General features: G+C 46.6%; 45 protein-coding genes, 1 tRNA gene and 2 rRNA genes (1 of these 48 running past the window's edge). 27 read left to right on the forward strand and 21 right to left on the reverse strand.

The genetic code is table 11. The features are described 5' to 3' along the window. From JUB15_RS23270 to JUB15_RS23285, 4 genes are all read left to right on the forward strand, one after another. Nucleotides 1-85: ribosomal RNA gene (locus JUB15_RS23270) — 23S ribosomal RNA — on the forward strand; the annotation flags it as partial. A gap of 168 nt (nucleotides 86-253) precedes the next feature. Continuing rightward, nucleotides 254-365 (forward strand): 5S ribosomal RNA (gene rrf, locus JUB15_RS23275). Between the two features lie 257 nt (nucleotides 366-622). Then, nucleotides 623-1,708: a glycoside hydrolase family 76 protein gene (locus JUB15_RS23280; protein ID WP_207515064.1), complete on the forward strand. Its 1,086-nt coding sequence runs from the start codon at nucleotides 623-625 to the stop codon at nucleotides 1,706-1,708. A gap of 162 nt (nucleotides 1,709-1,870) precedes the next feature. After that, complete coding sequence (locus JUB15_RS23285; RefSeq protein ID WP_207515065.1) at nucleotides 1,871-3,292, forward strand: glycoside hydrolase family 125 protein; 1,422 nt, start codon at nucleotides 1,871-1,873, stop codon at nucleotides 3,290-3,292. A 316-nt stretch (nucleotides 3,293-3,608) separates the two neighbouring features. Here JUB15_RS23285 and JUB15_RS23290 read toward each other — a convergent pair whose 3' ends face one another. The 4 genes from JUB15_RS23290 to JUB15_RS23305 all read right to left on the reverse strand — a co-directional run bounded on the left by JUB15_RS23290 (nucleotide 3,609) and on the right by JUB15_RS23305 (nucleotide 11,571). Then, complete coding sequence (locus tag JUB15_RS23290; RefSeq protein WP_207515066.1) at nucleotides 3,609-4,640, reverse strand: DUF6528 family protein; 1,032 nt, start codon at nucleotides 4,638-4,640, stop codon at nucleotides 3,609-3,611. A 217-nt stretch (nucleotides 4,641-4,857) separates the two neighbouring features. Then, nucleotides 4,858-7,500 (reverse strand): glycoside hydrolase family 78 protein, encoded by a 2,643-nt coding sequence (locus JUB15_RS23295; RefSeq protein WP_242696488.1) that lies wholly within the window; start codon nucleotides 7,498-7,500, stop codon nucleotides 4,858-4,860. Between the two features lie 167 nt (nucleotides 7,501-7,667). Beyond that, on the reverse strand, nucleotides 7,668-8,435 hold the full coding sequence (locus tag JUB15_RS23300) for a response regulator transcription factor (RefSeq protein ID WP_207515068.1): 768 nt from the start codon (nucleotides 8,433-8,435) through the stop codon (nucleotides 7,668-7,670). A 10-nt stretch (nucleotides 8,436-8,445) separates the two neighbouring features. Next, on the reverse strand, nucleotides 8,446-11,571 hold the full coding sequence (locus JUB15_RS23305) for a ligand-binding sensor domain-containing protein (protein WP_207515069.1): 3,126 nt from the start codon (nucleotides 11,569-11,571) through the stop codon (nucleotides 8,446-8,448). Nucleotides 11,572-11,739: 168 nt separating this feature from the next. Here JUB15_RS23305 and JUB15_RS23310 point away from each other — a divergent pair, with 168 nt between their 5' ends. The 5 genes from JUB15_RS23310 (at nucleotide 11,740) to JUB15_RS23330 (ending at nucleotide 21,652) form a co-directional block, all read left to right on the forward strand. Further along, nucleotides 11,740-14,934 carry a SusC/RagA family TonB-linked outer membrane protein gene (locus JUB15_RS23310; RefSeq protein ID WP_207515070.1) on the forward strand — a complete coding sequence of 1,065 codons (3,195 nt, stop codon included), beginning with the start codon at nucleotides 11,740-11,742 and terminating at the stop codon, nucleotides 14,932-14,934. A 21-nt stretch (nucleotides 14,935-14,955) separates the two neighbouring features. Further along, the gene (locus JUB15_RS23315) at nucleotides 14,956-16,851 is read left to right on the forward strand and encodes a RagB/SusD family nutrient uptake outer membrane protein (RefSeq protein WP_207515071.1); all 1,896 of its coding nucleotides are present in this window, start codon (nucleotides 14,956-14,958) and stop codon (nucleotides 16,849-16,851) included. A 92-nt stretch (nucleotides 16,852-16,943) separates the two neighbouring features. Then, nucleotides 16,944-17,645, forward strand: coding sequence for a DUF3823 domain-containing protein (locus JUB15_RS23320; protein ID WP_207515072.1), 702 nt, complete (start codon nucleotides 16,944-16,946; stop codon nucleotides 17,643-17,645). 51 nt (nucleotides 17,646-17,696) lie between these two features. Further along, nucleotides 17,697-19,544: a glycoside hydrolase family 2 protein gene (locus tag JUB15_RS23325; protein WP_207515073.1), complete on the forward strand. Its 1,848-nt coding sequence runs from the start codon at nucleotides 17,697-17,699 to the stop codon at nucleotides 19,542-19,544. 92 nt (nucleotides 19,545-19,636) lie between these two features. After that, a complete protein-coding gene (locus JUB15_RS23330) occupies nucleotides 19,637-21,652 on the forward strand; it encodes a beta-L-arabinofuranosidase domain-containing protein (RefSeq protein WP_207515074.1) in 2,016 nt (671 codons plus the stop codon). 82 nt (nucleotides 21,653-21,734) lie between these two features. Here the strand turns inward: JUB15_RS23330 and JUB15_RS23335 are convergent, their stop codons facing one another. Together JUB15_RS23335 and JUB15_RS23340 are read right to left on the reverse strand one after the other, a co-directional pair. Beyond that, nucleotides 21,735-23,579 carry an alpha-L-fucosidase gene (locus JUB15_RS23335; protein ID WP_207515075.1) on the reverse strand — a complete coding sequence of 615 codons (1,845 nt, stop codon included), beginning with the start codon at nucleotides 23,577-23,579 and terminating at the stop codon, nucleotides 21,735-21,737. A 100-nt stretch (nucleotides 23,580-23,679) separates the two neighbouring features. Then, nucleotides 23,680-23,988 (reverse strand): hypothetical protein, encoded by a 309-nt coding sequence (locus JUB15_RS23340; RefSeq protein ID WP_207515076.1) that lies wholly within the window; start codon nucleotides 23,986-23,988, stop codon nucleotides 23,680-23,682. A 471-nt stretch (nucleotides 23,989-24,459) separates the two neighbouring features. On the opposite strand from JUB15_RS23340, the gene JUB15_RS23345 reads away from it, so the two are divergent. Beyond that, nucleotides 24,460-25,881: a polysaccharide lyase 6 family protein gene (locus JUB15_RS23345; RefSeq protein WP_207515077.1), complete on the forward strand. Its 1,422-nt coding sequence runs from the start codon at nucleotides 24,460-24,462 to the stop codon at nucleotides 25,879-25,881. Nucleotides 25,882-25,951: 70 nt separating this feature from the next. Then, on the forward strand, nucleotides 25,952-26,236 hold the full coding sequence (locus tag JUB15_RS23350; protein WP_207515078.1) for a GldM family protein: 285 nt from the start codon (nucleotides 25,952-25,954) through the stop codon (nucleotides 26,234-26,236). A gap of 135 nt (nucleotides 26,237-26,371) precedes the next feature. Here JUB15_RS23350 and JUB15_RS23355 read toward each other — a convergent pair whose 3' ends face one another. Both JUB15_RS23355 and JUB15_RS23360 read right to left on the reverse strand, forming a co-directional pair. Next, nucleotides 26,372-26,998: a DUF6266 family protein gene (locus JUB15_RS23355; protein ID WP_207515079.1), complete on the reverse strand. Its 627-nt coding sequence runs from the start codon at nucleotides 26,996-26,998 to the stop codon at nucleotides 26,372-26,374. A gap of 215 nt (nucleotides 26,999-27,213) precedes the next feature. Next, complete coding sequence (locus JUB15_RS23360) at nucleotides 27,214-27,849, reverse strand: DUF6266 family protein (protein WP_207515080.1); 636 nt, start codon at nucleotides 27,847-27,849, stop codon at nucleotides 27,214-27,216. 320 nt (nucleotides 27,850-28,169) lie between these two features. On the opposite strand from JUB15_RS23360, the gene JUB15_RS23365 reads away from it, so the two are divergent. Then, nucleotides 28,170-28,379 (forward strand): hypothetical protein, encoded by a 210-nt coding sequence (locus JUB15_RS23365; protein ID WP_207515081.1) that lies wholly within the window; start codon nucleotides 28,170-28,172, stop codon nucleotides 28,377-28,379. 67 nt (nucleotides 28,380-28,446) lie between these two features. Here the strand turns inward: JUB15_RS23365 and JUB15_RS23370 are convergent, their stop codons facing one another. The 4 genes from JUB15_RS23370 to JUB15_RS23385 all read right to left on the reverse strand — a co-directional run bounded on the left by JUB15_RS23370 (nucleotide 28,447) and on the right by JUB15_RS23385 (nucleotide 30,653). After that, nucleotides 28,447-28,992 carry a hypothetical protein gene (locus JUB15_RS23370; RefSeq protein WP_207515082.1) on the reverse strand — a complete coding sequence of 182 codons (546 nt, stop codon included), beginning with the start codon at nucleotides 28,990-28,992 and terminating at the stop codon, nucleotides 28,447-28,449. 39 nt (nucleotides 28,993-29,031) lie between these two features. Further along, a complete protein-coding gene (locus JUB15_RS23375; RefSeq protein ID WP_207515083.1) occupies nucleotides 29,032-29,172 on the reverse strand; it encodes a hypothetical protein in 141 nt (46 codons plus the stop codon). Between the two features lie 36 nt (nucleotides 29,173-29,208). Then, the gene (locus tag JUB15_RS23380) at nucleotides 29,209-29,598 is read right to left on the reverse strand and encodes a hypothetical protein (RefSeq protein ID WP_207515084.1); all 390 of its coding nucleotides are present in this window, start codon (nucleotides 29,596-29,598) and stop codon (nucleotides 29,209-29,211) included. 266 nt (nucleotides 29,599-29,864) lie between these two features. After that, entirely contained in the window at nucleotides 29,865-30,653 is a 789-nt protein-coding gene (locus tag JUB15_RS23385; RefSeq protein ID WP_207515085.1) for a glutaminyl-peptide cyclotransferase, read from the reverse strand. Nucleotides 30,654-30,782: 129 nt separating this feature from the next. Between JUB15_RS23385 and JUB15_RS23390 the strand changes: the two genes are divergently transcribed. Beyond that, nucleotides 30,783-30,941 carry a hypothetical protein gene (locus JUB15_RS23390; RefSeq protein WP_207515086.1) on the forward strand — a complete coding sequence of 53 codons (159 nt, stop codon included), beginning with the start codon at nucleotides 30,783-30,785 and terminating at the stop codon, nucleotides 30,939-30,941. A gap of 166 nt (nucleotides 30,942-31,107) precedes the next feature. Here the strand turns inward: JUB15_RS23390 and JUB15_RS23395 are convergent, their stop codons facing one another. Further along, nucleotides 31,108-31,512: a helix-turn-helix transcriptional regulator gene (locus JUB15_RS23395; protein WP_207515087.1), complete on the reverse strand. Its 405-nt coding sequence runs from the start codon at nucleotides 31,510-31,512 to the stop codon at nucleotides 31,108-31,110. Between the two features lie 445 nt (nucleotides 31,513-31,957). Further along, nucleotides 31,958-32,881 carry an extracellular catalytic domain type 1 short-chain-length polyhydroxyalkanoate depolymerase gene (locus JUB15_RS23400; protein ID WP_207515088.1) on the reverse strand — a complete coding sequence of 308 codons (924 nt, stop codon included), beginning with the start codon at nucleotides 32,879-32,881 and terminating at the stop codon, nucleotides 31,958-31,960. A gap of 205 nt (nucleotides 32,882-33,086) precedes the next feature. On the opposite strand from JUB15_RS23400, the gene JUB15_RS23405 reads away from it, so the two are divergent. From JUB15_RS23405 to JUB15_RS23420, 4 genes are all read left to right on the forward strand, one after another. Next, nucleotides 33,087-33,935, forward strand: a complete 849-nt coding sequence (locus JUB15_RS23405; RefSeq protein WP_207515089.1) for an NmrA family NAD(P)-binding protein — start codon at nucleotides 33,087-33,089, stop codon at nucleotides 33,933-33,935. Between the two features lie 134 nt (nucleotides 33,936-34,069). Next, entirely contained in the window at nucleotides 34,070-35,110 is a 1,041-nt protein-coding gene (locus JUB15_RS23410) for a bifunctional transcriptional activator/DNA repair enzyme AdaA (RefSeq protein ID WP_207515090.1), read from the forward strand. A 77-nt stretch (nucleotides 35,111-35,187) separates the two neighbouring features. After that, a complete protein-coding gene (locus JUB15_RS23415; protein WP_242696489.1) occupies nucleotides 35,188-35,472 on the forward strand; it encodes a SemiSWEET transporter in 285 nt (94 codons plus the stop codon). Nucleotides 35,473-35,478: 6 nt separating this feature from the next. Next, nucleotides 35,479-36,405 (forward strand): glycoside hydrolase family 43 protein, encoded by a 927-nt coding sequence (locus JUB15_RS23420; RefSeq protein ID WP_207515091.1) that lies wholly within the window; start codon nucleotides 35,479-35,481, stop codon nucleotides 36,403-36,405. A gap of 12 nt (nucleotides 36,406-36,417) precedes the next feature. Here JUB15_RS23420 and JUB15_RS23425 read toward each other — a convergent pair whose 3' ends face one another. From JUB15_RS23425 to JUB15_RS23435, 3 genes are all read right to left on the reverse strand, one after another. Then, complete coding sequence (locus JUB15_RS23425; protein WP_207515092.1) at nucleotides 36,418-37,383, reverse strand: alpha/beta fold hydrolase; 966 nt, start codon at nucleotides 37,381-37,383, stop codon at nucleotides 36,418-36,420. A 292-nt stretch (nucleotides 37,384-37,675) separates the two neighbouring features. Further along, nucleotides 37,676-37,858, reverse strand: a complete 183-nt coding sequence (locus tag JUB15_RS23430) for a hypothetical protein (RefSeq protein ID WP_207515093.1) — start codon at nucleotides 37,856-37,858, stop codon at nucleotides 37,676-37,678. A gap of 387 nt (nucleotides 37,859-38,245) precedes the next feature. Beyond that, nucleotides 38,246-38,316, reverse strand: a tRNA-Gln gene (locus JUB15_RS23435). Nucleotides 38,317-38,463: 147 nt separating this feature from the next. On the opposite strand from JUB15_RS23435, the gene JUB15_RS23440 reads away from it, so the two are divergent. Further along, entirely contained in the window at nucleotides 38,464-39,786 is a 1,323-nt protein-coding gene (locus JUB15_RS23440) for an aminotransferase class V-fold PLP-dependent enzyme (RefSeq protein WP_207515094.1), read from the forward strand. 150 nt (nucleotides 39,787-39,936) lie between these two features. Here the strand turns inward: JUB15_RS23440 and tyrS are convergent, their stop codons facing one another. Further along, nucleotides 39,937-41,214, reverse strand: a complete 1,278-nt coding sequence (gene tyrS, locus JUB15_RS23445) for a tyrosine--tRNA ligase (protein WP_207515095.1) — start codon at nucleotides 41,212-41,214, stop codon at nucleotides 39,937-39,939. A 325-nt stretch (nucleotides 41,215-41,539) separates the two neighbouring features. On the opposite strand from tyrS, the gene JUB15_RS23450 reads away from it, so the two are divergent. The 5 genes from JUB15_RS23450 (at nucleotide 41,540) to JUB15_RS28835 (ending at nucleotide 50,370) form a co-directional block, all read left to right on the forward strand. Next, a complete protein-coding gene (locus JUB15_RS23450; RefSeq protein WP_207515096.1) occupies nucleotides 41,540-42,649 on the forward strand; it encodes a putative type IX sorting system protein PorV2 in 1,110 nt (369 codons plus the stop codon). A 36-nt stretch (nucleotides 42,650-42,685) separates the two neighbouring features. Beyond that, nucleotides 42,686-47,773, forward strand: coding sequence for a putative type IX secretion system sortase PorU2 (porU2, locus tag JUB15_RS23455; RefSeq protein WP_207515097.1), 5,088 nt, complete (start codon nucleotides 42,686-42,688; stop codon nucleotides 47,771-47,773). Between the two features lie 190 nt (nucleotides 47,774-47,963). Next, nucleotides 47,964-49,829, forward strand: a complete 1,866-nt coding sequence (locus JUB15_RS23460) for a carbamoyltransferase family protein (RefSeq protein ID WP_207515098.1) — start codon at nucleotides 47,964-47,966, stop codon at nucleotides 49,827-49,829. A 33-nt stretch (nucleotides 49,830-49,862) separates the two neighbouring features. After that, on the forward strand, nucleotides 49,863-50,009 hold the full coding sequence (locus tag JUB15_RS23465) for a DUF5989 family protein (protein ID WP_207515099.1): 147 nt from the start codon (nucleotides 49,863-49,865) through the stop codon (nucleotides 50,007-50,009). Nucleotides 50,010-50,130: 121 nt separating this feature from the next. Further along, a complete protein-coding gene (locus tag JUB15_RS28835; RefSeq protein WP_369411591.1) occupies nucleotides 50,131-50,370 on the forward strand; it encodes an SxtJ family membrane protein in 240 nt (79 codons plus the stop codon). Nucleotides 50,371-50,372: 2 nt separating this feature from the next. Here JUB15_RS28835 and JUB15_RS23470 read toward each other — a convergent pair whose 3' ends face one another. Together JUB15_RS23470 and JUB15_RS23475 are read right to left on the reverse strand one after the other, a co-directional pair. After that, on the reverse strand, nucleotides 50,373-52,064 hold the full coding sequence (locus JUB15_RS23470; protein ID WP_207515100.1) for an LIC_10190 family membrane protein: 1,692 nt from the start codon (nucleotides 52,062-52,064) through the stop codon (nucleotides 50,373-50,375). A 12-nt stretch (nucleotides 52,065-52,076) separates the two neighbouring features. Continuing rightward, entirely contained in the window at nucleotides 52,077-53,816 is a 1,740-nt protein-coding gene (locus JUB15_RS23475) for an LIC_10190 family membrane protein (RefSeq protein WP_439651019.1), read from the reverse strand. A gap of 411 nt (nucleotides 53,817-54,227) precedes the next feature. Here JUB15_RS23475 and JUB15_RS23480 point away from each other — a divergent pair, with 411 nt between their 5' ends. After that, entirely contained in the window at nucleotides 54,228-55,241 is a 1,014-nt protein-coding gene (locus JUB15_RS23480; RefSeq protein WP_207515102.1) for an SGNH/GDSL hydrolase family protein, read from the forward strand. Here the strand turns inward: JUB15_RS23480 and JUB15_RS23485 are convergent. Next, nucleotides 55,238-55,834 (reverse strand): riboflavin synthase, encoded by a 597-nt coding sequence (locus JUB15_RS23485; RefSeq protein ID WP_207515103.1) that lies wholly within the window; start codon nucleotides 55,832-55,834, stop codon nucleotides 55,238-55,240. The genes JUB15_RS23480 and JUB15_RS23485 overlap by 4 nt on opposite strands. 96 nt (nucleotides 55,835-55,930) lie before the next feature. Here JUB15_RS23485 and rpsU point away from each other — a divergent pair, with 96 nt between their 5' ends. The 3 genes from rpsU to JUB15_RS23500 form a co-directional block, all read left to right on the forward strand. Then, the gene (gene rpsU, locus JUB15_RS23490) at nucleotides 55,931-56,128 is read left to right on the forward strand and encodes a 30S ribosomal protein S21 (RefSeq protein WP_207515104.1); all 198 of its coding nucleotides are present in this window, start codon (nucleotides 55,931-55,933) and stop codon (nucleotides 56,126-56,128) included. A 113-nt stretch (nucleotides 56,129-56,241) separates the two neighbouring features. Next, nucleotides 56,242-57,156 carry a phage lytic cycle repressor MrpR family protein gene (locus JUB15_RS23495; RefSeq protein ID WP_207515105.1) on the forward strand — a complete coding sequence of 305 codons (915 nt, stop codon included), beginning with the start codon at nucleotides 56,242-56,244 and terminating at the stop codon, nucleotides 57,154-57,156. Nucleotides 57,157-57,586: 430 nt separating this feature from the next. Beyond that, nucleotides 57,587-57,671, forward strand: the start of a protein-coding gene (locus tag JUB15_RS23500) for an HPF/RaiA family ribosome-associated protein (protein WP_207515106.1). 215 nt of this gene lie beyond the right edge of the window; the window shows 85 of its 300 coding nt (coding positions 1-85); the start codon lies at nucleotides 57,587-57,589; its stop codon lies beyond the right edge, outside the window.

The following is a 57,671-nucleotide window of genomic DNA, read 5'->3' on the forward strand; positions in this document are numbered from 1 at the left end:
AAAGACGATGACGTTGATAGGCTACAGATGTAAAGCTGGTAACAGCAAAGTCGAGTAGTACTAATTACCCGTACGCTTTAATTTTTTTTTAACAATTTTGAAAATATCAAATGTTAGTTCTGTTACTTTCATTTACAACTTTCCCAATATGACCTTATTGAGTAGTAAGTAATAAGTTATAAGTAATAAGTCTTTTGCTAAGCAATCGAAGCAAAAGCTCTTACAACTTACAACTTACAACTTATAACCTTCTTATGGTGATTATACCGAGGGTGTTCACCTCTTCCCATTCCGAACAGAGAAGTTAAGCCCCTCATGGCCGATGGTACTGCACCACAATGCGGGAGAGTAGGTAGTTGCCATATTTATTGCTAAAAAGCCTTTCAGATCTTTTCTGAGAGGCTTTTTGCTTTATAGGCTGAATGCTAAAGGCCAAAAGGCTTAACGCTTGCTTACACTTAACCAACTGGATCTGTTATAACAAACGAAAGCAAAGACCCGTAGACAGCAGCCGGCAACCAGCAACTGTAAACTGTGAACTGTGAACTGTAAACTGTTTTTGCTATCAGCTTTAAGCACTAGGTTCATAACTTAAAAACTTAGCACTAAAACTAAGAATGATATGAACCTGATCCATTCAACATGGCTTACACTGGCTATCTTCAGTTATGCAGCCTCCTTTTCTCAACCCGACTGGGCCGAAGCCGCCGACAGCGCCCAGCAGTCACTCACCGCCCAATTCTGGTCATCAACCGGAAACTACTACAAACACAACAACGACAACAACCCCGGTTTCGATTACTGGTGGAATGCCCATGCCCTCGATGTGCTCGTTGATGGCTATAAACGCACCAAAGATCAGGCGTATGTTACCCGTATGCATGACCTGCTCACCGGCATGTATACAATGAACGGCAACAAATGGGAGAACAATTTCTATGATGATATGGAATGGCTGGCCATCGCATGCCTACGCGCCTATGATGCTACGAAGGACACTAAGTTCAAAGACCTGGCCCAGTCATTATGGAACATGATCAGGACCGGCTGGACCAACACCCATGGCGGCGGTATCATGTGGGCAAAGGATCATCCCGCGTCAAAGAACGCCTGTTCCAATGGACCCGCCCTCATAATCGCCGCACGACTGTATAAGCTCAATCATAATAAAGAGGATCTCAAATGGGCATGGAAGATCTATCAATGGCAACGGTCCAATCTGGTAGATCCCACCCGTGGTGTGGTGTGGGATGGAGTAGGCAATCACAACGAAAACGCCATTTATACCTATAACCAGGGCACCTGGTTAGGCGGTGCATTGGAACTATATTCCATCACTAAACATACGCAGTGTTTACAGGATGCCATCCGCACCGCGAGTTACGTCGTAAATGACCGGCAGAGATTCTCTCCCAATGGCATATTGAAAGGGGAAGGATCAGGCGATGGTGGTTTGTTCAAAGGCATCTTCATCCGCTACCTGGTGCAATTGATCCGGGAAGGAAACGTTGACAGCTATACAAAAACGTTATACGGCGATTATCTCAAAGCCAATGGTGAAAGCCTGCTCACCAAAGCGGCTTACCGGCCGGAATATGTCTTCGGCTCCAGCTGGACTGACTTGCCTGCTTCTTCCAAAATGGATTGTTCCATTCATCTTAGCGCTTGCATGTTGCTCGAAGCTTTGGCTGGTTTATTAAGTTCATAAGTTATTGAGTTCATAAGTTATTGAGTTCATAAGTTATTAAGTTCATAAGTTTTTGAGTTGAAGAATAGTCGCGAGCTTGAAAAACGGAATAACTGTGAACTTAAAACTTTGAACTTTAAACTGTAATGTGCTAAACCCGTAGCTTTACCCAAACATTGTTATATGAAAAGGCGGACCTTTATACAGCAATCAACATTAGCAGGCGCTGGTTTATTACTACACAATATGCGCGGACTGGCGGCTACTACCCAGGACTTTCCCGTGGTGAGAACGCCGGCAGATAAGCGGAATTTCACCAGCCAGGCGATTGAAAAAGCCATTCAGGAGTTTAAATCGAAAGTAAAGAATCCCGAACTGGGCTGGCTGTTTGAAAATTGCTTTCCCAATACCCTCGATACAACAGTACATCATACTACTCAGAACGGCCGGCCCGATACGTATGTGATCACTGGCGATATAGATGCCATGTGGCTACGCGACAGCAGCGCCCAGGTTTGGCCTTATCTTGCTTTTATGGCGCAGGATAAACCGCTTCAGCAGTTGATCACCGGCGTCATCAATAAGCAAACCGCCTTTATTTTGAAAGATCCATACGCCAATGCATTCTATAACGATCCGGAGAAAAAAAGCGAATGGGAAAAAGACCATACCGAGATGAAACCCGGCGTGCACGAGCGCAAATGGGAGATCGATTCACTTTGTTATCCCATCCGGCTGGCTTACCGCTACTGGAAACTCAGCGGCGATACGTCGCCATTCGATAGCCAGTGGCAACAGGCCATCAAATCCATTCACACTGTATTCCGCGATCAGCAACGGAAAAATGGCAATGGGCCCTATAAATTCCAACGTACGACTCCACATGCAACGGATACCTTGCCCATGAGCGGTTACGGCTACCCGGTAAAACCTGTCGGACTAATCTGCTCTGCCTTCCGCCCCAGTGATGATGCCACTTTGTATTCCTTCCTTATTCCCTCCAATTTCTTTGCAGTAGTGAGCCTGCGGCAGGCGGCTGAAATGCTTACAGCTATTGCCAAAGACACCACTACGGCTGCCCAGTTAACCGCACTGGCCAATGAAGTAGAGAAAGCTTTACAACAATATGCAGTAATAGACACCAAAGCCTTTGGCAAGATCTACGCCTACGAAGTGAACGGCTTTGGCAGTTACAATCTTATGGATGATGCCAATGTGCCCAGCCTGCTCTCGATGCCTTACCTGGGTTCAGTCAGTGCATCAGACCCTGTTTATCGCAATACACGTAAGTTCGTATTGTCGCGCGACAACCCGTTCTTCTTTGCCGGTTCGGCCGGTGAAGGTATTGGCGGACCGCATGTTGGTCAGGATATGATCTGGCCGATGGCCATCACCATGCGCGGACTCACCAGCTCCAGTGATGCGGAGATCAAAAGCTGTATTCAGCTGCTGCAAAAAACACATGGGGGAACCGGTTTCATGCATGAAGCTTTTCATAAAGATGATCCGAAGAAATTCACCCGTTCCTGGTTCGCCTGGGCCAATACCCTGTTTGGAGAGTTTCTTTGGAAGACATACAAGGAGAAACCGCAATTACTGGTTTAATCTTGCTTAGCTAATAAATGAAAGGTTACAAGTAACAAAACAGAATTTCGGGATTGCGAGATTTTGAGATTTCGAGATTTATGGCAAGGTCGTTTTCGAAACAAATCAGAAATCCCGCAATCTCGAAATCAGAAATCATAAATTGTATTTGAGAATTTAGAGATTTTGAGATTTTGAGATTTCGAGATTGAAACAAATCAGAAATCTCGAAATCAGAAATTGTATTTATGGATTTCGAGATTTATAGCGAGGTTGAAATTGAAACAAATCCCAAAATCCCGCAATCTCGAAATCTCGAAATCAGAAATTGTATTTACTAGTGCGTGCATTCATGAAATGAATCACCTGCAGGATAACTAAATGAATTGATCAGCTTCCACCGTGCTTTGTACATCCCATAGCTGGTATTCCTGAAAACAGTAACACCATTCAGATCAGTGATCACATCAGTACGCCAGGTTTCACCACCCTGGCCATTGGCCGCATCAATGATGGTGGCATAACCGCTGGGACCGCTACTGATGGATTTTACTTTGGCAATATTAGCGCCGGCGGAATTTTTGATTAGCGTAAAGGCCCCGGTAGACACATTGAACCTGTATACATGATTGCTGTTCGATAACCACAGCTCATTCGTGCTGCCATACACCGGGAACAGATCATGGGCATTGCCCTGCGGCATGGTGTAGGTCTTTTTCAAGGTGAGGGCCGGACTGCTACAACTGTTGTTATAACTGAACGCTTTGATCTTGTCTTTGCCGGCTGCCCATAGCAGTTTGGTTGCGTTGTCCCATACCACATTATGTACATCTTCAAAGATCACCTTGCCGCCTTGTTTGCTTTCATCATTGATATATGAATCAACGGTAAAGATCAACAGGTAACCACCGGTGCTGCTGGCCGTTACTACATTGCCATTCGGTAACAGTTCGGCAGAATGGGTATTGCCACCGGCATAGTCATACCAGATGGCTTTTTTCGTGGAGATGTTGATGATGGCTACGCCGCCGCCGGAGGCAGTGGCCAGGATGTATTTTCCACTGTACACCAGCTTGGCTTCGCTCAAATTGCTGAACCAGCCCTGGGCGCCGGAACGGATCATGGCATAAGAAGCGGTTGGTTTCCATTCCCAGGTAACGTTATTACCATTGGCAACATCCACTATTACAATGCGGGCGTTCTTCTGATCGCAAATGATCATTTCTTTCGCAGTGGCTTCAGTGGTAACAGTTGCTGTAGTGAGCTGTTCGCTGGCATCCTCCGTGCCAGTGGGCTGCGACACTTCGCGGGTGCATCCCAGGCTCAAGAACAGGCAAATGAATAGTGAGAGGGAAATTGTTTTTCTCATGGATGGTTTATTTAGTAATTAATAAGGTTATGGATCGCATACTATTTAAAATAGTGCAAGGGGAAGCGAAAATGCATGCCAAAGATGTCCACATAACGAATGTCGTTATGGCTGGCTGCATTATGCAGTATGGAATATTGTAATAACAGCGGTTTTAACCGTGCCACGGTTTAAAAACCATAGCACGGCTTACCCGCAAAAAGCTGTAAGGTGGGGATTATTTCATCTCAAATAGATACTTCCCTGCAACCAATGTGGCTGTATAGGTATTGCCGCTATGAGGCTGAAGCACGCCACTCATATACAGTTTCTTTTTAACAGGTATGGTCAACTGCATGGTTGCCGTGCTGTTAGGAGGAACAACAACCTGGTATTCGATTCTCTTGCCTGTTCTTTTCCAGGAAGATTCAATGGTGCCATACGGCGACCGATGCGACGATTTACATTCATTCAATCCATTTACAAAATGCGGCTGCAGTAATATGTTCTTAAATCCGGGTTGCTCTGCGTCGGGTTTTATGCCACCGAGTGCCTTGTATAACCAGGCGCCCACTTCACCAAACATGATGTGGTTCATCGAAATATCATTGGCTGCCTTGATATTCCAGTTCTCGTACAGCGTGGTGGCGCCATTGACGATCCACCAGCCCCAGGAAGGATAAGTTTCACGGGCCGCCAGTTGCCAGGCAATATCAGCATACCCGTTTTCACTCAATGCATTCAGTATGCTCTTGGTTCCCAGCAGGCCCACATCCAGGTGATTGCTGTCGGCCTGAACGCGTTTGGCCAGGTTGGCTGCTACCTTTGATATTAGCGAATCAGGCACTATACGCCAGTATAATGGAAAGCTTAATTCAGTCTGGTAACCGCTGCCATAGATGCCGGTGGAAGGATTGAGGTATTTGTCGTTAATGGCGTTTTTTATCCTGGTTGCCAGGGCGCCGTACCGCCTGGCATCGTCTTTGCGGCCGAACAGCGTAGCTGCTTTGGCCAGGATGGCAGCATCTGCATAATAATAAATGGAAGAAGTGAGCTCCACAGGTGATTTGGATTTTACCGGCACCCAGTCGCCCAGGCCCCAGGTGGTTAATCCGGTTGGGTATAACTCGTCGATATGATCAACGTAGCGTTGAATATTATCGTAGCAGCGCGACAATAGCGTCGTATCACCATAGAACAGATAGATATTCCAGGGAATGATGGCAATGGTGCTTGTCCAGTCGGGGCCATTGGCCCATTCATAACCCCAGCCGCTGGTGGGAATGATCGCAGGCAATACGCCGTTGCTTTGTTGTTCATCTTTGTGATCGTTCATCCACTTTTCATATACGGTAATGCCGTCAAAATTGTACAGGCCGGTTTCGATGGCGATATGTGCGTCGCCTGTCCAGCCGTTCTTTTCACGCTGCGGGCAATCGGTCGGGTAACCAAACAGGTTCGACAGATACGAATTGTTGGTTGCCCACCACAATTTATTGATGGTGGGGTTGGAAGTGGTAAGTTGTCCGGCCGCCGGCACATCGCTGTGCATAAAATAGCCGGTGAGATCTTCTTTGGTCAGTGTTATGGGTGCACTGCTGCTCACTTCTATGAATTGAAACCCTTTGTAATTGAAGCGCGGCATAAAGCTTTCTGCTTCTTTGCCGCTGGTGATAAAAATATCAGTGCCAAAAGGATCATCGCTTCCTACCGGCCGGTAATGTACATCCAGGTTCGAAAGATCCACATGGCCATTGGCCAGCAGGCGCTCCCCATGTTTCAACCGCAAAACAGTTCCTGCGGGTGCTTTTACGGTGATGCGGCTTACGCCTGAAATATTCCTTCCCAAGTCAAATACATAGCTGGTATCATTGAACACGCGTATCGATCTGGCGGGAATGGTATCAACTGCGCGCACAGGCTGCATAATCTGAGCTGTGATATTTGTCGAAGGCGCCGCACGGTAGATCACTTCTTTCCATTGGGAATCATTAAAAAATGGTAAGTGCCAGCCAGCTTGTTCCTGCCGGGCGTCGTAATGCTCACCGGTATAAATGCTGTTAAAAATGACCGGGCTCAGGGCCGTCTTCCAGTCCTTGCCAGTGCTAATGGTCTCCATACTACCATCCTCATACGTAATGCGTACATCCATGCAAAACGCAGGGCGGTTGCGCCAGGGCGCTTCATGGAAGAACCAAACGGCCGTTGACTGATGGTTATACCAGCCATTGCCCAGCAGTACGCCAATGGCGTTTTTGCCGTTTTGCAGCTGGCTGGTTATATCATGGGTAAGATAGAGCGTGCGCCGGTCGAACCGGGTGTACATAGGGTCAAGGCGGTGATCACCGATCCTGTTACCATTAATGTATAGCTCATATAATCCGGCCACCGCAATATAAGCGCGGGCCGACCGGATCTTCCTGTTTACCGTAAATGCTTTTCTGAAATAAGGTGCAGGTTTTATGTTAACGTCGCGGCTGTCACTGATCCAGGCGCCTTTCCAGTTCTTTGAGTGCATCATGCCTGTTTCAAAATGACAGACTGCGGCCAGTGGTGATGGTTGTTTGTCTTTATCCCACACCTGCACTGTGTAATAATATTTAGTAAACGGCTGCAATGGCTGGCCCTGGTAAGTGACCAATTGTGCTGCGGAGGATACCTGTCCGCTTTGCCAACTGTTCCCTAGCCCCTGGCTAACGGCGAGCGAGTCGGTTCCCACGATCAGCTGGTAGCCGGTTTGAACGGCGCCGTTGCGGCTGTCCTTTAATTGCCAGCTTATCCTTGGCTGTTCGGCATCGATGCCTAAAGGGTTATTGATGTATTCGCATTGGAGGTTTGTTGGAATACAGGGTTGTGCATGGCAAAGACCAGCGATGAGCATTATGAGAAGGAAAAATATTGAACGGCAACCTGGAAATATCATGACGAAGGCAATTTCAAATCAATATAGCCATGAAAATTGAATAGTCAATTGCTAATTCTCTTTTGCAAATTGTCCATTCACTATTGACCACATCACACGTTTAAAGCTATTAGGCTTGTATAACCCTACACATTTCTTTGTTTAGACAACGCATAGTCACTCGGCGTCACGCCAAACTGCTTATGGAAATTACGGGCGAAATTGCTTTGGGAGCTGAAGCCTGTCATGGCGGCGATCTCATACATCTTGTAATCACCGGAGGCCAGCAGTTCGGCCGCTTTTTTCAATCGCGTTATGTTGATCAGCTCGATCGGCGTGAGGTCTGAAATGGCTTTGATCTTCCGGTACAGCGTCACCCGGCTCATATTCATATACCGCGCCAGCTGTTCCACATCCAGCTCCACTTCTTCAATATGTTCAATAATGATATCATGCAGGCAGGCCAGGAAATGTTCATCTGCCCTGGTATGCGCCATACTATTAATATGCACCAGCGGCGAATTGGCAAAATATTCCCGCAGGTTATTGCGGTTGTTCAACAGGCTTGCCATCTGCGCCAGCAAATGCTCTTTCGAAAAGGGCTTTTCTATATAAGCATCGGCGCCCAGCTCGAGACCCTGTACTTTCGCCTGAATGGTATTCTTGGCTGTCAGCAGAATGATGGGGATATGTGAATACTCTACGTTCGACTTTATCCGGGCACACAACTCAAATCCATCCATACCGGGCATCATAACATCACTGATGATCAGCTGCACCGCATTCAGCTCCAGTGCCTGCAGCGCTTCGCGGCCATGCAGCGTTTTCAGCACCGTGTATTTGGGTTGCAGGATCCTTTCCAGGAAATCGAGGATCTCTTCTTCGTCATCTACGAGTAATACGAGTGGTAACATAGACATAAGGTTATTTCTTTTTCAGGATTGGTTGTAATGGTAAGCAAAGCACAAAAGTATTCATCAAACTCTCTTTTACATACAACCTGCCCTGGTGTAATTGGGTGAGCGAACGGGCAAGTGTTAAGCCAATGCCGGTACCTTTTTGTTTGGGATTCTCACGGATGCGATAGAACGGTTCAAAGATCCGCTCGCGCATAGTGACGGGGATCAGCGTTCCATCATTCGAGATTTCAAGTTTGAATTGTTCATCGTCCTTCTGCACGGGGAATAATTGTACAGTTATCAGCGTATCGGCATATTTCACCGCATTGCTGAACAGGTTGCTGATGATCTTGTTGAGTGCATCTTCATCTGCCATCGCAATTACTGGTACATCGGGCAACTGCAGGCTGTATTGCAGGTTGCGCTTTTGGGCCAATGGCTGAAAGCTGGTGTATACGTCCTGCACCAGAGCAGAGATGTTGACCTTGGTAAAGTCGAGGCTGAAGCCTTTGGCTTCTGTTTGACGGAAGTCGAGTATCTGCGTGATCAGGGTCATCAACCGGTTGGTATTGCGCTCCAACATGGTCACATCCTCTTTAATCGCAGGCAGCTCATCTACTTTTTCAATCAGGTTCTCCACCGGACCTTTTATCAGGGTGAGCGGTGTTCTGATCTCATGCGCCACATTGGTGAAGAACTCAAACTTCGCTTCATAAATCTCTTTTGCCTTTTTTTCCTGCGATCGCTTATGATAGTTTTGAATAATAGTATACACTAATGCGATCACTATGGCGGTATATACCAGCCGCGCCCACCAGGTATTCCAGAAGGGTGGACTAATGGTGATCTGCAATTGTTGTTCCTGGCTCCAGCGGCCGTTAATGGCAGCGGTTATCCGGAAGCGGTATTCACCCGGCGCCAGGTTGGTGAAATAAACTTTGCGGTTGGTGGGCAGGCAGGTCCAGTTTTTATCGAGGCCTTCCATCATGTATTTGTATTCGGTGATCTCGGGACTGGTATAACTCAGCGCCGCAAAGTCGATGCTGAAGGAAGACTGGTCATAAGGCAGGGTGATCTTTTTTGTGTATAAAATGGATTGCTGCAGGGGCGACTGCTTCCTGTTTATCAGCAGCTCTTTATTGTGCACCTGGAAACCGGTTATATATACCGGTGGAACAAACTGGCTGGCGACAAAATCTTCAGGCCGGAAAGAGATCATGCCTTTGATGGAACCGAAATACAATTTGCCAGTGGCGTCCTTGTAGCCACTGTTGTAATTGAACTGATCGTACAATAACCCGTTGGCCTTGGTGTACACGGTCATATTTTGCGTAACAGGGTCAAGCCGCACGAGGCCTTTGGAGGTGGTGACCCACAAGTCAAGGTTATTGTCTTCGACTATCTTAAATACAAAGTTGCTGGGCAAACCATGCTGCGTGGTATAACGTGTAATGCGTTTACGGCCGGCATCCAGTTTACAAAGGCCGCCGCCTTCCGTAGCGATCCACATGTTATGGCGACTGTCTTCCTCCACGGCATTGATATCATTTATGGTTAAGCTGTTCGTATCGGCCGGATTGTTCTGCAACCTTCCCCAATGCCGCGTGAGCGGGTCATAGTACAATAGCCCTTGTGTATGCGTGCCGATCCAGATGATGCCGGTATGGTCTTCTTTTAAACAACTGATAAATTCACCGCCCGGTGTTTCATGCAGCCATTCAAAATCGGCTGTGGCCGGGCGATGGCGATAAAGGCCACCGCCACTTCCCAGGTAGATTTCCCCGCGCCGCGTTTGCAGCATGGTCACAATAAAATTATTCCGGAAAGTGTAGTCGTTTACCTTGCTCCCATAGTGTTTAAGCACCTTACCGGTACGCCGGTCCAGGATGTCGAGTCCATGGTCAAGGGTGCCGATCCAAACTTCATTACCGCGGATCAGCAGACCATGGATATTATGATAGGCAATACCGCTGGGTGTGCCGGTGGGTTTAAAATGGGTAAAGGCGCCGGTGCGCAGGTTCAGCTTGTTGAGGCCGGCATCCTCCGTGCCGATCCAAAGATTGCCATCGGGATCTTCACATATTTCGCGCACAGCGCTGCCACTGATGGTTTGAGTGCTACGGTCAGGGTAGTATTTGGTGATGGGCGTGTGTTGTTTGGGAAAGTAATTTACGCCGCCGAAAAAAGTACCGGCCCAAACGCCGCCTTCCTGGTCCTTGCACAACGTATATACCGCATTATCCGACAAAGAGTACGGATCAGAGAACTGTTTCTTCAGATTGGTGAAGGCACGTGTTTGCGTATTATAAATAAAAATGCCCGACTCGGTAGCGAACCAGTATTCATTGTCTGAGTACCGGGTAATATCCCGCACATACACGGTCGTTTTATCGGCGCTGTAGATGAGCAGGTCTTCGTACGTATTTGTCGTAATATTATACAGCTTGATGCCCTGGCAGGTGGTGCCAATAAAGATGGCGTCTTTTCCCGCAGGATAGATCTTTTTAATAAAGCAGGTAGGCATCTTCGGGGAATGAGCAAATACGTCAGGTCCGCTGAAACTTTGGGTGAGCGTATCGAATCTTTTCAGATGCCCGTCTGTGGAACCAAACCACATGTCGCCGGTGCCGCTCATACAAAGCGCGGTGGCATGAATGGTTTTATCGGGCGGAAACTTTGTCAACGTGCGGGTAGTAAAATTATACCGGCAAACGGTAGTATAGGAGCGGAACCAGAGCCGGCCCTGGCGGTCCATCTGCACATCATTGATCTCGGGCAGCGAGTCCAAAAAACGTACTAAACATTCTTTAGCATAATCGAACCTGAACAGTCCGTTCTGCGTGCCTACCCAAAGGTTATCATTATCATCAGCAAACAGGCAATAGATAAAATCTTTCTTCAGCAGGTTATAGTTCTCATTGTCTGACTTGAAGAGTTTGAACCGGTAGCCGTCGAACCGGTTCAACCCTTCCTTGGTTCCAAACCACAAAAAGCCTTTTTTATCCTGGATGCTGCAATACACGGTGTTATTCGACAAGCCGTTCTCCACCTGGTAATGTTTGAAATAATAGGGCTGGCCGCAGGCTGTATGCACAGTCAACAGCAGGGTATACAATGGCAGCCATCGCAATTGTCGTAACAGGCAGTTCATCTGGTTCTATATTATCGTTACCGGGTAATTTAAGCAAGAAAGATCACGAAAAAACAAAATGTAACAAATTGAACAAATTCTGAAACGCAGGGAATAAGCCGAATGCGCGATAAAGTTTTATTTCATTGTGTCATTCCTCAAAGCTATTAACCAACAATTGATTGCTACATGAAAAAATTTACCAAACGCTTGCTGGGTGGCAGGGTACTTTCTGTACTGGAACCATATCGCCATACCAGATTCCTTGTATTTCTTCTCTTCAATTGTATGATTGCTATGCCAGGATGGGCACAGCCTAAGGCTGGTGTAGCAGTGTCAGGGCTGGTAAAAGACAGTACCGGCAGCCCGGTGGCCAATGCAACGGTCCTTGAGAAAGGCACCAAAAATGCGGTTACCACAAACATCGATGGGGCCTTCCAGATGAAAGTAGCCGGTGAGTCGGCGGTGCTCATTATTTCTTCTGTAGGGTTTGCGAACCAGGAGGTACCCGTTAACCAGCAGACCTCTCTTACTATAATCTTGCAAAAGCTGCGGCACGACTTAGGTGAGGTGATCGTTGTGGGTTATGGCACCACCAAAAGGGCGTCGGTCATCGGTTCCATTGCAGCGGTCACTGATAAAGACATCGGCATGGTGCACGGAGGTTCCACCGTTAGCACCAGTCTGGCGGGTAAGATCACCGGCGTTTCTTTCCGGATGCCTGATGGCAGGCCGGGCGCCAGCGCTAATATCCAGGTGCGTAATATGGGTGATGCGCTGTTTGTCATTGACGGTATTCAACAGGATGCCGGTCAGTTCAATAACCTGGCCCCGAATGACATTGAAAGCATCACGGTGTTGAAGGATGCCTCGGCTGCGGTATATGGCGTACGGGCCGCCAACGGCGTAATTGTCGTTACTACCAAACGCGGCAAACTGGGCTCAAAAAATACGGTGAATGTAGATGCTTATACCGGTCACCAGAACTGGACCCGCTTTACCGACGTGCTCACCAACTCCTATGATTATATGCGCTATCGCGCAGAAGCGGAGATCAATCGCAATGGCAGCACTACCATTACACCGGAAGAACTGGAAAAATACAAAGCCGGTACTGAACCCGGTTACCAGAGTTTTGACTGGAAAAGCTTTATTCTGAAAAAGAATGCGCCCCAGCATTCGGTGAATGTGAATGTTACCGGTGGATCAGATAAGATCAATTACTATTTATCGGGCACCCACCTGTACCAGAACTCGGTACTGGGGCGCGAATTCAAATTCAATCGAACCAATATTCAATCGAATATCAGCGCAAAGATCGCCAACCGCCTGAAAGTAGGTGTGAATATCAACGGCCGTATTGAAACGCGTGACAATCCCGGCGTGCCATACGGAGATGATTACTGGCTGGCCCGCTTTGCCATTTTACGTAATACACCGCTCGAAAGGCCTTATGCCAATGATAATCCCGCTTACCTCAACGATATTAAACACAACGAAACCAACTGGGCCTACCTGAATACAAAACATGCCGGCAAATATCACAACGACTGGCGCGTACTGCAAACCAATTTCAATGCCGAGTACCAGGTGCCGTTTGTGGAAGGGTTGACCATTGGCGGCGTTTACTCGTATTACCTGGCTGATTACGTGCTCAATAACCATGAATACACCTACACTACCTATACGTACAATCCTGCCGATCAAACCTACAAACCCACCGGCGGCAGTACCAACCCCTGGCGCGAACGGGAACAAAGCAAGGTCATCAACATTACGCAGCAGCTAAAGCTGAACTACAACCGCACCTTCGGATTGCATACCGTCGGGGCTACCTTCGTGAATGAACGCATTAAGAACCAGCGCCTGCGTAACTGGATCCATTCCGTGCCCAGCACCAATGCGCTTTCACTCATTTACTTTAATACGGCCGACAGGTACGACGACAGTGTTGCCAACGAAGCCCGCATCGGGTATATCGGCCGCCTGACTTATAGTTATGATAACAAATATTTCCTGGAAGTATCGGCACGGCGCGATGCTTCCTATCTGTTTGCTCCCGATAAACGGGTAGGCTATTTCCCTTCGGTATTTGCGGGCTGGCGAATAACGGAAGAAGCCTTTGTGCAAAAGCTGCTGGGCGCAAACAATCCCTTATCAGATTTTAAAATTCGCGGTTCGTATGGTGTATTGGGTGATGATGGCACACAGCTCGGGTTGCCGGCTTTTGCCTATGTGGAAGGGTACAACTACAACCAGGGTATAGCCATCTTAGGTGGAGTGCCCATTGTAGGATCGAGAGACCGGGGTGTGCCCATCACCAATATTTCCTGGCTGAAAAGCAGGATCACCGATGTAGGGTTCGACTTCAGCCTGTGGAATGGAAAACTCACCGGTACCTTCGATTATTTCTATCGCAAACGTACAGGATTGCGCGGTCGTAAAACAGACGTGCTGGTGCCTTCCGAGATTGGCTATACGCTGCCCGATGAGAACATCAACAGCGATGCCCAGTATGGCGAAGAAGGATCGCTTACCTACAACGGCCGTTTCCGCAAATGGCGCTTTACCGTAAGCGGTAACCTGTCCTATTCGCGCTCTAAATTCCTTAGCTCTTACAATCCCGTGTTCTTTAATAGTTGGGATCAATACCGGAACTCCGGCGAACGCCGCTTTACCAGGATCAACTGGGGCTATGATGTAATAGGCCAGTTCACTTCGCAGGAGCAGATCAATAATTATCCGGTGAATATCGATGGCCAGGGCAATCGTACTTTATTACCGGGTGATCTTATTTACAAAGATGTGAATGGAGATCTGAAGATCGATGACTATGATCAGCGGCCGATCGGTTATGGCGCCGGTGACCGCATTCAACCCAATATCAACTATGGCATCAGCCTTACATTGATGTACGATAACTTTGATTTCAGGGCCGACTTCTCCGGTGCTGCGGGCTACACCTGGTTTCAGAACTGGGAAACCCGCTGGCCATTCCAGAATGACGGCAACCTGAACACCATGTTCCTCGATCGCTGGCGCCGCGAAAATCCATTCGATCCCAAAAGTGAATGGATACCCGGTAAATATCCTGCACTGCGCTTTAATGATAAGGACCATAGCAACAACACCCGCACCTCTACATTCTGGGCGCATAATATAAAATATTTGCGGGCCCGTACCCTCCAGCTCGGTTATTCGCTGCCCGCCAAACTCATCAGCAGGGTGAAGATGGAAAAGGCGCGCTTCTACATCAATGCTTATAACCTGTTCTCCATTGACAATGTAAAGGAATATGGCATCGATCCGGAGATCAACGAGGAAAATGGACTGCAATTCCCGCAGAGCAAATTCCTGAACGTGGGCGTAAACCTTACTTTTTAACCTGGTGCTGAATTAACTATTATGAAAAAGATATTTCCTATTATAATCGCCGCCGTGCTGACGAATACAGCCGGTTGCAAAAAGGACAGTGAATTCCTGGATGTACAACCCGCTTCTATCCTCACCAATCAGCAGGCATTCTCCGATCCGGCGCAGGTGTTATCCATATTGGCCGACCTGTACAACCGCCAGCTCGATTTTTCCGGGCTCGACAATGGCTGGGCGTCATTTGCGGATTTTAGCGAAAGCTTTCCCTCAGAGAATGGCAGCGCCAATATTGTGCAGCGCAATGAATGGGGTTTCCGGGAATGGGAGACCTGGGACTATGGTTACATCCGCGATCTGAATTTATTTATTGAAAGGGCTACCGAAGCTACTGCTCTGGCAGAAACAGACAAAAAGCGCTTTCTGGCAGAAGCCCGCTTCCTGCGCGCCAACTATTATTTTGAGATGGTAAAACGCATGGGCGGCGTACCGTTGATCCTGCAGTCATTGAAATACGATTTCAGCGGCGATGCAACTTCCTTACAATATGCACGGGCGAAAGAATCGGAGATCTATGATTTTGTGATCAGCGAAGCAGAAGCAGTCAAAAATGATCTGCCGGCAAATCCCAATGAAAAAAGCCGGGCTACCAAAGGAGCAGCACTGGCCATGGAGGCGCGGGCAGCGTTGTATGCCGGTTCCATTGCGAAATACGGCGTGAATACACCGCAGGTGAGTTTGCCGGGAGGGGAAGTAGGTATTCCTGCAGCTATGGCCACCGGCTATTACACCAAAGCCCTGAATGCAGCCAGGGAAATTATCAGCGGCAGCGCCGGCGCCTATGCATTATATAATATTAAGCCTGACCCGGGCGAAAACTTTGCTTCTATCTTTCTCGATAAAGGCAACAATCCGGAAAGCATCTGGGTAGAAGATTTCAAACTGCGCAGCGGCAGGGTGAATGGTTTCACCGTTTCCACCCAGCCACGGTATGGGGCGGAAGAAGAGGAGGGCGGCCGCATCAATCCCTCGCTGAACCTGGTACAGGCATTTGAAAAGCTCGACAATACCTTTGCGCCCATTCCGAATACAGATGTTTCCGGTAATCCGGTTTATTATAGCAGCCTGTCGGCCATTTTTGCCGGCCGCGATGGCCGGCTGTACGGAACAGTTATATTACCGGGTTCATCATTTAAAAGCAGGCCGGTAGACATCTGGGCCGGTTACCAGCTGGCTGATGGCAGTATCATCACGGGAGACGACCGCGGCGCGCAAAAGACCTTGCCCGGCCAGTCGGCGCCCGTACAGGTTGTCGGTTTTGACGGTCCGGTAAGTGCGAAAGAGTTTACAGCACAAACCGGATTTTATCTGCGCAAGTATGTTGATCCGACCCCCGGCGCCGGATCGCGCGGTACCAACAGTGAAATACCCTTCATTCGCTACCGATATGCCGAAGTGTTGCTGAACGCTGCAGAAGCCGCCTTCGAATTGGGCCAGCCCGATGTTGCAGCCGGTTATATGAACCAGGTGCGCGCCCGTGCGGGACTCATCATCCCTCTAACGGCTAGAGACATCACCTTTGATCGCATTGTGCATGAGCGCCGGGTAGAGCTGGCATTCGAAGGCCATATCTTATTTGACCGGAAACGCTGGCGGCTGGCGCATCTGGTGTGGGATGGCAATAAAATGACAGCAGCCGATCTGCTCAGTAATATCGGCTCAGCCACCAAACGCAGTACGCAGCCATTTGGTTTATGGCCTTATCGTCTGCACGATCCCGGCAATCCCGATCACGGCAAGTGGACATTCAAAATTGTACTACCAGTGACCGTCACCGGTACCAACCGGTTCAGGCTGGGCAATTATTATTCGTTCATAGATGATAATATCAGGGCGAATAATCCGAAGATAGTGAGACAACCGAACCAATAGACAATAGGCAATAGACAAAAGGCAAAAGGCAATGTATTTGCGTTTAGCGTTCGGCGTTCAGCGTTTAGCATATCAAAATAATAACCAAAATTATGAAACTATCCACTTACCATATATTGATCATTGCAGGCATCCTCACAACCATGTCCTGCAAAAAAGACAATTACGACGAACCCGGTGTATTGCTGCAGGGACATGTCGTGTACAGAGGAGAACCCATCGGCGTGGAATATAACCAGGTGCCATTTGAGTTGTACCAGGATGGATTTGGAAAAACAGGACCCATTAACGCGGTATTTGCACCGGATGGTTCCTATTCCATGCTGTTATTTAATGGCGAATACAAATTCATCATCCCGAACGGACAGGGCCCTTTTAAATGGAAGCAAACACCTGCCGGCGCACCGGATACCACTTTCATTACGCTGAATGGCAGCCAGCAGCTGGATATAGAAGTGACGCCCTATTACATGATCCGTAATCCGCAGCTCAGTCAGTCTGGCGGTACTATCACCGGTACCTTTAAAATAGAAAAGATCATCACCGATGCTTCAGCCCGGAACATTGAAAGCGTGAGCCTGTATATCAACAAAACACAGTTTGTGTCAGGCGCCGATAACCTGGCGGTAAAAACAATGAACGGAAGCGATATTACTAATCCGGAAAACGTAAATTTAAGTGTAGCGGTACCTACACTAAACCCCGCGCAGGGTTATTTATTTGCGAGGATTGGGTTGAAGATAGCAGGTGTGGAAGACGGGATCTTTTCACCGGTAATGAAGCTAGACCTGTGAGGTGCGCATTGCATCGTGCAATTTTTCTTTTTAAAATAAACATAGCAATATATGATGAGACCTTCTTTATTTCTGGTAGCAGTGCTGATAATCCTGAACAATGTGTCGCAGGCGCAATGGAAGCCTGCCGGTGACAAGATCATGACCAGCTGGGCCACGAAAATAGACCCGCAGCAACCGTTACCCGAATATCCGCGCCCCCAAATGGTACGCAACACCTGGCTCAATTTGAACGGACAATGGCAATACACGCTGTTGCCCAATGCCGAACTAAACGTTCCCTCGAGTCATATTGGCAACATACTCGTTCCGTTTGCCATTGAAAGCGCCCTGAGTGGAGTCGGCAGAACCGTGGGTAAAGACAGCGCCCTGTGGTACCAGCGTACGATCTCAGTGCCGGCCACCTTTAAGAACAAGCGCGTACTGCTGCATTTTGGCGCAGTAGACTGGCAGTGCGATGTGTTTGTGAATGGAAAAAAAGTGGGAAGCCACCAGGGTGGGTATGATCCGTTCTCGATGGATATAACCGCTGCTTTAACGAAGAAAGGGAACCAGCAGATCACCGTGCGGGTGTGGGATCCTACGGATGAAGGCCCGCAGCCCCGCGGTAAACAGGTGAACAAACCACATGGTATCTGGTATACGCCGGTGACCGGTATCTGGCAAACCGTGTGGCTGGAAGCTGTTCCACAATCATATATCAGCCATATCAAACAGACGCCGGATGTGGACAAAAGCGTCGTTCGCGTATTGGCGCAGATAGAAAATGCACAAGCCGGCGACCAGGTGGTGATCACCGCCTTGAAAGGAACCGAAAAGATCGCTGAACAAAAAGTGGCGCCCGGAACGGAAGCAACGCTGGCTATTCCCAACCCGGAATTATGGTCGCCCAAAAAACCTTTCCTCTATGACCTGAAAGTGTCGCTCTTGCAGAAAAACAAAAAGACCGATGAAGTAAGCAGTTATTTCGCTATGCGCAAGATCTCGGTGGGTACCGATAACAATGGCATCCAGCGCATGTTGCTGAATAATGAGTTTGTGTTTCAGTACGGTCCGCTCGACCAGGGCTGGTGGCCCGATGGATTGTATACGGCGCCTACCGATGAAGCGCTGAAGTTTGATATTGAACAAACCAGGGCCATGGGCTTTAACATGATCCGCAAACATGTGAAGGTAGAACCGGCCCGCTGGTACAATTACTGCGACAGCCTGGGGATCCTGGTTTGGCAGGACATGCCCAGCGGTGATCTCGGCAATCGCTGGGAATCGCGCCCCGGTATCTATGGCCGCGCCACTGATAAAGACCGCACGCCGGAGTCAGAAAACATTTTCCGCACCGAATGGCGCGCTATCATGGAGAAACTGCACCATTTTCCCTGCATCGTCGTATGGGTACCGTTCAATGAAGCGTGGGGACAATTCAAAACAAAAGACATCGTGCAGCTAACGCAGCAGCAGGATCCTTCCAGGCTGATCAACAGCGCCAGTGGTGGCAATTTTGAACCTGTCGGGCATATCATGGACCTGCATAATTACCCCGAGCCGCTGATGCCCGATCCGGCACTCTTTGGTGCGAAGCAGGTGCTTGTGCTTGGTGAATTTGGCGGACTGGGTCTGCCAATTGAAGATCATACCTGGCAGCAAAAGAACAACTGGGGCTACCAGAGTTTCAAGAATAAGGATGAGCTGTTACAACGGTATGAAGAATTTATCAGCCGCATACCTGATTTCATTAAAAGCGGATTGTCGGCTGCAGTATATACCCAGACCACCGATGTGGAGGTAGAAACCAACGGCCTTATGACCTATGACCGGAAGATCATTAAGATGCCGGTGGAACGATTAAAGCAGATCCATAGTAAGTTGTATGAGCCGAATGAGGTGGTGATACGGAAATAGTTATTGAGTTATTGAGTTATTGAGTTATTGAGTTATTGAGTATTCATAACCTGTGAACTTAATAACTCAATAACTTATGAACTGAATCTAACATGAAATTATTAAAACTAATAATCCTGATAGGCTGTTGCTTCCCGGTTTCCGCTCAACAACCGAATACCGTCAATAGCACAAACAGTTACTACGTAAGCAACAGGCAACCATTACGCCCTTCTTCTTTCATCAGGCTTCCGCCAAACGCTTTCAAACCCAAAGGCTGGTTGCTGAATTTCCTGAAGCTGCAACGCAATGGGTTAACCGGTCATCTGGGCGAGATCAGCGCCTGGTTGACGAAGACCGACAACGCCTGGCTGGCGAAAGACGGCAAAGGCAAATGGGGCTGGGAAGAACTGCCGTACTGGTTGAAAGGTTATGCGCATATTGGGTACCTGCTGCAGGATCAGCAGATGATCAATGAAAGTAATTTCTGGATCAATGCCGTGCTTGAGAACCAGCGGCCGGATGGCGATTTCGGTCCGGTCGTATTACGTAACGGCAAACGCGACCTGTGGACCAACATGCCCATGTTATGGTGTTTGCAATCGTACTACGAGTATTCGAATGATGCCCGGGTATTGCCGTTTATGAGTAAGTATTTCAAATGGCAGTTGGCGCTTCCCGATGATCAGTTCCTGGAAGATTACTGGGAGAACAGCCGCGGCGGCGACAACCTGTACAGCGTATACTGGTTATATAATCGTACCGGCGAACCGTGGTTGCTTGATCTGGCCACGAAAATTGACCGCAATACCGCCAACTGGCGGCAAAAAGACAATTTACCGAACTGGCACAATGTAAACGTGGCGCAATGTTTCCGCGAGCCGGCAACCTATTACATGCAAAGTAACGATCCCGCCGACCTGGAATCTACTTATAATGATTTTAAACTGATACGCGATCTATACGGACAGGTGCCGGGCGGTCTTTTCGGCGCCGATGAAAATGCCCGCAAAGGGTATGATGATCCGCGCCAGGCAGTGGAAACCTGTGGCATGGTTGAGCAAATGACGAGTGACCAGTTGTTGCTGCAGTTCACCGGTGACGCCATGTGGGCGGATAATTGTGAAGATGTAGCTTTTAATATGTTCCCTGCGGCTTTCATGCCCGACTACCGGAGCCTGCGGTATCTGACCGCACCCAATATGATCGTTAGCGACAGTAAGAACCATGCGCCGGGCATTGCCAATGAAGGGCCTTTCCTCATGATGAATCCGTTCAGTAGCCGGTGTTGCCAGCACAATCATGCGGCCGGCTGGGCTTATTATGCAGCCAACAGCTGGATGGCCACCTCCGATAACGGACTGGCGGCCCAGTTATACGTAGCCGGTGATGTTACGGCCAAAGCGGGCGATGGAACAGCAGTGACAATAACGACAGCAACGCAGTATCCCTTTGAAGAGGCGGTTACATTTACGGTAAAAACGGCGCGTACCGTCTCTTTTCCCCTTTACCTGCGTATCCCGGGCTGGTGTACAAAAGCGACGATAACCGTCAACGGAAAGCCGGCAGCGGTGAGAATGACACCAGGAACCTATGTTGCTTTGCCTGGTACCTGGAAGAACGGCGATAAGATCGTGCTGAAGCTGCCCATGCAGTTGCAGTTACGGCAATGGATACGCAATAAAAACAGTGTAAGCATCAATTACGGGCCGCTTACTTTTTCTTTACTGATCAAAGAGGAATATAAAAAGCAGGACAGCAAGGCGACGGCGATCTACGATTCGCGCTGGCAGGAGAATGCCGATGTAACCGCCTGGCCATCGTATGAGATCTTTGCCGCTTCGCCCTGGAATTATGGCTTGCAGGTTGATCCCAAACAGCTCAACCGGTCTTTTACGATAAAGAAAAAGCCCTGGCCGAAAGATGACAATCCATTTACGAATGCCACAGCGCCGATAACGCTGATCGCTACCGGCAAACCCATTCCCGGCTGGACGGTGGATGAACATGGGCTGTGCGCGGTATTGCCGGTAAGTCCGGTTACAGTGAGTGGTCCCCCGACGCAATTGACGCTTGTTCCCATGGGCGGGGCGAGGTTGAGGATCTCTTCTTTTCCCGTTGTGAAATGATAAAACGAGGTAGACCTGTAAGGTGCGCTTTTTTGAGGGCCGTTTAACCGGCACGACGATGCGCACCTGACAGGTCTTATGTTTACAACATTACCTTGAACCCAACCGCAATCCTGGCATCTGCATTCTTAGGAAACGTTATTCGAAGCCCTTCCGGCACCTGCTCCCATTTTAATTTACTGTTACTCCCCAGCAGGCTGACCGAACGGATCTTTTTATCCAACAGGTTGGCATTTGATCCAAAAGATTTGATGGTGATCACTTCGCCGGGTTTGGGAACGGTGAGGCAATAAGCATATACGGCGCCGTTCTTACCCCGGGTAAAACGAAAATCCTTTGTGCTGAAGGTAAAATCAGCATGCCGTTTATCCAGTTTACCACCAGGTAATGTTTTAAGTTTTGTTTCTTTCGTCTTGGGGTCAATTGTTTCTTCACCTTCCCCCAGTTTTTTCCAGGCCCTGCTGCCATAGATCCCTTCGCCATTCATTTTCATCCAGGCTCCGATCGCTTTCAGCATGTCGGCACTGCCGTTATCCATGGCGCCATCGGGCGTAAGGGAAACGCAGAGGGTCAGGTTGCCATCGCGCGATACATGTTCCAGCAGCGCATGAACAACCATACCCGCATCGTAATAAAAGCCCGGTTGATAGAACCAGTCGCCCACGGCCATGTCGGCCATCCAGGGCTGATCGGTCTTTATCTCTTTGGAATACCTGCCCTCGAAGGTGGTACCGGCGCCGCGATTGGTGGGCAGGAATTTTACGATGCTGAGTTTATCGAACGGTTTATTTTTGTTCGCCATCGCCTTATTATAGAAATGCGCGATCACGCGGGGGCCAGCATCGCATTTATAACCAGAGCCGCTTTTGTAGCCACTGAAAGGCTGGGTGCTGTTGCCATCGGTATAAATAAAATCAGGATCATACTGATCGATCACATCTTCTATGCGCATAGCCCACTGCGTGGCATACCATTTTGCGTAATCGAGGTGATTGCCGAAAATGCCCTTGTACCCATGGGCGATCAGGTGTAGTTTATACGGTTTTCCGGTCGAATCCACCGGTTTATAGCCGAGCGGGATCGTATACAGCAATTTTGGATCGAGGCCCTGCCACCATTTGCCTTTTGCATCGGCCAGGGTAAGATTGCCATCGTAGGGTACGCCCGCTTTAGGTCCGCTGCTATCGCTGCCAAACGCCGTTTGATACCACCACCAGGTATACTCATGATGGAAGGCAACGCCGAAGCGCATCTGGTGTTTGGTCAATTCTTTTTTCCAGAGCGACAGGAAATCTTTTTTAGGGCCTACAGCTACCGAGTTCCAGGGATGATAACGGGAATTCCACAAGTCGTAATTGTCGTGGTGAACGCCAACGACCAAAGCATAGCGGAAGCCGGCGTCATAGTAGGCCTTCACCAGTTTGGCAGGATCCCATTTGGATGGATTCCATTGGTGCAGCACATCTTTGTAACCAACTTCACTGGGATGTCCAAACGTTTTCAGATGATTTTTATAAGCATCGAGTCCTGGTTCATATAAACGGCGGGCATACCAGTCGCCGCTTTTACCAGCGGCCTGCGGACCCCAATGGATGAAGATGCCGAATTTGGCATCGCGCCACCAACTGGGTTCACCCGGATAATTTTTATCAATCGATTGCCAGTTAGGTTCAAACGGACCGGGCGCCATGGGGAAGTCCATTTTAACTTCGGGAAATGTCGCAGGGTCATCAATAAAGCCCAGTTGTCTGGATTCTTTTTCCGGCATGGGCGGTAACACGTATTGTGTAGGGCTTTGTTGGGCAAAAGCACCAACATGCAGTAACAGAAGAACAAGGACCAGTAACAGCAGGCAGGGGAAAGGGTGGAAACGGAAATTATTAACAGCGCGAAAACGGTTCTTGATAGCTGAAGAATAGTCTCTCATCACTATGGCCGGTTTATCGTTATAAAAGAATGGAAATTACGCCCGCTTGCTGTAGAGCTTGTCCTGTACCGTCCTGATGAATGAGCTTGCCATTAATTCATTAGATGGGATCTGTAGGCACAAAAAGTACTTCTATTTCCTTGCCGGTATGTTTCTCCAGTTTATGTGCTACCTCTTCTACGATCTGCCTGGCTTTTTCGAAGGTGGTGTCAGGCGTAAAAGACATTTGTATGCCAGGTGTTCCGTGGGAATAGGAAAAAGCGTCTTTGCCTACCTGGTAATAAGTGCGGTCGTTCTTTATGACTTTTGTCCATGGTTTGGTATCCGGCGTCATGAGCCTGTCAAAATCGGCAGGATTGATGTCAAGATCGGCAGGCGTTATTAAAAACTCAAAATCCTTGCCTTTCATGTGTGTTGAGTACATTTGATTGACTTTCTTTTTTAATTGCCGGTAAAAATTAAAAGCCGGAGAACCGGCTTACATGCGTATTCAAATTTACGATTTATTTCCTCTTTGGCGGCACACCTTCAGCAACATTACTGACAAAATAGCTCAATACTAAGTTAATGGCATAGTTTCAAAGCTATTTACCTGCTTGTAAATTGCGGCAGGCAAAGCCATAAAGGCGAAAGGCTGAATGCTTAAGGCTCAAGGCTAAAGGCTGAATGCTAAATGCTAAAGGCTGAACGCTAGTTTTCGGATAGCGCTCCGCGCTTTTCCTGTTGCGCTTAGAAAATGATGGAATGGTAAGGGTTGGCCACTTTGGCGTGTCTTCTGCCTTCTGCGTTCCGTGTTAAGCGTTCTGCGTTGAGCGTTTTGCGTTCTTATACAATAATATCTTTGCCAGATTGTTATAATAGTATAGGTAAAATATCCTGCATGAAAAAAATTATACGCCCCCTGCGATTGGCAGTCTGCCTTTTGGTAATGGTAAGTGCCGGCACACCAACAGCTACTGCAAAAACCATTGTTGTAAAGTTCATCGGCGCTTTTCAAAAGGCCGTTAATGAAGCAAATCCCGGCGATACGGTGCTGGTGACGAATGGTCAGTACACGACCGGAACAGATATTGTTATCAGCCGCGCCGGAACGGCCGATAAACCGATCATTGTGATGGCCGAAACGGTTGGACAGGTAGAGATGACCGGACTCGGTGGTATCAGCCTGGCGAGCGGCGCCAAATACGTCGTGATCAGTGGATTTAAATTTACCCATTCCGCCTCCCGCGCCCGCTCGTTATCCGGAAGCAGCTTTTGCCGGTGGACCCGCAATATCTTCGAGAATGAAGGCGCCGGCGAAGACCTCACCATTGCCGGCAGCGATCATGAGATCGATCACAATACTTTCCAGAACAAAAAAAGCATGGGCCGTTACCTCGCCATTCGTGGCGAAGGCAAACAGATTGCCGAGCGCCTGTGGATCCACCACAATTATTTTTACAATTTTGAATTCCAGGGCGGGCCTAATGGCGCTGAAGCATTCCAGTTTGGCCTGAGCGGATTGAGTATGTCGAAAAGCAACAGCATTGTAGAATATAATTTGTTTGAAGAATGCCATGGTGAGAATGAGCTTATCTCGGTGAAGGCTTCGGCAGTGACACTGCGATACAATACGATTCGCAATTGCAAAGCGCAATTCACCCTGCGGCATGGCAACTTCTGCCAGGTGTATGGCAATTATTTTCACAATACACCCGGACTGCGCATCTTTGGCGATGATCACCTGGTACACAGCAATTATTTCGAGGTGTGCAGCGTGGGCATCAACATTGGTAATGGCGATGGCGAAGTAGCAGATGGAGCAGCGCTTACCTGCCACGACCGCCCCGATCGTGTACTGATCGCATTCAATACCATCATCAGCGCCAAAGCGCCAATTGCGATGGCCGGCCGCGACAAGGGCCTGGGGGCAACAGCAATTACAGTAGCGTATAACATTATCAGAGGGGGTGGAGCCGCAGCAACGATTGCCGGTCCGTATACGAATCCGGTATGGGAAGGAAATATCGTTTTCAATGCAGAGAGCAAGGGCGATATGCCGGACGGCAGTTTTACCACCAGCGATCCCAAACTCGGCCGCGGACAAAGCGCCACCATTCATTTATTGCCCGGTAGTCCGGCCATTGATCTGGTAGCGGCGCCCAAGGGCAAGAAAGCGGTGAACAGGTATGCCGCCATCACCACTGACATGGACGGGCAGCCGAGAACCTTGCCACTGGATGCAGGCGCCGATGAAGTGAGCACTGCGCCGGTGACGGCGAAGATCCTGGATCCCAAAGATGTGGGTGTGGAAACGAAATAAGTTGACGAGTGATATAGGCCTGGAACAAGGTCAATAAAAACAATAGGGTCCGGAAGAGCATACTGCAAGTATGCGCTTCCGGATTTTTTGTTTCCAGGGAAAAAATATTTTTCGATCTACTATTATTGATATTCCTATTAAAGTAGTGTCGTTCAGGGTGAGCCTGCTCACCAACGGAAATACCGAAGGAAAAACGGCCAGTGCCCAACAGGGCAGTTTTTCGGCTGAGCAGATAAAGTTGATCCGGTCACTCGAGAATGGCCAGCGGATCATTATCGATGAGGTTGCTGCTATGCTGCCGGATGGTAAAGCGCGCAAGGTGCCTGCGAGCATGGTGTTTACGGTTGGGAAGTGAGCGATGATGATTGATTGAAAATAAAGAAGGGGCTGCACGAAAACAGCCCCTTTTTTGTTGACTTTTATGTCGCAAGAAAACAATTATGTAGTAGCGTGATCTGCTATAGCTAAACGAACGTTACGGTTTTGGAGATCAGGTAATAAACAAAGCGCCGGTATAGGTGCTGTGCGAGATGAGTTTTCCAGTAGCTGATCTGAATGCCATCCATGTTTGTACGCGTTGACCTTGAAATTGAGCTACGGGGAAGACGGCAGCACAGTAACGGCGTTCGGCACCATTGATGCTATAAATGCACTGGTTCAGTGCTTCACAATAAACCACCAGCACCGAATTGTCATCTTCTTTCGCATTACCATGGCCGCTGTTGTTTTCCCAGCTAAAGATTATGTTTTGGGATGCAGCAGTGACCTTTTCTTTCCAGGCCGGTTGTAAATGACCATGACATACGCGCACTAGGCTGTAATTAATATGATAATCAGGATAGCTGCCATACAACGCATTTTTCATAGTGTGGGACATTACGAAGTTTGAGTAGGTTATTTTTTTATTGCCAGTCATGCTCAAAGAGAGCAGGGGCGTGAGGCTGGCGACAAATTTCTGACTGAAGGCGAATTTTCTCTGATGCGCCATTTGTGCGGTAGAAAGGCTTTTGTTTTTGCGAACGGGGGCGCTGCGCAAGCAATATTTTCCGTTGTGAGAATAGCCAACTACATTACCCAGTTTGCCTGTAAATTGAAATAGATTTTTTTGGAGTGCCATAAAATATGTTTTAGCGTGTTTAATAAATAAGTTGTAAAAATGTCGGTTAAAAAGATCTTTATTTGTTCAACTGCTGATTTTAAAATGCTACCCCGGGGCCCTCGGGGTAACATTTTAGTTGAGTTTGGCATTTTGCCTTCCCGATACGAACCGGGATAATTACCGTACGTACATACGGCGTGTTGTTTTGCCCCTGATTGGGCGATGGATACAGGTTAAGTGATCGTTACTTCACCGGTATATACACTGGAGGCCATCAATTTGCCGTTGGCCGACATGAAGGTGAGCCAGGTATGCACCAGTTTGCCCGTGAATTTGGGCACATTGAGCGTTGCACTTTTTGCGTCACGGGATGAGCCGTGTTTAAAAATAGTGCGATTGAGCTCGGGGCAATAAGCAACGAGGATAGCTACGTCTGTAGGCTTTTCCTTTCCATCTCCGTCCGTGTCGCTCCAGGTGAACTGGATGACGCCGGCGGCAGGTGTGGCAACAGCTGGTTGCTCTACGTTGGCTAATTTACCCTTGCTAACTAATAACCGATCATAAGCGATCCTGAAATCCGGATAGTCGCCAATAATCGCTCCTTTAAGGATGAGTGACTGGGCATAATTGGTGCCTGTCATTCTGATAGCGTGATCTTTGAAGCCAAGCTCGAACAGATCATGCATGCTTTGTGATAAGGAAGAGGCTACTATAAATTTAGCCTGTTGTTCTTCCTGTTTAAGTGTTGGGCTTTTGCTGCGTTTAGATCCTACACTGCGTATGTAGTTAACCCCACGCCATTTACTGCCAACTACCTTTCCGACTTTTCCTGAAATGTCATCCAGGATTCCTTTTTGTAACCGTGCCATTGTTTTAAGTTTTAAAAGTGAAAAAATGATTGTTACTGCACTTAGCACATGTTCATAACCGGTATTTGATCAGCTGCCTGGTGCGATACATATGTAGGAGCAAGTGTTATACGAAGTATCATCAACGGACAACCGACAACCGAATCTGATACATTGTAACCGTTCGTGCTGACTTTATGCCGAAAGAGGTCCAAAACGGCCGTTTTTGGTCGTTTTGGATCGGGATAGCGTTGATGGTCAATGTGATGTGATCCGATTCTGAGGGCTGTTGCTGAAAATGATGTGAAAGAAATATCGTATGGCAATAAGCTCGGTTACCTATGAAAGAAGATAGTTTGTTCGGGATTTCTTCGGGATTCACCAATGAGCGCACTGGGATTTCTTCGGGATATCCCGAAGAAATCCCGAACAAGTCCTGGACCAGGATGGGAGCAGAGTGGGAGAAAGTAGCGATTTTTAGTGCATCAAAATATCAATTGTCAAATAATAACCTGGTAAAATTTCGCGAAATGAACAACACCACCAAGTGATGCGATTGCATTTTCTTTTGAGATAATATTCTGCCACAATATGAATTAGGCTGCGACGAGTGCGTTGTTACAGGTATGGAATAATATCCTCGAGCGGAATATTCTTGTGTTTACAATATTCATTAACGGTGAGCACGTGATCTCTTTGTTTGCCGAGATGCTTTTTAACGGTGTTCAGGCGCCTGCGGGCACTTCGCGGGCTGAGGTTATGAAATCTTTGCAGAACACTGGTATCTATATCGCCGCGGTAGGGTGGCGCCGGCCTGCTGGCTCTTGGTTCGCCCAGCGGGTATTTTAGTTTATATAATCTGGCTGCTTCTTTTTTTCGGGCGCCCCGGAGTTTCTTTTTCTTCTCCTGGAGCTTTATGTCTTTTTTCTTAAAGTACTTTTTGAACGGCATAAACTCCAGGACATGGCCTTTCGATAGCTGATCTTTTCGGAAATATAGTCCGTCAGGCAGTTTAACTTTAACGCGATCTTGTTTAAGCGGCGCCTCTTTCTTTTGCTTGCGATGGTATCTTTTAAATCGTTTGTCTGGAACTGAGGGGGAGATAACAGCCTTCACGGCGATAAGCGATGAGGAATTGACAGGAGAGGAAGATGGTGTTCTCATTGAAAAAGTGTTTAGGTATAGTTAATGGGGAGTAAACTCTTATACAGGTCGCAGACCACGTAATAACGCTGCTGCCCGTCTGCGGCGTTTCTGTCGCATCCGGTGAATGGAGATCTTGCGGCCTTTCTTTTTCTTGGCTGAGCGCATCAGTACTTTTTTCTTGTTGAAACTTTTTAGCATACAAATGAATTGTGGTGTTGGAATTAATTAATGTGCTTATTTATTCTTCCGGTGCCTTTGACGCATTTCGTAATACTCATAGATCATGCAGCTGTAGAAATAATGCTGGATCCGCCATTGATTTATTTTCAGAAAGGCGGCCATGTCTTTTACTGTAATAAAGGGATATTTTGATCTGCCGGGCATGGCGTCGATCTCCCGCATCACCTTCCGGGCTTCATCGTCAGTCAGGGCGAGTATACCGGCGATATCTTCCAGGGTAATACTTAAGCGGGGACGATAGGGTTTATGCGGGTAAAAATATTTCATTACATCGGGAATGGGCCTTGCAAATACTCCGCGGGAGATGATGGGAGTGATGGCGCGTTTAGATGACAGGTACTGTTTTAACGTAGGACAATTCAATGGTCGTCTTTGCCTTTTCATATATGGCTTCATTTAATAAGACTTTTTCCAATGGTTGATTGGGAAAAGAACGATCAGGTTATGTAGAGCACATGATAACCTACTAATCAGGCAAAAAATCCAGTCGGGTTCTATAGGGTGGGTATAACGGGAACAGGCAGTGTTGCAAGCTACATTAAATTTACATGGGAGGCAATGAAGAACGTTAAACTTTCAGTCCCGTTGTGGGACTCGTGCTATTTTTTGATTTAAGTCATTTTTTTTCAGGCGTGATTCGTAAAATTGAGCTAAGGCATTTTTAGTTGGAAGATGTAGGGCCACAGCTTTCCGGTAATGTATAAATGGCCGGTGGTTGAATCCCAGGCAATACCATTGGGCTCACCGCAATCAGGATTTTTCATCGATGCCTTAAAGGCCAGCGGACTGATATCAAGCCTGCCGACTATCTGTCCATTCGCCGGGTTTATTTTAACGATGTTGTTGGTGAGCCAGATATTAGCGTAGATATGTCCTTTAATATATTCCAGTTCGTTCAGGCTGTCCCGTTTAAACCCGTTCTCGTGTACCGGCAGGGTTTTAACAGGTTTCAGGGTGGCAGGATCCAGGTAGGTTAAGGTGTCGGTACCATCGCTCATGATCAAATGGTAACCATCAGTTGTGAGGCCCCAGCCTTCTTTATTTCTATAGGTGAACGAATCGAGCAGCCTGAATGAGTTCGCATCGTAGATGAAGCCGCGTTGTGTTTTATAGGTGAGTTGATACAGCCTGTCTTTAAAAAAGGTGATGCCCTCGCCAAACAGCCTTTTATTGGCAAAGACAGTTTTCTTTTCAAAGCGGCCGGTTTTGAGATCGTTTATGCCGATCAGGGATTTTCTAAAGGTATCCGGCGATCCGGTGCTTTCGAATAATTGTCCGTTATGCACCAGCAGTCCTTCCGTATATAAGGATGTGTCGTGAAAGAAATAGTTTGTTTCTTCATAGGAGATGGCGGGGGTAACAGGGGCATTGTCATCATCAGCTGCGTTGCAGCTGGAGAGGATGGAGATCAGGGCGGTGAGGTATAGGATGTGTTTCATTGCTGAACAGGAAAAGTTGGTTTGGCATGTTTATTTATAAAAGTAGTTGATTATGGTCAAATTTTAAGTTTGCACTTCCTGGTTATGTTTACAATTAGAATGGCTTCAAAAAAACGTTTATATTTACGAATGAAGCAAAAAGAGAACAGATCAACGGAATTCGTGAAAGTTTCGAAAGTGGGTCTTAGCTTTAGTAGCTTCACAAATAAAAGGGAAGATGCTATTTCCGAAGAAAATGGGAAGAAGCAAAAAAGATGGCTTGATGATGCCCGGCTTGTAAAGAAATAATAATGGAATTTATATAGATTCAGGCTCTCTGTTGAGCGCCTTTTTTATTGGCTACCGAAACGCCCAGGAAATCTGTTCTGGAGAAGTTGATTTTGTTAATATCTATTCTGCTCTGTTTATGCTACAGTGCCGCCAGGCTTTAATGATTATAAAAAGTACAGCCTCGTTATTTCGTGCTTCTCGGCTTTCGGCGGTTAGAGGGGGTAGCTGCTTGCTGTGTGGTGGGTAAAGGATAAAAAATCTTTCTGTAAACCTGGGGGCTATAATCAAACATTCTTTTAAACTGCTGGGAGAAGGATTGCGTGTTGGTATACCCTACTTCTGCCGCTATACTCTGTACAGAGCGTTCTGCATTTTCGAGCAACAGCCGGGCCTGGTGCATGCGGGCGAAGGTAAGTCCACTATGTAATGACCGGGATGACCATTTCCTGTATTTGAGCCTGAGCTCTTCTACGCCCATGCCAACCCGTTTGGCCAGTTCTTTTTCGGTTAATTTGCGGTGACATTCCCAAGTGAAGATATTTTCTACCTCTATTAATTTTTCTAAATCTTTGGATCGTTTCTTTTTCATAATATAGGTTAAGGCAAGTGAACAGATGTGGTTATAACAATTCCGTGTCAATAACCGGCAGGCTCTCAATGCCGGTCATTGGTATATTGTTCTTCCTGTAACAGGAAGGCTGCTTCCACTTTCAAAAAAATTAAGGTTGTATCATGGTCACTAACCCCGATGCCAAAGTACATGTAACCGTTAGTGTGATGTCTTGTATGTCACATCCCTTTCTGTATTGTAAATGTAGAGAACTATCATACTCTGCTTTAATATTTATATTGGCTCTATGTATTTTCCTGTAAATTAAGAATGTGCATTTTTGAATTTTGCCAAAACGGCGAAACTGCTTCGCTACGGCACTGATCGGAATATGTACCTTTATACATTTTTGCCTCTGTATAGTATGCAATATAACAAAGAAGCTCCGACAAATGTGGAGCTTCCTTGGTCGCTTTCAAAACATTTATGGTAATTCGTGCTGCTGAAAAAAATCCCAGATCAGATCTGCCGCACTGAATGCTGCCGATGGCGGATCTGCCGCCGGCCGCGCCGCCAAACCTCCCGGCCATGAATGGCCTCCATCTTTTGTTATATACCATTGCACCATTGCGCCATTCATACATCCATTGTACTGCCATCGGGTGTACAATGATGCTTCCGTGATCTGCTGTGGATCTGCATCACAGCCATTGATTCCCGCCCATACCCGCAAGGCTGAATCTACCGGTGTAAAATAATAGTTCGCCAAACCATAACCTCCGTTAAATGGTACTTTGTCGTCCAACGCCGAATGAATGTGCAACACGGGTACTTGCCGCACAGGTGCACACGGTTCTGTGGTCATCAGTGTGCCGCTTACCGGCGCAATGGCCGCCAGCTGGTGCGACAACTCGCAGCCCAACCGGTACGTCAGCATAGCGCCATTGCTCATGCCGGTGGCATAGATCCGCTTCGGATTGATCTTTAAATCGCCTGTTAATTTCTCTATCAGCTGCCTTATGAATAACACATCATCCACCTGCTGCTCCATCGCATAATCACAACACCGGCCGGCATTCCACGTGCGTATACCCAACCTGCCATCTCCCCGCACACCTTCGGGATACACGACAATAAACCCTGCCTTGTTCGACTTGGCTGTAAGCCCGTAATCATGTTCCATCTGTAGGGCGCTGCCGCCGGTGCCATGTAATGCTATTACCAGCGGAAAATGTTGATTATTGTTATAATCCGGCGGCAGGTTCACCAGGTAACGCCGCGTATAACCATCGGTTCGTAAGGTGTCATAGAAGTGAAAAATGGTTAGGGGCGGATCGTCTGTTTTTTTACAGCCCCAGACAGGAAACGTCAATAACGTCATTAATACGTACTTGATATTTTGTTTCATGTTATATTTTTTCAGGACAAAATTGAGGAGTGGTGGTAAACGCCTGTTGGAATTCGGGGTGAGGCTGCTATATTCAGGGCTGATGTTTCAGATGGTAACCGGGAACCTGCAACCGGCGACCAGCAACCGGTAATTGGCCGCCGTGTCGGTTTTGTTCTATTTCTGCGCCTGGCGCCGCCATAGCTTTGATAAAAAATTACAAACTATGAACGCTACACAAAACAACAAAGCAAACACCTTGGTATTAGGCGGTAAAGGTAAAACCGGCAGCAGGGTAGTGGCCCGTTTACGGGAACTTGGCTGGCCGGTATTCGTTGGCTCAAGATCCGGCGACCGCTCCTTTGACTGGGAAAACCAGGCTACCTGGGAAAAAGCCATCCAGGGCATGCACACGCTGTATGTATCTTATTTTCCCGACCTGGCCGTACCCGGCGCTGTTGACGCCATTCAAACCTTAACCGACCTGGCCATTAAAAACGGCGTTCAGCAAATGGTGTTATTATCGGGCCGCGGTGAAGCGGAAGCACAGGCATGCGAAAACATCGTGATGGCCTCCCCGCTCAACTGGACGATCGTGCGCGCCAGCTGGTTCTTCCAGAATTTCAGCGAAGGCTATATGCTGGAACCAATCCTGGCCGGACATGTTGCCCTGCCGGCGGGGGACATTCCCGAACCTTTTGTTGATGCTGAAGATATAGCCGAAGTGGCCGTGGCTGCCATCACTCAACCTGGCCATAGCCGTAAGCTGTATGAAGTGAGCGGTCCACGGCTGTTGACATTCAAACAAGCCATTGAGATCATTGGCCAGGAAACCGGTAAACCGATCGTATATGAACAGGTGCCGATGGAAGACTATAAGGCCATGTTGAAAGCGTATGACTTACCCGACAATTTTGTCTGGTTGATCAGCTACCTGTTCACCGAGGTGCTCGATGGCCGCAATGCAAAGCTGGCAAACGGCGTGCAGGAAGCATTGGGAAGGCCTGCTACCGATTTTACGGATTATGTTAAACGTACGGCAGCTACCGGCGTATGGAATTCGGAAACTGTTTAAGATCGAAAGCCTGGGCGTGCTTTAGGTTGTTGCAAAAACGGCCGGGGCACGTTGAAGATCAGAAATACCTGTCAAATTTCCGGTTGTGCAGCTCCATAGCTTCGGCTTATTTTTGACGGATTAAACAGAAGTTTATGGAACTTACCGGCGACATCATGTACAAAGCCCTACTCGAGAAAGACACGAAGTTTGAAGGGGTGTTCTTTACGGCGGTTAAAACCACGGGCATATTTTGCCGGCCTTCCTGCACGGCCCGCAAGCCCAAACGGGAAAACGTGGAATTTTTTTTCTCCTCTAAAGACGCATTGCAGAAAGGGTACAGGCCCTGCAAAACCTGCAGACCGCTGGAAAGACTGAACCAGACGCCCGAGCTGATAAAGCAGTTGCTGGAGGATCTGAACAATGATCCTTCCCTGAAGATAAAAGATTATGACCTGGTAAAGCGGGGAATGGAGCCGCACCAGGTAAGACGCTGGTTCCTGAAAAACCATAACATGACCTTCCAGGCCTACCAGCGTTTGTACAGAATTAATTCTGCCTTCAAAAAAATGCAGGATGGCGCCACGGTAACCGATTCTGCTTTTGAATCGGGTTTTGAATCCTTAAGTGGTTTTGGCGATTCTTTTAAAAAGATCTTTGGTGTTTCTCCCAATAAAAGCAAAACGCAGCGGATCATTGATCTGAAAAGACTGGAAACCCCGTTGGGTACGATGTTCGCAGGGGCCGTCAATGAAGGCGTTTGCCTGCTTGAGTTTACCGATCGCAAAATGCTGGAAACCGAATTTATCATGTTGGCCAAATCATTGAATGCTGTTGTTGTACAGGGGGAGAACGACCACTTTAAAATACTGGAAGAACAGCTGGAAGAATATTTTGCGGGGAAGCGGAAATCCTTTTCCGTTCCATTGTGTACGCCCGGCTCCGCATTTCAAAATGAAGTGTGGAAAGCATTGCAGGCCATTCCCTATGGCGAAACACGCACCTATAGTCAACAGGCAACCGCAATTGCCAAACCTGCCGCAGTGCGGGCAGTTGCTAATGCCAATGGGATGAATAAGATCTCCATTTTGGTGCCCTGTCACCGCGTGATCGGGTCCGACGGTCATTTGACCGGTTACGGCGGCGGCTTATGGCGCAAACAATGGTTGCTGAACCTGGAAAAGAACAACCGGTGAAAAAAAGCGATCTATATTGAAAATTCCTCATGTATAGCGGATGCTGCTGGCATACTATTTTAGGTAAATAGGAAAACTTGAACGAATACAGCCAGTATATCGGCATTCTCTCGGGCGTCCTGACATCTACTTCGCTGGTGCCTCAGCTTGTCAAGATCCTTCGGGAGAAAAAAGCGGAAAGTGTTTCCCTTGGAATGTTTATTGTTTTACTGGCTGGTGTGAGCGGCTGGATATGGTATGGTATATTGAAAAAAGACCTCCCCATCATCGCGACGAATTGCTTTTCGTTCGTGGTGAATTCCCTGATCGTCGTGTTCTCCCTTAAGTATAAGATAAAAAAAGCGGCAGCTAAGAAAAAATGAAAGGTTATGTCAGCAGCAAACAACGGGTATGCAGGAAATCCGGTCATCAGGCATAAGTATACGGCCGATCCGGCAGCCATCGAGCACAACGGTATTGTTTACATGTATACCGGCCATGATGAACCGCCGGATGGTGTGGAGGATTATGTGATGAAGGATTGGTGTTGCTTTTCCTCTAAAGATCTGGTGCATTGGGTAGAACATCCCGTGCCCCTGCGGGCCACTGATTTTGCCTGGGCCAAAGGTGATGCTTACGCTTCTCAGGTCATTCATCGTGCAGGAAAATTTTACTGGTATGTTGCCGTGTCACATGGTTCCATTCCCGGTAAAGCCATTGGTGTTGCCGTGGCCGGCAAACCGGAAGGGCCGTTTACGGATGCGTTGGGCAAAGCGCTGATCACGAATGAAACGATCGGTGTGCCGGGGGAGAACAAGATCAATCTTGACCCTACGGTATTGATCGATGATGACGGGCAGGCCTACTTGTTCTGGGGCAATTCGCAATGTTATTATGTGAAGCTGAAGGAGAATATGATAGAATTGGACGGGCCGATTCAAAAAATAGACCTGCCTGAATTTACGGAAGGCGCCTGGATCTATAAACGCAATGGATGGTATTATCTTTTGTATGGTTACGGCTTCCCTGAGAAAGTGGCCTATGTCATGAGCCGGCATATCGACGGTCCCTGGGTGTTCCAGGGCATCATTAATGAGATTGCAGGCAATTGTAAAACCAATTCACCGGCCGTCCTGGATTTTAATGGAAAGACCTACTTCATTTATCATAATGGCGGACTGCCGGCCGGCGGCAGCCATCGCCGTTCGGTGTGTATCGATTATATGTACTTCAATGTAGATGGTACGATCAAAAAGATCATGATGACTTCGGAAGGAATTGAAAAAGCCCTCCCGGTCACCGGGAAGGCCTTATAACGATTGATGATATTACCACCTGGCCTGTTGTCCGGAATTGTTCAGGAATGCAACAGCATTGGTGAATAAAGAAGGCGATAAGAAGATGTTGTAATGCGTGGCGTTGGGCAGGATCGCCAGCTGGCTCGCAGGGCGTTGTGAACCATCCCATCCGGCATCGCGCTGGCCGCCGCCCAGCAATCCAAATAATTCCACCGCGTGAGAAGGCGGGAACAGGTCAGCATCAGCTGCAATGACCAGCGTTGGCGCTTTCACTTTTTTGATGTTTTCTGACCAGTCATAATCTTTCTTCATCACTTCCCCGATCTTGGTGAGCAGTCGGGCCCAATCCTGGGGTCTGGGGGCGATAGTGGCATACGACTGGTACATGGGCGTTTGTTTCATCATTTCTGCAGCTTCTGGTCCAACCTGTGCCTGCTGCGCGAGGATCTCGGGATAAAAAGCACTGCGTTTGAACGGCGTAGAGGCAACAACCAGTTTGCGAACGACTTCCGGATGCCGGATAGCGGTTTGTAAGGCAACGCCGCCACCCATTGAATAGCCCATGATATCGGCTTTTTCGATCTTCAGGTGTTTCAGCAGGGCTGCAATATCATCGGCCATGTATTCTACATTCAGCTCGCGGTCGATATCTGCGGTGCGGCCATGACCCTGCAGGTCGACCGTGATCACCTTTCTTATTTTAGTTAACGTGTTGATGTTATCGCCAAACATGCCGGATGAACCCAGTCCGCCATGCAGCAGTACCAGCGGTTCTCCCTGGCCGTGAATTTCATAATATAATTTCAAACCATTCACCGGGGCATAACCGGTAATGGGCGCTTTAGTGGTTGCTGCAGACTGTTTTGCAGGTTTTGCGGATGCCACATTTTGCTGGGCTACGGCCATGGCTGGTTGTAGTGCAAAGGCTGCAATGGCGCTGATGATCGTAATGAGGCTAAGCCTGTTCCTGATTGCGGTTCTGATTCCTGTATTCATAATGTTGGTTTTTTTAATGTTTTGTAGTTGCCTTGATTATTGCAATTGCATGGAACAAAGATAGTGCGGGCATAAAGAGGAGGAGGTGTGTGAATGGGACCAAATACAGGGGTGAAAATGACTTTGTGGGATGGAATGCTGCTAAAAAAAATCATCTGGTTTGAAACCAGATGATTCGATTGTATATTATATGTTAATGGTAAGCGCAGATAAAGATCTCACGGCCATTAGGCGTTAGTGAGATCGGGATAACACCTGATTACCTTACAAGTTAGCTGTGTGTTGTGGTATGTTATCTATTCATGCTGGTATCTCTTTGCGTTCCGCCACTAGTGTCGGTTTGCATTCTTGTAGTGGTATCACGATTGGTGTTAGTGCCGGTAGTGTCCGATGAAGGATTGGTAGTTGATTGTGGTGGATTGCAGGCGCCGATGGCCGCTAATACGATTGCTAATGCAAAAAAGATGTTTTTCATAAATTGATTGTATTTCTGCTTATTTCATCAATTCCTTTGCCACCATGTTCTAAAATCTTTATGTGATTAAATACTCATTAAAGGACCATAGTGTTGTGATTATTCTACAATAGTTGTAATCGGCGTTGTGACATTGCTCTTTGGATAGAGTTTCAATTTCGGGATTTCGGGATTTTGAGATTTTGAGATTTCGGGATTTCGAGATTTCTGATTTTCGAGATTTCGCGATGGGAAACCTCGATTGCCTTCGGCGATCCATTACCGCTTTGCATTACCCAGGAAACCGCGCGCCTTCGGCGCTGTCGTTTTGCATTTTATCCGCTTTTGCGAACGAGTTCGCAACGCTCCTGAAAAACAAAACCCGCAGCTTGCGCTGCGGGTTTCTTGTTGCCCGACCTGGATTCGAACCAAGACAAACAGAACCAAAATCTGTCGTACTACCATTATACTATCGGGCAGCCTTTAGTCCTTTTAGAAAGGAGTGCAAAAGTAAGGGCTTCTATCCTTTTCCCCAAATGAAAATGCCAATTATTCATTATTTTTCGTGAGAAATTTTTTCAGGTTCTATAATTAAATACCCATCCTCCTTATCCAAATTCAGTCACATGATCAGTTTTAACCGCCGCTCCTTTTTGAAGGCCTGCCAACTGCTTTCTGCCGGCTCCCTGTTATCAACTATCAGCCAACCGGCCTGGAGCCGCAACCTGCACCAGGCTTTGCAGACCGCCAGCGACAGATCGCCCGATCAACTGGCCGCCGACGAAGATTTCTGGTATTTTATCCAGCAGTCCTACACCGTTTCGCCCTACCTCATCAATTTAAATAACGGCGGCGTGGCGCCTTCCCCGAAAACCGTACAGGACGCCATGAAACGCTATTTCGATCAAAGCAACGAAGCCCCCAGCCACTTCATGTGGCGCATTCTTGACCAGGGCCGCGAACCCCTCCGCCAGAACCTGGCCCGGATAGCCGGTTGTAATGCGGAAGAACTTGCTATTCAACGGAATGCATCGGAGGCGCTGGAAACCGTCATCTTTGGACTGCCCCTGAGAACGGGCGATGAGGTCGTGCTTTCCAAACAGGATTACCCCAATATGATCAATGCCTGGAAACAACGGGAACAACGCGATGGCATCAAACTGGTGTGGCTCAACCTGTCACTGCCCTGTGAAGACGATGATCAGCTGGCCAGCACCTATAGCCAGGCTTTTACTTCCAAAACGAAAGTGGTGCACCTTACCCATGTGATCAACTGGAACGGTCAGATCGTGCCTGTTCGCAAAATTGCCGATGCCGCTCATCAAAAAGGCATCGAAGTGCTGGTAGATGGCGCTCACAGCTTCGCTCATTTTCCATTTACCATTCGGGAACTGGGGGCCGATTATTTCGGTACCAGTCTGCATAAATGGCTTAGCGCCTGCATCGGCGCCGGCTTTCTGTATGTAAAAAAAGAAAAGATCAAAAACCTGTATCCCTTGTTTGCGGCACCGGATGCAAAGACTGATGATATCCGCAAATTCGAACACCTTGGCACCCGTCCATTTTTTATTGAACAGGCGATTGGAAAAGCCATCGAATTTTATGAAATGATCGGCGCGCAGCGTAAAGAACAGCGGCTGTTCTACCTGAAAAATTACTGGATGAACAAGGTGAAAGACATTCCGGGTATTGAGTTTGGCACCTCGATGAAGCCGGGTTATGGTTGTGGTATCGGACTGGTAAACTTCAATCTGCCTGGCGCAAAACCGGCAGACGTCGATCAGTTCCTATGGAACCGGTACAAGATCCATAGCACCAATGTACTATGGGAGAACATCAAAGGAGTGCGTATAACCCCCAATGTTTATACCACCACCAAACAGCTGGATGTATTGGTGGAAGCCATTCATGCGTTCCCTGATTATTGGACTAAGCTTAATAAAAAGTAAGCGCTAGATGAAGGCTTGCTACAAGCAGGAAAGCGAAGCAGGAAGTAAGAAGCAGGAAATACGATGCCTGAGATCAAGTAAAGTAATTTAGTATAATGGCTATTTCTTACTTCATAGTTCCTACTTCCTACTTCAATTGCCTAAGTGAAACTAAGCCATCTTGACAAGATAATAATGTTTCTTCCCTTTCTGCACCAGTAAGTATTGTTCGTGCAGCAGTAAAGAACCGTTTACATTGAACTGTACATCTTCTACTTTCTTTCGATTGATGCTTACGCCGCCGCCCTGTACCATTTTACGGGCTTCGCCTTTGCTCGGGAATATTTTGGTTTCGGCCAGAAAGGTAACCACGTCAACGCCTGCCTGCAGTTTTGATAATTCGTAGTCGAATTTCGTAACGCCATCCATACTTTCCAGGTCTTCCACACTCAGCGATTCTGCGGGTGCTTCCTGCTGTCCGAACAATTTTGCCGTAGTATCTACTGCCTTGTTGTATTCTTCTTCTCCGTGTACAAAAACGGTCACTTCTTTGGCCAGTGTTTTTTGTAACAGCCGGGCGGCCGCATCTTTGCGATGCTCTTCGATCAGCTGATCGATAGTATCCGCAGGCAGGAAGGTAAATATCTTGATCCATTTTTCAGCATCAAGATCTGACGCTTTCAGCCAGAACTGGTAAAATTCGTATGGTGAGGTTTTATCGGGCGCCAGCCACACATTTCCTTTTTCACTCTTACCGAATTTACCACCATCGGCTTTGGTAAGCAGGGGACAGGTAAGGGCAAACGCTTCACCGCCGGCCTTACGGCGGATAAATTCTGTACCGGTGGTGATATTACCCCATTGGTCGCTGCCACCCATTTGCAGCTTGCAGTTTTTATGTTGATATAACCAGAAGAAGTCGTAACCCTGCATCAGCTGGTAGGCAAACTCGGTATAGCTGATGCCCGTTTCACCTTCAATGCGTTTTCTTACGCTGTCCTTGGCCATCATGTAATTCACGGTAATATGTTTACCCGCATCGCGCAGGAACTGGATAAAGGAAATGTTCTTGAACCAGTCGTAATTATTGGCCATTTCAGCCGCATTGGGCTTCGCGGGATCAAAATCGAGGAATTGTTCCAGTTGCTTTTGAATACCGTTCAGGTTCTTTTGCAGCTGATCTTCGCTTAGAAAGCTCCGTTCTTCGCTTTTACCGGTGGGGTCGCCGATCATGCCGGTAGCGCCCCCAACGAGGGCAATGGGTTTATGTCCGGCCCTTTGCATGTGTACGAGTAACAGGATAGGAACAAGGCTCCCAATATGAAGACTATCCGAAGTAGGGTCGAAACCGATATAGCCGGTAGTCATTTCTTTGTTGAGCTGTTCTTCTGTTCCGGGCATAATATCCTGTATCATACCCCGCCATTTTAATTCTGCAACCAGGTTCATATTATATTGACATTAAGCGTGTAATAAATTTGATTATGATTCACGATGCAAACGTTTTACATTTGCGCATCCTTACATGATCTACCGGTTCCTTAATACAGGTTTTTATGTAGTAAATCAATGAATTATGCAAATGTAAGGATTACCGCAACTTTGCCCAGAAGATGCAATATTTTAATTCTAAAAACGTTTGAAAATGATGGCCCCGACCTGTTAAGATGTCAGCATTTTCAAAGATAAGTTCAGCACGCTTTGTCTACGGGTGCAGCCAATGTCCTAAAGAAATAGTCTAATCATCAAGTTGCTTATTTCGAAAATTGGATCAATGAAAACGACCCGTTTTTACGTTACCCTGGTTGTGTTAATGATACAGCAGATCTCCTATGCGCAGTTCCGTAAATATTCTAATGAGTTTTTGAATATTGGCGCCGGCGCCCGTGGGTTGGCGATGGCGAGTGCACAGGTCGCTTCGGTTAGTGATGGCACGGCTGGTTACTGGAACCCTGCCGGGTTGGTGAATGTGAAAGACAATCCCCAGCTCAATTTGATGCACGCCGAATATTTTGCCGGCATAGGTAAATACGATTATGGCAGCTTGGCAATTCCACTGAAAGATAATAAAAGGGTTTTAGGATTGTCGTTATTACGGTTTGCCGTAGATGATATTCCCAATACGGTTTTCCTCGTAGAAGCGGATGGCTCCATCAACTTCAGCAATATCACTACATTTTCTTCGGCCGATTATGCTTTCCTGCTTTCTCTGGCCCAACCGATTAAATCAACCGGTAAAAGCAAGATCAGCGGCGGTGTGAATGCCAAGATCATCCATCGCAAAGCCGGCGATATGGCTTCTGCCTGGGGCTTTGGGTTCGATGCGGGTATCCAGATCGTAAATGCGAAATGGAAGATCGGTATCATGGCCCGCGATGTTACCACCACCTTCAACGCCTGGTCGTTCAGTCTGCCCGAAAAAATGCGCGAGGTGTTCTATTACACCGGTAACGATATCCCCAGTAAATCAACCGAATTGACCGCTCCCAAGCTGGTAGTGGGTGGTAACTACATATTTAAACTGAACAAGAACCTGAACCTGATGGCCGAGGCCAATTTTGACCTCACCTTCGATGGCCGCCGCAACACCGTCATCAGCTCAAATGTTGCCAGTGTTGACCCCAAGCTGGGGCTGGAAGCCTCCTGGAAGAATGTGTTCTTTGTGCGCGGCGGTATCAACAATTTTCAGCGCGCTTTGGACGATGATGATATAACCAATACCAAAAAAGTATGGATCTATCAGCCTGCGGTAGGCGCGGGGTTCCGGTTGTCGAATGTGCTCATAGATTATGCCTTTACCAACCTCGCCAATCAATCGAATCCGTTATATACCCATGTGTTTTCGTTAAAAGTGGATCTGGTTAAAAAGGTAAATAAAAAGTAAACTACCCTATTGAAAGGAATCTGAAACTTGTATATTATGAGGAAGATTTTTACCCTGTTGCTGTTGGTAGCAGGTTTTGCTGCTACTGCCCAGCAATACAATAATGAGTGGATCAATTATAGCCAAACCTATTATAAGATCAAGGTTGCCAATGAAGGGTTATACCGTATTCCAAAATCCCTGCTCGATGCCAATGGCCTTGGCAACGTTCCGGTAGAATCGCTGGAGCTGTGGCGCAATGGGGAAAAAGTTCCATTCTATCCATCCGTTTCAGGCGGAGTATTGCCTTCGGGTGGTTACCTGGAGTTCTGGGGTGAACGTAATGACGGGAAACCCGATAAACCGTTGTACCGCCAGCCCGAGTATCAGCACACGACAAAATACAGTTTACAAACCGATACCGCCATCTATTTTTTAAGCGTCAATACGAACCAGTCGGGTTTCCGGTACAGAGAGATTACGAATAATGTAGCGGGCAACTCATTGCCGGTTGAGCAATATTTTATGGACACGGCGGGTTATTATTTCAATAGCGGGTGGCCGAATCTTGGCTTTGCGTCGCAGGTAGGTGTTTACGTATACTCCTCTTCCTATGATATTGGCGAAGTTTTCGGAAGTGGTGATATTTATCCTTCCGGTCCAAGGACTGCGTCCCTTACCGGTTTAAATGTGTACGCAGGTGGCCCTGCTTCCTCAATAAAGTTTGGTGCGAGCGGCAATGCGTTGAATGGCCGTAATATCCGCGTGTCGGTGAACGGGGTAGTGGTAAAGGATACAACCATGAATTATTTCAATGACCTGGTAAGCACTGCCCCGGTGAATAACAGCGATATCAGCAGCGGTACGGCCAGCGTGACGTTTACCAATACTTCAGCCAATGGGAACGACCGGATGCAGGTATCGTTCTTCGAGTTCACTTACCCGCGTAACTTCGATTTTAACGGGCTCTCCAACTTCAAATTTGAATTGCCGGCCCGCAGCGCGGGATATTTTTTGCAGATCAGCAATTTCAATGCAGGAAGCGCACAACCGGTGTTATACGATATGAAGAACGGTGAACGGTACGTGGGTGATGTAGCCGGAGGTTTCATTCGATTTGCATTGCCGGGCGCGGTGACCAGCCGGCACCTGGTGCTGGTGAATCAAGAGCCGGGGAATGTTACTACGGTAACCAGCATGACCACCCGTACGTTCACTGATTATAATAAAGCTGCTTTCCAGGGCGATTACGTCATCATCAGCAACCCGCTTTTATACACTGGCTCTTCTGGTAATAATCCGGTGAATGATTACAAGGTCTATCGCGAATCAGCTGCCGGTGGAAGCCATAAAGTAATTATTGCCGATATTAATGAATTGACAGACCAGTTCGCATTCGGGATTAAAAAGCATCCTTTATCCATTCGCAATTTTATCCGGTATGCACGGGTGCATTTTACCACTAAGCTGAAGTTTGTTTTTTTGATAGGCCGTGGTATGAACTATGTAGATTATCAGGCGGCAGACAGGAGACCTGCCACTTATCCTTTCGCCGACCGGTTGAACCTGGTGCCTACATTTGGTTATCCGGGTTCAGATAACCTGTTGAGTGCCGAAGATCTGACCATACCGGTGGCTGCCACGCCGATCGGCCGCTTGTCGGTTGTAAGCGGCACGGAGATCGAAGACTATCTGGAGAAAATAAAAGAGTACGATCTGGCGCAGAAAAACGCGCCGAATACCATTGATGGCCGTGCGTGGATGAAAAATGTGGTGCATGTAACCGGTTCCAGTGACCCGTATCTGGGGGTAGTATTATGTAACTACATGGATATTTACCGGCACATTATAAAGGATACGAGTTTTGGCGCCAATGTAACCACTTTTTGTAAAACAAGTACCAACCCTACGGAGATCATATCGGCCGACAGACTATCACAGAAGTTCGCTGAAGGGATCAGCATTCTTACCTATTTTGGTCACTCCTCTTCAACCACGCTGGAGTTCAATATTGATAATCCGCAGAATTACAACAACCAGGGCAAATACCCTATTTTCCTTGTGAATGGTTGTAAGGCTGGGGATTTCTTCACCTATTACCCGCAGCGCTTAACAGCCAATGAAACGCTGTCAGAAAAATTCACCCTGGCCAAACAACGGGGATCGATCGGGTTTGTTGCCAGTACCCACTTTGGTATCGTGAATTACCTGAACATATATCTTACAGAATTCTATTCGACCATTACCGTTAAGGATTATGGCTTAACATTAGGAGAAACCCTGCGGGATGCCATACAGCACATGATCCAGGCAACGGGAACCTATGATTTTTACTCACGCTTACATGCTGAACAGATGACTTTGCATGGAGATCCGGCATTGCTCATCAATGCGCAGCCAAGACCTGATTATGCATTGGAGGATCAATCGATAAAATTAACGCCCACATTCATTTCACTGGCGGAAAACAATTTCAATCTGAAGATAAAACTGGTTAATTTGGGTAAAGCTTATGCTGACTCGGTTCGCTTGGAAATAAAACGCCAGTTTCCCGATGGCAGCACGGGAATTTTGTATAACCAGAAAATTCCCGGCATCCGTTATGCCGATTCACTGGAGTTAACGGTTCCCATTATCTCCAACCGGGACAAAGGATTGCACAGGATCATCGCTACCATTGACGCAGATAACGCAGTTGATGAAATAACTGAAACGAATAATACAATAACCAAGGAGTTTTATATTATTGAAGAAGAAGCCCGGCCCGTATATCCATACAATTTCGCTATCATAAATAACGCTTCGCAGAAATTATATGCCTCTACAGCGAATGCATTGAGTGCGCTTAACACGTATGTAATGGAAATTGATACTACGCAGCAGTTTAACTCAAGCATGAAAATGAGCAAGACTGTTACATCTGTAGGCGGGGTGCTTGAATTTGACCCGGGTATCAGTTACCAGGATAGTATGGTTTATTATTGGCGGGTGGCGCAAATACCAAAAGACAACAGCCCGTATCATTGGAACAACGCTTCCTTCAGATATGTAAATGCTGCCGTAGATGGTTTTGGTCAATCGCATTTTTACCAGCATTTGAGATCTGCAACCGAACATATTTCGTTAACCGATAGTTTAAAGTGGGCGTTTGGAAAAACCAAACACTTTGCTTACCTGATGAACGGTGTTTATCCAACTACGACCGATCAGGGGACTGCGTATGGCGCTGTTCTTGACGATACGCTGACAATGGGGCCGGGATGTGCTGTTAATGAGCTTATAATTAATGTTGTTGATCCTGTTACCTTTAAGCCGTGGGTGAATCAATATGTGGGGTCTGCGGGTTTGTATGGTTCTCACACTTGTGGTTCCAATCAGACGCAGCGTAAATATAATTTCATGTTCTACCATTACAATGCGGCAACCCGTAAGCAGGCAATGGATTTCCTCGATCTCATCCCTAATGGCCATTATGTGATGATCCGGAATAATGCTAGTCCCGAACGTCCTGGCTCAGGCGATCCGGCAAACGTTTATGTAGATGCCTGGAAGGCCGATTCTTTGTTGTATGGTCCCGGCAAGTCATTGTATCATCAATTGTTTTATGCCGGATTTTACGAGTTGGATTCATTTTATGTACCGAGGTCTTTTAACTTTATTTATAAGAAAGGAGATACCACATTCCCAACGCGCTACATTAATTCAAAAGGTCCGAATGATCATATCACCCTTTTATCTGAGTGCTTTACACCGGATACGGTCGGTATCATCACTTCACCGAAATTCGGACCGGCCCGCAAATGGTTCGAAGTCAAATGGAGTGGTGCGTCGGTAGAAAGTCCGTCTAACGATGATCCGGTTGTGGATGTAGTGGGAGTGGATAAAAACAAACAGGAAACCATCCTGTATCAGTTAAACAAGAGCACCCCCGTGCAGGATGTGTCCACAGTTGATCCGGTACAATACCCTTATATGTTTTTGCGAATGCGGAACATTGACTCGGTTACGTTAACACCTTACCAGCTTAAAGACTGGCGGATTCATTACGAACCGCAACCGGAGGGAGCGATAGCGCCTAATATGTACCTGGTGATGAGGGACACATTTGATCTTGGTGATACTGTTCGGTTCGGTGTGGCGTTTAAGAATATAAGTAAACAGTCGTTCGACAGTATAGCCGTAAGAGCTACCGTACTTGGCCAGAATAATGTTACCCATGTTGTTTATCTGGGCAAACAAAAGCCAATTATCACCGGCGACACGGTTACGGTAAACTTCAAGATGGGTACGGTTGATTACTCCGGTTCAAACATGCTGTTCGTTGATTTCAACTACGATAATCATCAGCCTGAATATGAGCATTTCAATAATTTCCTGTATCATCCTTTTTATGTGAGACCCGACCGGGTAAGGCCTTTGCTGGATGTTACTTTCGATGGAGTGCATATTTTGAACAAGGACATTGTATCGGCCAAACCGCATATCCAGATCAAGCTGAAAGATGAATCGAAATTCATGTTGCTTACAGATACAACCCTTGGCAGTGTGCAGATCCGTTATCCCGATAATACGTTGCGAACCTATCATTATGATAGCGATACCCTGCGGTTTACACCTGCCACCAGCGGATCGGATAATACTGCCACGATCGACTTTACACCGCAATTTACCAGCCAGATCAATCCGGAAGGCGACGACTATGAACTGATCGTAAGAGGAAAAGATAAAAGCGGGAATAAAGCCGGTGACATTGAATACCGTGTTGCATTCAAGGTTATTGCCAAACCTATGATCTCTAATATGCTGAACTATCCCAACCCGTTCAGTACTTCTACTGCCTTTGTGTTTACCATTACGGGTAGTGAATTGCCACAGAATATCAGGATCCAGATCTTGACGGTAACCGGCAAGATCGTCAGGGAGATCACTATGAATGAACTGGGCCCATTACATATCGGAAGAAATATCACCGAGTTCAAATGGGATGGAACCGATCAGTATGGGCAGAAACTTGGTAATGGGGTTTACCTGTACCGGGTGATCACTTCCATGGATGGCAAATCAATGGATAAGTATAAGGCGGCAGGTGATAACACGGATAAGTTCTTCAATAATGGGTATGGAAAAATGTACCTGATGCGATGATCTCAGGTTGTTAAATACATCAAGGCTGCCGAAGAAGGCAGCCTTTTTTATGGTTTGTTTGACATGTATTTCATGCCTTAATAAACGTTAATAGTATGGCTAAGAGAGCAAAAAAATATAATTTAGCAACTACGGCACAGTGCGGTTTCAGGAAGGCCATATTCCTTGCCTGGGGCCCAAATGAATAAAAATGACAATATTAGGCATTTCAGCATTTTACCATGATTCTGCAGCAGCCATCATCCAGGATGGTGAAGTACTGGCAGCTGCCCAGGAAGAACGGTTTACCCGGATCAAGCACGATGCCTCATTTCCCGTTAATGCCATAAAGTTTTGTTTACAATATGCCGGACGTTCATTGAATGACCTGGATGCCGTCGTTTTTTATGAGAAGCCTTTCCTGAAATTCGAGCGTTTATTGGAAACCTATTATGCCTTTGCACCAAAAGGTTTACGATCATTTCTGTTATCGATGCCTGTTTGGATAAAGGAGAAACTTTTCCTGAAAAAAATAATCCGCGATGAGTTAAACACTATTGAAAAGACAGATAAAAGGAAATTAAAATTATTATTTCCCGAACACCATCTGTCTCATGCAGCGAGTGCATTTTATGTATCCCCTTTTGAAAAAGCCGCCATTTTAACGATTGATGGTGTAGGTGAGTGGTCTACTGCATCGATCTGTATGGGGGAAGGAAATAAAATTACGGTGCTGAAAGAACTTAATTTCCCGCATTCACCGGGCCTGTTATATTCAGCCTTCACTTATTATTGCGGGTTTAAAGTTAACTCAGGCGAATATAAATTAATGGGGCTGGCCCCCTACGGTAACCCGCACGATGTACAGGTAAAGAAGTTTGTTGAGCTCATAAAGAAGCACCTGGTAAGCCTGAACGAAGACGGCTCCATTTTTTTGCATCAGCAATACTTTAATTATGCAACCGGTTCGCGGATGGTAGATGATGCCCAATGGGAAAAATTATTTGGCATTCCGAAGCGCAAACCCGAATCATTACCCGAACAATCATATTGTAACCTGGCATTAGCCGTTCAGCAGGTAACCGAAGAGATCGTGTTGAATATGGCCCGCGAGGCAAAAAAGATCACCGGCGCCGACTACCTGTGTATGGCAGGGGGCGTAGCGTTAAACAGCGTTGCCAACGGTAAAATACATGATGCGGGGTTGTTTAAACAATTATTTATTCAGCCGGCAGCAGGTGATGCAGGCGGTGCTTTAGGGGCAGCTTGTGCGGGCTATTATATTTATTTCGGCCGTGAACGCAAGATCGATCCGGCAAAGATGGATGCTTTACAGGGTGCGTACCTGGGCGCCGATTATGCTGACCAGGATGTATTGATGATGAGCCGGAAATACAATGCCCCCTATAAACATTTCGATGATGAAGACGAGCTGTTGTCGAAGACGGCCCGCTTAATTGCAACCGGGGCAGTGATCGGGTGGCACCAGGGCAGAATGGAATTTGGACCCCGCGCCCTGGGCGCCAGAAGTATACTGGCAGATGCCAGGGATGGTGAGATGCAAAAGAAAGTAAATGAAAAAATAAAATTCCGGGAAAGTTTTCGCCCTTTTGCCCCTGTGGTTTTAATGGAAGATGTAAGTGATTATTTTGAGCACGATGATGTATCGCCATATATGTTACTGGTAAAGCCGGTAAAAAAGAACCGGCAGATCGCCTTTCCCGATAATTTTCAAAGTAAAGGTTTATTGGATAAATTGTATTATCAGCGCAGCGATATTCCGGCGGTTACCCATGTTGATTATTCAGCGCGTTTGCAAACGGTGCATAAAGAAACCAATAGGCGTTTATGGAAACTGCTGCAGGCCTTTAAACGGTATACCGGCTATTCGGTAATGATAAATACCAGTTTCAATGTCAGGGGCGAGCCAATTGTGAATACGCCGGAGGATGCATACCGGTGTTTTATGCGTACCCGTATGGATTACCTGGTGATCGGTGATTTTATCTTTGATAAAAAAGATCAGCCGGAATGGAAGGAGAAAGAGGATTGGCAAAAAGAGTTTTCATTAGATTAGGTGACAAGTTTTCAATGTTAAAATAATTGTATAATGGAATTTTTGAAAGATCTGTGGTCCTATATCAGGGGAAGAAGAAAATGGTGGTTGTTGCCGCTCATTATTATATTGTTGTTGATTGGCCTGTTGATCGTGCTGGGTGGCACATCAATAGCCCCGTTTATTTACACCCTGTTTTAATTATATGCGGCAGCGATCATTAGAAACGATATTGGTGCTTGTGATAGCATTGGGAGTGGTGTACTGGATAACCGGAAACTCCTGGTTCTTGTTATCAGCTGGGATATTAGCTGTCATTGCTTTGCTTTTTCCTGCATTAACCAATCAGATTCATTGGTTATGGATGAAGTTGGGCGAAGCGATGGGGTTTGTTACGAGCAAAATAGTGCTTACCATTATATTTTACATTTTCCTGGTGCCTTTATCGTTTTTGGCAAAGCTGAGAAAACGCCAGCCGGTAAAACTTAAACCCGACAACAACTCTCTTTATACGGAAAGGAATTTTGAATACACGAGGGAAAGCATGGAGCATCTATGGTAATATTACTTTCCTTTAAAGCCATCACTTATACTGGTTCCCCGGAAAATAATATGTTCACAGCTGCCGCCAACACATGGAGAAGGGGCAAAACCGCAATTATCACTTATTGAGAATTTAATTTTATGGCAGTTAACTGTTTTATAAACCGGTTCTTTAACGCCTATAGGTAATATGATCTGCGATGGCTTAAAGTAATAAACCAGCCGGTAACCGATATAAAATACCATCAGCAGGATCACCGGTATAATCATTACATTACCAACCCTTCGTTCTTTAAACAATTTCTTTAAGAGCGTACTGTTTTGTAAGCCGGCGCCCACGCTGTAACATAATGGAATCAAAAAACCGGTGCCAAATCTTGTTGCAGGCGCAGCGATCATCCATACCAGGCTTCCTGTTAGGGCAACTGCGAGAATAACTACGCCTGTATAACCCTGCTGCTGAATGTTGGTTCTTATTGCTATGAGATAATGCATTGATAATGCAAGTATGCTACACAGTAATAACTGGTCGGGCAAAGCAAGTTGGTTCCACCACATGGGCAGCCATTTTGATACAGGAAGTTGTAATGCTTGTTCTGCCTCATTATAACCGGCTACCGGGAATCGTGCATACGCTTTGATATAATGCTGAAAACCCTGCACCTGCGGTTCACTCAATTTCCAGTCAAAATTAAATAGATCAACTACAGTGGAAGGAAACAGCGGATAACCTGTTGTAATTGTATTTCGAACCAGGTACGGCATAATGATCACCGCCGAGACGCCTGTAAGCAGCAAAGCTGTTTTGATCTTTTTCTGCCTCAACAGGGTAAGCACGATCAGCAGTGGCAGTAAGGCAATGGCAATGGCCGATAATTTTATGGTAAGCGCGGTACAGCAAAATAAAACAGTCAGGTATGTATACACCCGATTGTTACCTGACCTGGTTTGTGCAAATGAATAGAAGGCGGCCCAGATGTACAGGGAGGTAATGAAATCGGGGCTGGCCGATACGGCGGTAAGTCGTAATTGTGTCCACGAGACTGTTGAATAGATCAATAAAAGCACCCAGGGAGTTAATTGGCAGTTTGTTATTGCTTTTGCATCGGACTGTTTGTTGTCAGCAGTTGTTAGTTTAAGGCATAGCAACAAACAAAACCAGCACAGCACACATCCGTTAACAAACAGGTAATTGTTAGTATGTATAAAGTCAAACCTAAAGATTGCCTGCACTGCAAACCACATACTCGCCATAGCTGTTTCATAGCGTAAATGAACCAGTCCGGGAATGGCCTTGTATTGTTCCATTACTTTAATTGCCTGCGCATGGTATAACAGCGTGTCAGGGTGAATGATCTCGTAAGTGCTCATGACCAGGATCAACAGCGCACAGCTGCTAAACAAAAGCAATGGCAGGCGCTTCATGCGCCTTATGAAGATTAGCTGTTGAATTATTTGTTTCCGGTTCGTGGGAATAAGGATATAGGCAATGGCAAAAACAAGGACAATAAGATGAGCGGCTAATGCAAGTGGAATAAGAACAGAAGCGGCCAATGACAATACACCGATGCCTGCGAGACCAGTTAAACAGATCACTGGAAGGTCAGGTGCATCGCCTGTTGCTGTAAGTTGCTTAAACGGACTCAGTAATATATTTCCCCAGATCAGGCAAACAGCCGTAATATAAATCCAGGATAAAAGTGTAAGAAGCATTTTACTGGTTTTTTAATATCTGTCTCCGGTTGTTATATGCGGTATGTTCTTTTCAAGGTAAAACCCGTCGGCCATAGATCTGCCCCTTGCCCTGAGGGCAGGTTGAACAAAATACAAACAGGGCAGCCTGGTATCATAACACCTTGCTGTTTGGTTGTTAAGTATTTTATGAGGTATTGCCAGTGAAATGTTATCAACAGTTACCAGGTCAACAGGCGGTTTGGGTAAGGGATACGGTAAAACGCCGTTTTGGTAATCAGCATTTGAAACAATTTTGTGAGTGATATATACCAAACAGCCAGCGGTTATGGTGATCGCCGTAGTTTTAAGAACGGCTTTTGATAAATGGGTTACTGCAACCGGTTTAATCAACACAAAAAACAAGGCGATGCCACCGAGGAGGGGCCCATATGCAAATCGCGGATCGGGGGCAACAAAGAACCAGGAGATCAGCTGAATGGCCAGGATGAGCACCAGCCACTGCGCCTGTTTATTGAGCTGTTGCCTGATCGCTTTCCATTTTATAATGGCAAATGCATACCCTGCCAGCGAAAGCGTTACTATTGGTTTGTCATATAAAAAAAGGTATTTGTACCAAAGTGGAATCCAGGAGGGAAAGGAATACAGCGCCGTTTTTTCAATCGGTTGATACATGTTGTTTACCCGGTTAAAATATTTAATATAATTAACCAACGTTTGCGACACTTCTTTACTTGCTTTCCAGTCAACAGCAAAGAGGTCGATCTGGGTGACAGGGAAAAAAATATAACCCGATAATATTACGTTACGGACGAGAAATGGCAGCATTATTATTGAGCCAATGGAGACATATCCGGTGATGCATATCCATTTTTTTTCTTTTAGCCATTGCCACAGCAGCGGAACAGACAAAAGCAGTACCGGGTAATTAATAATGCGTACGGTAAATAAAAAGAATGGCCACAAGATCCATTCGGGCAGACTGTTAAACCGGGAGTAATAGATGGTTTCAATCAATAGCAGCAATATGCAGCTGGTAGTAATGAAATCGTAATTCGCGGTGGTTGCATTGCCTCTGATCATTGGCCAGGCAAACAAAGCCATGGCCAGCAGCACCAGAATACCTGCATATTGGTTAATGGCAAAAGAAGCTGGTTTGCCGGTGAACAGGGGATTGATCTTTTCGATAAAGTAAAAGCAAAGCCAGCAGGATAGGAGTCCGTTCATGACTTCATAAGTGTTGATGCCGGTCATTGCCGGGGAAAAAAGCCCGATCGTAATAAACCATGAGCTGTTAAAGCCATAACGGATATGCAGGTTGGCCAATCCGGGAACTGTTCCATGCTCCTGGATCCATTTTACATTTTGTATATGGTAGCTTTCGGTATCATCCATAATTACGGGGCCTGCATTCAGGACCAGGATCATAAGAAAAAGAATAACGGCTATACCCAGTGATATAACAGATAGGTCCCGTAAGCTGGCCAAAACCGGCGCGAGCCGGCGTTGCAGCCTTTTTTTCAAAGCCAGGCAGCAAAGTAACAATACCGTTAATACCGCAAGTGTTGAAAATATATTTAAGGGGCAAAAAAGTACCGTCCATTGTCCAATGGCAGTAATAGATATTAAACCTGTAACAGCATAAAAAACCAGGGGTTTTTGGGGCGTTTCATTATTAGCTATGCCAAAGAAGGATAAGAATTCATATGCTAGTAACCCCGCAAATAAACAGGCTAGCGAAATGATGCAGTACATCAATGCCAGATACAGCATGAAGTGGAGATTTATGTTTAAAGGGACCGCTGCAGGCAGTTACATAACGCAGCCGGATCAGGAGGCGCCTTTTTGGCTACAAGTATAGCCATTATAAGAATATAAACAAAGGGTATGATATCCATGGATTGCTTTGTAAAAAGCGTTATTTTGGGTGGTTGAATATTTATCGCAGCATATTACATGAAGTACCGAATTGAATCATTGCTTAAAAAACTGGTTTATTTAGTTATTGTTATCCTGGCTTTACAAGTGGTTAAGGTGGTTTTTAATAAGTTAAGCTTTACTTATTCCTTTTTTCTCGAGCTGTGCATTTATACTTTACAGTTTTTGACCTTGCTGGGTTTTTTATGTATTCCGCTATCTAAGTTATTAATAAAGAGATTTATACCAGTAAAGAGGCCATGGTTGATGGCATGGCTGTTGTTTATTGTGCAGGTGATACTGGTGGAAGGGTTATGTACGTATTGGTTATACCATCCTGCTCAAATACCCGGCTTTTTAAATAATACTTACACGTATGTTTATAGAACTTATCTGCAAAAAAATATTCAGTTCGACGAGGAAGCGGCTGAATACAATGCCGGCTTGTTTTATACACTGAAACCAAATGTAGCCACCTGTTTTTCCAATCCGGAATTTAATACCCGTGTTAAGGCAAATAAGGCAGGTGTAAGAGATGATGACCAGTCGTTGCTGGGTCCTTCGGTTATATGTATTGGCGATTCTTTTACTTTTGGCTGGGGAGTAGAACAGGAGAATGCTTTTCCGCAATTGCTTGAGAAATTAAGCGGTAAAAAGGTGCTGAATGCAGGCATTCCTTCCTATGGCACGCCCAGGGAAGTAATCAGTTTGCGGCAATTTGACCGTAGCGGCTTAACCCATTTATTGATCCAGTATTGTTCCAATGATGAAGACGAAAACAAATCATTTGTTCAGAATGATTTTGTATTAAACGTTTCAAGCAAACAGGAATATGAAAATATTACCACGGCGCATAAAATTAACCGGCAATATTTCCCTGCAAGGAACTTTACTCTTTTCGGCTTGACATTCTTCAAAAAGCTTATTAATAAAGTACATTCTTTTTTTTCTGTAGATGAGCCACTGGTTACTACTAATACAGCAGCAGTAAAGCAATTTCTGGATATCGTTACCAATGCGCCGGTTGATTTTTCAAAAACAAGGGTATTGGTATATCAGCTGGACAGCCGGCAGAATATCAATTCAACCTTTGCTCACATTGCAGATTCACTTATTCATACGCCCTATTATCAGTCGATATTCCGCAACAATTTAAAGGTGATTGATTTCAGCAGGCAGTTTACTAAAAACGATTACTTTATTTTAGATACCCACCACATCAATGCCCAGGGCCATCGAAAAGTGGCCGATATCATTGCAAAAGAATTACGAAATTTTTAAGCCCGGCTTTTTAACGACGACATACGCTGAACATATTTACCCACGATATCGAACTCCAGGTTTACCGTAGTCTGCGGCTTCACCTGTTTAATATTCGTATGTTCGAAAGTATATGGAATGATCGCCACTGAAAATTCATTATCCGTTACATTGAAAATGGTCAGGCTGATGCCGTTGAGGCTGATAGAGCCTTTTTCGATCACCAGGGAACCAAACTGATCGGGGAAGCGGAACCTGAGTTCCCAGCTGCCATCGAGCTCTTTTCTGTCGATGCAGGTGGCCGTAGTATCTACATGGCCCTGAACGATATGCCCATCGAGGCGGCCATTCATGATCATACAGCGTTCGATATTTACGAGGTCGCCGGTTTTCCAGTGCCCGAGGTTGCTTTTCTGCAGGGTTTCGGCAATGGCCGTTACCCGGTGACGGTTGCCCCGGATCTCTTCCACGGTAAGGCAAACCCCGTTGTGGGACACGCTTTGGTCGACTCTGAATTCATGGGAAATGGGGGAGGATATCCAGTACGTTTTATTGGTTCCTGCGGTATGTACTTCTTCTATGTGGCCGATGGTTTCGATGATTCCTGTAAACATGGAGCAAAAATCGGATTTTTGAGGGTATTTTGCGTATTTTGGAATTTTCGGCTATATTTGCAGCCCTAAAAAGCCTTAAAGGAGGTATATAATATTATGCTGATTATCGATTCAAAAGATTGCGAAAATATCGACAAAGCGCTCAAAAAGTACAAAAAGAAATTTGAGAAAGCGAAGATATTAGTGCAGTTAAGAGAGCGTCAATCGTACACCAAGCCGTCGGTTAGACGTCGCAATGAGGTGCTGAAAGCTGTGTACAAGCAAAAGGTTGCCAGCGGTCAGATCGAAGGATAAGTCTAGCTTAACCAATCACACAATATTACGGCCACTTACCAGGTGGCCTTTTTGGTTTTGTAGCTACTCATTTTCAAGGTTTTGCCTATATTTAATGAACATTTCCTGCCACTATGGGTGCTCCAATACAAAATCCGGTAACTGTTTATAATTTTCTGAACTACCTAAAGTTCGAGAAACGGTATGCTGAGAATACAATTTTGGCCTATGAGGAAGACCTGCAGCAATTCTTCGGTTACCTGCAGCAACAATTCAATTTGCAGCAACCGGCCCTGGGGGAAATAGCGGCTGCTTTTATCCGCAGCTGGCTGGCATCGCTTAAGGAGAACAGGAACAGCGCCAGAACGATTAACCGCAAGATCTCCACTTTAAAATCATTCTTCAAGTATCACCTTCGCACAGGTCAGCTGGAGCAATCGCCGATGACCACGATCATTTCACCTAAAATGCCCAAACGGTTGCCGGTATATGTTGAGCAAAAGGATACAGACACGCTGTTTCGTTATGTTGAGTTCCCTGATACCTGGAGCGGTAAAACAGACCGGTTGATCCTGTCGATCTTTTATAACACGGGTATGCGTTTATCAGAGTTGATAAACCTGAAAGAAAGTCAGGTAAATGCATCGGCCAATACGATCAAGGTGTTGGGAAAAGGCAATAAGGAAAGGGTTATTCCGGTAAGCGCCGTATTGATAAAAGAGATTGCAGGGTACATGGCACAAAAAAGCCAGGTGCTGGAAGCGCCGGACAAGATATACTTACTTGTAAATGAAAAGGGGCGAAAGCTCTATCGTAAATATGTTTACCAGGCCGTTAATAAGTATTTAAGTGCTGTTACGACAATTGATAAGAAAAGTCCGCACGTGCTGCGGCATACCTTCGCCACACATTTAACCAATAATGGCGCTGACCTGAATGCAGTGAAAGAGTTATTGGGCCACTCGAGCCTGGCAGCCACGCAGATCTATACGCACAACACCATTGAGAAATTAAAGGATATTTATAAGAAAGCGCATCCCAAGGCATAAGCTTTAAGCATAGACAGAGACTCGCAGTAATCGTTGTATTTTATTGGATATAACAGGCCGTCGTTAATGGTGTGGATTTTTTTCAGGCGCCTGTCAACAGGGTTACCGGCTGGTGTGAGCCGCTTTCAAAAGCAGGGCAGGAGCGGTTTTTGGGCGCGTCAAAATGTTTATGTTGATGTGCTAAAATAAAGCTAATTAACCGCTAAAGGTTTTATGTCCCTAAGACAATTCTTTCCTGAAATAGCTGCATATTTAATTTGGAAAAAACAGCATGTTGTATTATCTTCATAGAGCTTAAATATTGTGCTTATGTAATAGCTAATCATCCTGCATTGAAGCCACCTCATAACCTCTCACTCATTACATGGTGGCATACAAAAGATCTTTCATTTATTGTTAAATATTGTTTCACTGTTAAAATGCGATTGTTATGAACGTAAACATTCAGTCTGTGCGGTTTACTGCTGATGCAAAATTGATCGAACATGTTAATCGTAAACTTCAAAAAATTAATA

It is taken from the genome of Longitalea luteola (assembly GCF_017356035.1).
GTDB classification, from domain to species: Bacteria; Bacteroidota; Bacteroidia; order Chitinophagales; family Chitinophagaceae; genus Niastella; species Niastella luteola.

Coding starts and splice junctions, on each gene's coding strand:
- JUB15_RS23280 (WP_207515064.1), top strand. CDS start 623: ATGAACCTGATCCATTCAACATGGCTTACACTGGCTATCTTCAGTTAT.
- JUB15_RS23285 (WP_207515065.1), top strand. CDS start 1,871: ATGAAAAGGCGGACCTTTATACAGCAATCAACATTAGCAGGCGCTGGT.
- JUB15_RS23290 (WP_207515066.1), bottom strand. CDS start 4,640: ATGAGAAAAACAATTTCCCTCTCACTATTCATTTGCCTGTTCTTGAGC.
- JUB15_RS23295 (WP_242696488.1), bottom strand. CDS start 7,500: ATGCTCATCGCTGGTCTTTGCCATGCACAACCCTGTATTCCAACAAAC.
- JUB15_RS23300 (WP_207515068.1), bottom strand. CDS start 8,435: ATGTTACCACTCGTATTACTCGTAGATGACGAAGAAGAGATCCTCGAT.
- JUB15_RS23305 (WP_207515069.1), bottom strand. CDS start 11,571: ATGAACTGCCTGTTACGACAATTGCGATGGCTGCCATTGTATACCCTG.
- JUB15_RS23310 (WP_207515070.1), top strand. CDS start 11,740: ATGAAAAAATTTACCAAACGCTTGCTGGGTGGCAGGGTACTTTCTGTA.
- JUB15_RS23315 (WP_207515071.1), top strand. CDS start 14,956: ATGAAAAAGATATTTCCTATTATAATCGCCGCCGTGCTGACGAATACA.
- JUB15_RS23320 (WP_207515072.1), top strand. CDS start 16,944: ATGAAACTATCCACTTACCATATATTGATCATTGCAGGCATCCTCACA.
- JUB15_RS23325 (WP_207515073.1), top strand. CDS start 17,697: ATGATGAGACCTTCTTTATTTCTGGTAGCAGTGCTGATAATCCTGAAC.
- JUB15_RS23330 (WP_207515074.1), top strand. CDS start 19,637: ATGAAATTATTAAAACTAATAATCCTGATAGGCTGTTGCTTCCCGGTT.
- JUB15_RS23335 (WP_207515075.1), bottom strand. CDS start 23,579: ATGAGAGACTATTCTTCAGCTATCAAGAACCGTTTTCGCGCTGTTAAT.
- JUB15_RS23340 (WP_207515076.1), bottom strand. CDS start 23,988: ATGAAAGGCAAGGATTTTGAGTTTTTAATAACGCCTGCCGATCTTGAC.
- JUB15_RS23345 (WP_207515077.1), top strand. CDS start 24,460: ATGAAAAAAATTATACGCCCCCTGCGATTGGCAGTCTGCCTTTTGGTA.
- JUB15_RS23350 (WP_207515078.1), top strand. CDS start 25,952: ATGCGCTTCCGGATTTTTTGTTTCCAGGGAAAAAATATTTTTCGATCT.
- JUB15_RS23355 (WP_207515079.1), bottom strand. CDS start 26,998: ATGGCACTCCAAAAAAATCTATTTCAATTTACAGGCAAACTGGGTAAT.
- JUB15_RS23360 (WP_207515080.1), bottom strand. CDS start 27,849: ATGGCACGGTTACAAAAAGGAATCCTGGATGACATTTCAGGAAAAGTC.
- JUB15_RS23365 (WP_207515081.1), top strand. CDS start 28,170: ATGAAAGAAGATAGTTTGTTCGGGATTTCTTCGGGATTCACCAATGAG.
- JUB15_RS23370 (WP_207515082.1), bottom strand. CDS start 28,992: ATGAGAACACCATCTTCCTCTCCTGTCAATTCCTCATCGCTTATCGCC.
- JUB15_RS23375 (WP_207515083.1), bottom strand. CDS start 29,172: ATGCTAAAAAGTTTCAACAAGAAAAAAGTACTGATGCGCTCAGCCAAG.
- JUB15_RS23380 (WP_207515084.1), bottom strand. CDS start 29,598: ATGAAAAGGCAAAGACGACCATTGAATTGTCCTACGTTAAAACAGTAC.
- JUB15_RS23385 (WP_207515085.1), bottom strand. CDS start 30,653: ATGAAACACATCCTATACCTCACCGCCCTGATCTCCATCCTCTCCAGC.
- JUB15_RS23390 (WP_207515086.1), top strand. CDS start 30,783: ATGAAGCAAAAAGAGAACAGATCAACGGAATTCGTGAAAGTTTCGAAA.
- JUB15_RS23395 (WP_207515087.1), bottom strand. CDS start 31,512: ATGAAAAAGAAACGATCCAAAGATTTAGAAAAATTAATAGAGGTAGAA.
- JUB15_RS23400 (WP_207515088.1), bottom strand. CDS start 32,881: ATGAAACAAAATATCAAGTACGTATTAATGACGTTATTGACGTTTCCT.
- JUB15_RS23405 (WP_207515089.1), top strand. CDS start 33,087: ATGAACGCTACACAAAACAACAAAGCAAACACCTTGGTATTAGGCGGT.
- JUB15_RS23410 (WP_207515090.1), top strand. CDS start 34,070: ATGGAACTTACCGGCGACATCATGTACAAAGCCCTACTCGAGAAAGAC.
- JUB15_RS23420 (WP_207515091.1), top strand. CDS start 35,479: ATGTCAGCAGCAAACAACGGGTATGCAGGAAATCCGGTCATCAGGCAT.
- JUB15_RS23425 (WP_207515092.1), bottom strand. CDS start 37,383: ATGAATACAGGAATCAGAACCGCAATCAGGAACAGGCTTAGCCTCATT.
- JUB15_RS23430 (WP_207515093.1), bottom strand. CDS start 37,858: ATGAAAAACATCTTTTTTGCATTAGCAATCGTATTAGCGGCCATCGGC.
- JUB15_RS23440 (WP_207515094.1), top strand. CDS start 38,464: ATGATCAGTTTTAACCGCCGCTCCTTTTTGAAGGCCTGCCAACTGCTT.
- tyrS (WP_207515095.1), bottom strand. CDS start 41,214: ATGAACCTGGTTGCAGAATTAAAATGGCGGGGTATGATACAGGATATT.
- JUB15_RS23450 (WP_207515096.1), top strand. CDS start 41,540: ATGAAAACGACCCGTTTTTACGTTACCCTGGTTGTGTTAATGATACAG.
- porU2 (WP_207515097.1), top strand. CDS start 42,686: ATGAGGAAGATTTTTACCCTGTTGCTGTTGGTAGCAGGTTTTGCTGCT.
- JUB15_RS23460 (WP_207515098.1), top strand. CDS start 47,964: ATGACAATATTAGGCATTTCAGCATTTTACCATGATTCTGCAGCAGCC.
- JUB15_RS23465 (WP_207515099.1), top strand. CDS start 49,863: ATGGAATTTTTGAAAGATCTGTGGTCCTATATCAGGGGAAGAAGAAAA.
- JUB15_RS23470 (WP_207515100.1), bottom strand. CDS start 52,064: ATGCTTCTTACACTTTTATCCTGGATTTATATTACGGCTGTTTGCCTG.
- JUB15_RS23475 (WP_439651019.1), bottom strand. CDS start 53,816: ATGCTGTATCTGGCATTGATGTACTGCATCATTTCGCTAGCCTGTTTA.
- JUB15_RS23480 (WP_207515102.1), top strand. CDS start 54,228: ATGGCATGGCTGTTGTTTATTGTGCAGGTGATACTGGTGGAAGGGTTA.
- JUB15_RS23485 (WP_207515103.1), bottom strand. CDS start 55,834: ATGTTTACAGGAATCATCGAAACCATCGGCCACATAGAAGAAGTACAT.
- rpsU (WP_207515104.1), top strand. CDS start 55,931: ATGCTGATTATCGATTCAAAAGATTGCGAAAATATCGACAAAGCGCTC.
- JUB15_RS23495 (WP_207515105.1), top strand. CDS start 56,242: ATGGGTGCTCCAATACAAAATCCGGTAACTGTTTATAATTTTCTGAAC.